The organism is Pseudomonas sp. NPDC087697, assembly GCF_044743155.1.
Lineage (GTDB): Bacteria > Pseudomonadota > Gammaproteobacteria > Pseudomonadales > Pseudomonadaceae > Aquipseudomonas.
In genome coordinates, this window is the sequence record NZ_JBIUVW010000046.1 from 1 (window position 1) to 52,209 (window position 52,209).

The window sequence follows — 52,209 nt, forward strand, 5'->3', positions numbered from 1 at the left end:
TCGTCATCGACTTCATCGACATGACCCCTGCCAAGAACCAGCGCGCCGTGGAAGAGAAAGTCCGCGAATGCCTGGAAGCCGACCGCGCTCGCGTGCAAGTCGGTCGCATCTCGCGCTTCGGCCTGCTGGAAATGTCCCGTCAGCGCCTGCGTCCATCGCTGGGCGAAAGCAGCGGCATCGTCTGCCCTCGCTGCAACGGCACCGGCATCATCCGTGACGTTGAATCGCTGTCGCTGGCGATCCTGCGCCTGATCGAAGAAGAAGCCCTGAAAGACCGCACCGCCGAAGTTCGCGCACAAGTGCCGATTCCGGTCGCTGCGTTCCTGCTTAACGAGAAACGCAACTCGATCACCAAGATCGAACTGCGCACTCGTGCGCGCATCGTCATCCTGCCGAACGATCACCTCGAAACGCCACACTTCGAAGTTCAGCGTCTGCGCGATGACAGCCCGGAAGCCCACATCAACCAGTCCAGCTACGAAATCGCTGCTGCCGCTGCTGAAGTGGAAGAAGTTCAACCGGCTGCCGCCACTCGCACCCTGGTTCGCCAGGAAGCTGCCGTGAAAACCGCTCCAGCCCGTGCCAACGCTCCGGTTCCGACCGAAGTCGCTGCCGCCCCGGTTGCTGCTCCGGCCGTAGCTCCTGAGCCAAGCCTGTTCAAAGGCCTGGTGAAGTCGCTGGTCAGCCTGTTCGCCACCAAGGAAGAGCCTGCTGCTCCGGTTGTGGTTGAAAAGCCAGCCACCGAACGTCCGGCACGCAACGAAGAGCGCCGCAACGGCCGTCAACAGAGCCGCAACCGTAACGGTCGCCGCGATGAAGAACGCAAGCCGCGCGAAGAACGTGCCCCTCGTGAAGAACGCGCACCACGCGAGCCGCGTGAAGAGCGTCAACCACGCGAAGCCCGCGAAGAGACTCCAGCAGTCGCTCGCGAAGAACGCGCACCGCGCCCACCGCGTGAAGAACGCGCACCACGTGCTCCTCGTGAAGATCGCAAGCCACGTGGCGAGCGTGAAGAGCGCCCGGTTCGTGAACTGCGTGAACCTCTGGATGCCGCGCCAGCTGCTGCTACTGCCGCCGCTGCTACTGCCGTTGCTGAAGAGCGTCCAGCTCGCCAGCCACGTGAAGAACGCGCGCCACGTCCACCGCGTGAAGAGCGTCAACCACGCGCTGAACAGGCTGCTGCGGTAACCGAAGAAGAACTGCCGACCAACGAAGAGCAACTGTTGGAAGAGGGTCAGGAGAACGCCGAAGGCGATCGTCCACGCCGCCGCTCCCGTGGTCAGCGTCGTCGCAGCAACCGTCGCGAGCGTCAACGCGATGCCAACGGTAACGTAATCGAAGGCTCGGAAGAGTCCGAAACCAGCGAAGAGCCAACAGGCGCTGAACTGGCTGCCGGCCTGGCCGTTACTGCTGCTGTTGCCAGCACTGTGATCAGCGCTCCAGCTGAGGCCCAGGCTCACCAGCAAGCTGAACGCGCTACTGCTGCCGTGACTGAAGAAGCTGCTCAGGAAGTTACTCAGGTTGAAGCGCCAGTCGTGGAAGCTACTACCCCGGTCGAAGCGCCAGTCGCTCCTGCCGTAGAAGTGGCTCCCGTTCGTGAAGCACAGCCTGAAGTTCACGCAGCTGTTGAACCAGCCGTTGTTGCAGAACAACAACAGCCAGTAATCGCTGTCGAGCCTGTGGTTGAAGCCCCGGCCGCTGAAAAAGCACCTGAGGTTCGCGAAGAGCAAACCGCGTTCAACTGGATTGCAGAGACTGCAGCCGTCGAAGCTCCAGCGCCAGTCGCTGAAGTGGTTGCTCCAGTAGTTGTTGCTGCCGAGCCTGCTCCGGTGGTTGAAGCACCGGTTGTTGCCGAAGTGGTTGCACCGGTTGTCGAAGCAGCGCCTGTCAGCGCCCTGACCGAAAGTGGTCGTGCGCCGAACGACCCACGGGAAGTGCGTCGCCGCAAACGTGAAGCCGAGCTTCTGCAGAAGGAAGCCGAACTGGCTGCCGCTGCTGCACCGGTTGTTGCTGCCGAACCGGCTCCGGTTGTTGCTGAAGTCGTCGAGGCAGCCCCTGCCCCGGCCGCTGAAGTGAGCGCCGAGCCTGCTGCCCCAACCATCGACGAAACCCTGCGTTCCGTCGAAGAAGTGGTAGAGCAAAAACCTGAGGTCCAGGAAAAAGAGCACGAGCCTAAACCCCTCGCCTGATTCCATCAGCCACTAAAAAGCCCCGCCTGGTGATCCAGGCGGGGCTTTTTTTTTCGCCTGTAAATACCGACACCCCGTCGAGGTTTGGCAACGGCTTATTGCCGAAGCTCCTGTGCTCCTGGCTAAACACTCGTTTAATATTTGTAAGAAAGTATTACGAAATAACCGCGCAACGTGCAGAATAGAGCGGTTGCAGGGCTAAAAGCAAACCCTGCCACGGCCCGAAAGCCTTCGGTCCGTTATGGAGTAAAGAGTGCATGACTATGGAAATTGCTGAACTGGACGCTTTCAAAGCGATTGTTGACTATGGAAGCGTCACGCAGGCAGCGATCAGGTTAAACCGCGCTCAATCCAGTATTTCCTTCCGAATCAAGACACTCGAATCACGGCTCGATACCAAGTTGTTCGAACGCTCCGGTCGCGGCATCACGATGACGGCTCAAGGCAAGGAACTCTATTCCTACGCCTCACAAATCCTCGAACTGGTTGCTCGCGCTCAATCCAGCCTGAATCAGGCAAAAACCGAAACACGAGTTCGCTTGGGGGTCATCGAAAACCTCACCATTACTCGCCAGAACCTGCTGCAAAGCATCGTTGCCAATCCCGACGGCCTGGCAGTGGATGTCAGCATTGGTAACACACAGTCACTGCTCAAGGATCTTGAGGCCGGCAAACTCGACGCGGTAATTGTCGGCGCCGGCTTTGCGCCTGCGCATTATCGCCGGGTGACACTGTTCAACGATCCGCTGGCCCTGATCTACAGTGCGACACAGCCCGCCATCCAGGACTTGAAAGCGTTCAGCGGTCAAGTATTCCTCGTCAACAGCCGGCGCAGCGCTTCACAACGTAATCTCGACGAACTGTTTATGATGGGCAACATCACCCCGGAAAAGATCATCGAGTGCGGCTCTTATCCGCTGTTGTTTTCAAATGTGATCAACGGCGTGGGCGTCGCCCTGGTGCCTTTATCACTGGTCGACTCGTGCTGCCGCAGTGAACAGGTGCAGACTTATTTTCTGAGTGGTTCATATGCCTCGCTGACCACTGAATTCGTGTATTTCGATCACCCCGGCAAACCTGCCCCCAGGGCATTGGCGCAATGGGTGCTCGACTTCGAAAAGCCGACCCGCTTACCGCTGACGGCAACAGCGATATAACAGGCCGGGCACTCGTCAGCAGTTACACGATTGACGCACCACCTCATCCTCGAAAAGGTTGGACAGTTGCAGCCCCTCCTCTTGGCTGCTCGCCTGAATGACATCACCGTGCTGCAATTCAAAGGCATCCTTGTCGGTACTTAATGAAGCGCCGAGCAAAACATAGTGAACCGTACCAGGCTCGCAGAGCTCTTCATGCTGGAACAGCAGGGCTTCGAGTTCGCTTTTGGCAAACATCAACTGATCGAGCCCCAATAGCGACTGTTTGTCCCACACGGTTTCTCCACGCCGGACAATCGAACTCCTCACCACCGAATGGCACGGTGGTTCAGCGATCACCAGTTCGTGGCACAACGCGGTATTGCGCAACTTGGAAAGACCGGCCAGCCCGGGTTGAGTGTGACGCAGCACCGGGTCAGAGAAATCCACTGCCAAGGTGTAGCCGATATAGCGCGGGTTTCGGCAGTCGTCGATGAGGTACACACAGGCATACTCGATCTCGACTCCCGCCCCACTGGCATGACACGGCGATTTGATCGCCCGGGAAGCAGCTACCAGCCCTTTGCCATTGCCTTTGTAGTACCAGTCCGGGGAGGACCGCTCAGGCATGGGCAGACCATTGACCGAGCGGTGCGTGTAACCGAAACCGCTCACCATGCATACAGCATCCTGAACGGGCCGCATCGGCACGTTAAAGGTCATCGATGAAAGCGCCTCAAGCGGCACCGCAACAAGGGACAAGCCGTTCTTGAAGCGCTCCCAGGATTGCTTGCTGCGCATGAACCGCACGGCCAACGCCTGGGAGGTCTCGACATCTGCGACCTGCCAGACCGCAACCGATGCCCCCTTGCCCTGCACAAGACCCACCCACCGAACGCCGTGGCGATCGACCGAATCGATGATTCTGTCCATCACGCGGCCTCCGTGCGTAGCGCAATCGGTGCCCGTCGCTTAATGGAACAGAGGATCACCCCAAACACAATCAGCACCAGACTGACCAGGTGATAGGCGTGCAGTTGTACGTCCAGGAACACAATACTGAACAGCCCCCCGGACAGCGGCACCAGATGAGTGAAGATCTCGCCACGAGTGGCACCGATTTCACCGATGCCTTTGCTCCAGAACAAGTACGACAGCCAGGACGGGAAGATCACCAGATACGCCAGACCGAGCCAGGGTGCAGCGCCCTGCCCCAAGTTGAAGGTTAAATCAGGATGCAAGACCCAAACCCCCAGGCTGAACGGAATCAGGCACAGCGCCCCCACCACCGCGCAATACGTCACGAATGCATTGCCGGCGATGGTTTTGGGCTTTGTCCGCAGAAAGGAACAATAGACAGCCCAACTGGCGGCCGAGGCCATGGTCCAGAAATCGCCTTTGTTGAAGCCCTCCAGAAAACTCAAATCGGAAAGGTGCCCCATGGTCACCAGCCAGAACACACCGACCGTACTGATGACCACCCCAAGCATGTTCGACCTGGATATAAAATCACCGAAAACGAAACGATTGAGGGCCAGTACCAGGCACGGCGTAGCCGACAGGTAAATCGCCGCATTCAAAGAACTGGTGTATTGCAAACCTATATACAAAGTCAGCGGAAATATAACTTGCCCACAGACCGCCAACATCACCAGGGTTAACCATGACTTACGCGCAGCCGGCAAACTTCCGACCACGGCCTTATAGTTAATCAGCAGCAGTAATGCACTGGTAATCAGCCATCGAAGTTGCGACAGCAGCACGGGATCAACATCCACCACCATCAACTTCCCGACGACATAATTACCGCCCCAGAACACGGCAGCGAGTGAAAGTAGTAAGTACGGCATTGGCACCCCCCGTTAGATCTTCTTCATTAACATAAAAGAGGCGCCGTCGAACTCGACTTCCCCCTGCAGATGGAACGCGTCTTGATACACAGACCATTGCACCTGCAACACATCAGTGATGGGCACCAACATAAGTGCCTCTGGCGCCAACACCCGGGCCAGTTCATTGACATAGACCCGGCAAGGCTCGGCTTCGACAGGCGAACTGTTTGAGACAATCAGTGAATAACCCAATCGACGGCGATAGTGAAAGTCGCCGGCCGAGGCAAACGGCAGCCTCGAAAAATCCAGGTCGGCGCGCAGTCTGAGCTGCTTGTGGCCGTGGTCCTGCGCCCACTGCAAGTGGTGAGCAAACTGCTGCCGGGTAGTGGAGATGACATCGAGACTGTGCCGGGCGAACGCTTGAAGCTGGGCGTTATCGGTCGGCGCAATCAGCAACACGGACTTCTTGCCCGGCGTGCCTAGATACTCCGCCAGGGATGCCGACAATGGCGGTATCTCGCGCTTCGGGGTGTCACGGTACTTCATCAACCAGTCCGAATTGATCGCGGCCCAATCGCTGACTTGCAGCGTCTGCTCGATCGACGGCTGATACGTTTCCATGAGGTGAGCCTTGAACGGCAGGTATTGCAGGATTTTCCCCTGGTCGCCAACGATGGAATAGTCGCCGACCCAGGTATTGAGAAAGGAGCGGATCCCGACGATGCTAGCCTTGCCCAGGTAATCCGCGTTCCAGCCCACGATAGCTTCACGCCCGACCCATGCATAATCGCACAACCTCACTGGTGGAAGGCGCGTCATCGCGACGGTCCGCGAGCCGATGGAAAGCCGGCCATAAGGATCATGGTCCTGACGCAGCAACTGACTGCCCGGCGACAGCCAGACACCGTCGCCAATATCCACATCGCCGCCGGCGTTGACTGCGGCATTACGACCAAAACGCACATACTGGCCAATCTTGATCGAAGGCAACTCATCCGCCGAGTGATCGAGTTGATGATCCGCATGGGGGTGGCTGAAATACGCACCGTTTTCAAAGTGAGTGGGAGAAATCAGGTGTTCCCCGACCTGCTCCTTGACAATCAATGGCGAGCCACTGGTATTGACAGAAAAGTGATCCTTTGACAAACCGAAGTCATCAGATAGCACTTGCAAGTGTTCACCAAATGTAACACCGAACTTAATCTCGTCACGGTGACCATTGATCGTTTGAGAAGCCTTCCTGAGTTGGCGCAGTGTTTTGACATAACGGGGAACCGGCTGATAAACATCGGCGGAACTTAACGCCCGCTCCAATGCGCCCAACTCCTGAACTTCACTATCCAGTTCAACAGGACTGACACTGACCGACGCATCCATATAATGCTTTATCATGTAGGCTCTTTATTTTCTTGATGAGTACTAACTGGGCATTCACCGCAACAGTAAACGCCGCACGCAACAAGATCGTATGTCGGATAAAAGCGAATGAATAACGAGTTTTATATCTGACACCCATCGATAAATACGAATGGGCAGAAGAAGGGGCAGAGTTCAGTATCGCTCTATAGAAGCCGGGGGGGCCTGGCCCCTGCCCGCGAGGCAACCGATCAAACGACGATTATTGAAAGACCAGCGCGACCGGCAAATCCACATCCCACAACACCCCGGGATCGTCCACCGCCACCTCAACGACTTTCGCCGACGCAAACAGCGGCTTCGCCCCGCGATCACCGGACAACGCCATCAGCGCTGTGCCAAACGAACGTCCAAACCCCACCGGATGCCCAAACTCGCCGTCCTGCACGGGCACACTGATGGTATCGACCTCAATCCCCTCAACAACCCGCTCAATACTCGACGGCAAGATAAATGGCATATCCCCCAACACCACCAACCAGCCATCAAGCGCAGGACATGCAGCAACTGCCGCCGCAATGCTGTCACCCATGCCCGCCGACGCCAACAGCAGCACCTGGCAGCCATAAGACTGGGCCAGCCGTGCGATCTCTGGACGATCCGGCGTCGTCACCAGCAACCGCGCCTCAACGCCACCTGGCAAATTGCGCAGCACCTGTTCGATCACCGGCCGCACAATGCCGTCGCGCCCTTCACACATCGCCAGCAACTTGTCCTGATCGGCACCGGCCATTTGTCGATAACGACTGCCCTGCCCTGCCGCGAGAATGATCGCGCCCACGTTCATGAGTCAGCCTTCGCCAGCGAAGGCTTCTTCTGGCTCAGCGCGACGTCGAGTTGGTGATCTTGACCATTGAGCTTCAGGGTAATCATGGGCACGCCCGCATAGTTCTGTGGTTATGGAGCAAATGCTTGCATCGTCTGGAGGCTGAGTTAACTCAACATTAACAAAAAAGCCCTGCAACCTAGGTAGGTGTGCAGGGCACTGGATTCAGCAGAGGAGCGTAGCTCAATACTGATTCGGCTCCATTTCCAGCTCGACATTGAAGCGTTCGGCGATGTCTTTCTGAATGCGCTGTGCCAGCTTGAGCAGCTCAAGCCCGGTGGCCGTGCCGTAGTTGACCAGCACCAGCGACTGCAACCGATGCACGCCGGCGTCGCCGTCACGAAAGCCCTTCCAGCCCGCCTGCTCGATCAACCAACCGGCCGCCAGTTTGACCCGACCGTCCGCTTGTGGATAACCGATCAGCCCCGGATGAGCAAGGCGGATATCGGCTGCCAATCCCGCCGACACCAATGGGTTCTTGAAGAAGCTGCCAGCATTGCCGAGCACTGCCGGGTCGGGGAGCTTCTCATTGCGAATGCTGCAAATCGCCTGACTGACATCGGTCGCGGTTGGATGATCAATGCCTTGCTCGGTCAGGCGCTGACGAACCGGCCCGTATTCCAGATGCAAATGCTCGACTCGGTCCAGAGCAAAACGTACTCGCAGGATCAGCCAGCGGCCGACTTGCTGCTTGAACAGACTGTCGCGGTAGGCAAAGTTGCACTCGGCCAGGGTGAAATCCCGCAGCTCGCCGGTCTGGCGGTCCAGCGCGGTCAAACCGGCGAACACGTCCTTGATCTCGACCCCATAGGCACCGATGTTCTGCATCGGCGCGGCACCGACCGTGCCGGGGATCAGGCTGAGGTTCTCAAGGCCCGACAGGCCCTGCGCCAGTGTCCACTGAACGAACGGATGCCAGCTTTCACCGGCCTCGGCCTCGATCACCACCTGACTGCCGTTGTCGCTCAATACTCGGATACCACGGGTGGCCATGCGCAGTACCAGCGCCGGGATGTCTGCGGTCAGCAACAGGTTGCTGCCACCACCGATTACCAACAGCGGCACGGCGTGCGCGGCCGAGTAAGCCAGTGCCTCGCGCACATCGGTATCGCTGTGGGCTTCGGCGAACAATTGCGCGCGAACGTCTACGCCAAAGCTGTTGAACGGCTTCAGCGAAACCTGCGATTGCAGGTGCAAAGTCATAAGCGTCCCTTCAATTCAATCACCAGCAAATCGCTGGCGCGCTCGATCAGGTCCAGCACCTGCTCGAAACCTTGATCGCCGTCGTAATAAGGATCCGGAACTTCATCCACGCTCGATTCATAGCGACGCAGAAACAAATCCAGCTCCGCCCTGCCCTTGGCCGGTTGCAATGCCTTGAGGTTGCGCAGGTTGCTCTGGTCCATGGCAAGAATCAGGTCATAGCTGGAGAAGTCGGCGCGTGTGACTTGTTGGGCACGCTGCGCGGACAGGTCATAACCACGGCGCAGGGCAGCAGCCTGACTGCGTTTGTCCGGCGCCTTGCCGACGTGCCAGTCACCGGTGCCGGCAGAAGCCACTTCGACCTGATCGGCCAAACCGGCTTCACGCAGTTTGTGCCGCAGTACACCTTCAGCCGTGGGTGAACGGCAGATGTTGCCCAGGCAGACGAACAGAACCCGCATCAGGCCTCCAGCAGGCGACGAACGCGCTCGAGGTCTTCTGCCGTGTCGACGCCCGGAGGTGGTGCAATCAGCGCATCGGCGACGTGAATTCGCACGCCGTGCCAGAGCGCACGCAGCTGCTCCAGGCTCTCGGTGTTTTCCAGCCAGCACGGGCCCCAGCTGACGAAGTCATGCAGGAACCCGGCGCGATAGGCATAGATGCCAATGTGCCGACGGTACGGTACACCGACTGGCAATTGCTCGCGGCTCTTGGCGAAATCGTCTCGCGCCCACGGCAAGGTCGCACGACTGAAAGTCAGCGCCAGGCCGTTCAGGTCGCTGACAACTTTGACCACGTTAGGATTGAACAGGGTTTCAACATCTTCGATCGGCTCGGCCAGGGTCGCCATACGCGCGTCGGTATGGGCCGCCAGGTTGGCTGCGACCTGATCGATCACGCTTGGTGGAATCAACGGCTCGTCGCCTTGCACGTTGACCACGATAGCGTCCGGCGCCAGACCCAGTTGGGTAGCGACTTCAGCCAGACGATCGGTGCCGGAGTTATGGTCCTCGCGGGTCATCACCACTTCAGCGCCAAATGCCTTGCAGGCCTCGACAATGCGCGCATCGTCAGTGGCGACCACCACCCGTTGCGCGCTGCTTTTGCTCGCCTGTTCCCAAACGTGCTGGATCATCGGCTTGCCGGCAATCATTTGCAGCGGCTTGCCCGGCAGACGGGTGGAAGCAAAACGCGACGGAATCACGACGGTGAAAGCAGTGCTCATTTATCCAGACGCTCTTCTGTCGTCAGGGTGCGCGCTTCGCTTTCGAGCATTACTGGAATGCCATCACGAATCGGATAAGCCAGACCGGCGCCTTTACTGATCAGCTCGGTTTTATCAGCGCTGAGCTTGAGCGGACCTTTGCAGATCGGGCAAGCGAGGATGTCGAGCAGTTTGGTGTCCATGAGCATTCCCTGGATAAAAGCGTTTTAAGGCAAAAGACGCGCGGGCAACAGCCGCATCAACTGCGTATCGAACCAGGCCACAAAGGCCGGTGATGGCGCAGCATCGACCGCCAGATACCACCAGTCAGCGGCCGCGAAGGGTCGGCATTTCACCGCATCCTTCTCGGTCATCACCAACGGCAGTGACGGCGTGAAATTCAAGGCCGCCGCGCTGTACTCGGCGTGGTCGGCAAAAGCATGTGCAACAGGCTGCCAGTGTAGCGTTTCAAGGGTGCTGAAGAAACGTTGCGGATTACCGATTCCGGCCACCGCGTGCAGGGCCTGGCCAGCGGGGAAATGCTCAAGCGAGCGGCGCTCGCCCGTCAGCAGGTTGACCAGCGCGGTCGGTTGCAGCTGGAAGGCAAAGCCGTCGTCTCGATCTGCCGTGGCGCCGTTGTAGAGCAGCGCATCAACACTTTGCAGGCGTTCGACCGGCTCACGCAGAGGGCCCGCCGGCAGGCAGCGTTTATTGCCGAGTCCGCGCGCGGCATCGATCAGCACCAGCTCAAGATCGCGTGCCAGACGGTAATGCTGCATGCCATCGTCAGACAGAATCAGATCCAGCGGTTCAGCGGCCAGCAGTGCCTGTACGGCGCGACTGCGATCCGGGTCAATCATCAACGACACGCCCGTGCGCTGAACGATCAACAGCGGTTCGTCGCCAGCGATGGCTGCGCTCTGCGCAGCTTCGACCCGCCAGGGCAATTGCGGCGGTTTGGCGCCATAACCACGACTGACCACGCCAACCCGCAGGCCGCTACGCTGACAATGTTCGATCATCCACAGAATCAACGGCGTCTTGCCGGTACCGCCGACAGTAATGTTACCGACCACGATCAGCGGCACCGGCGACTGGTAGATCTCACCCTCACCGGCCAGAAACCGTTCGCGCTTGGCCGTGACCACGCGCCGGTACAGCCATTCCAGTGGCTGCAATAGTTTCAGCGCCGGATGACCGGCGTACCAGGCGGCGAGCAAACGATCGGACATGGCCATCAGGGCGTCGGCGCCGCCTCGACGGTGGTCATGCGCAAATGCGTGAAACCCAGCTTGCCCGCGGCATCCATCGCGGTGATGACCGCCTGATGCTGGGTCTTGCCATCGGCGCTGATGGACAGCGGCAAATGGGTGTCGCCATTGGACTCTTTCGTCAAGGCGTCGATCAGGCTGGCCAGATCGTTCTTCGGCAACAACTGATTGTTGACCGAAAACACCCCCTCGGCGCTGATGGCGATGTCCAGTTGCTTGATCTGCTGGTCTTCGGCGGGCGATCCGCTGACGGCTTCCGGCAGGTCGACGCGCAGTTGGGTTTCACGGGTAAAGGTGGTGGTCACGACGAAAAACAGCAGCAGGACAAACACCACGTCGATCAGCGACACGAGGTTGATGTCCACGTTCTCCCGTTGCTTGCGGCGGAATTTCACGCTTTGTCCCCGGCCAGATCAACGTCACGGTCGCCCTGCACTACTTCAACCAGCTTGATGGCTTCCTGCTCCATACCCACGACGAGCTCATCGATGCGCCGTTGCAGAAACCGGTGGAAGAACACCGACGGGATACCGACGATCAGGCCCGAAGCCGTGGTGATCAAGGCTTTGGAAATACCGCCGGCCAGCACTGCGGCGTTGGTCGTCATGCCCGTGCCCATGAACGAACTGAAGATATCGATCATGCCCAACACCGTGCCCAGCAAACCCAGCAACGGCGCCATGGCGGCGATGGTGCCCAGCGCATTGATATAGCGCTCCAGCTCGTGGATCACCCGGGCAGCGGCCTCTTCGATGCACTCTTTCATGATCTCGCGACCATGTTTGGAGTTGGCCAGACCTGCCGCGAGGATCTCGCCCAGCGGCGAGTTGGCGCGCAGTTCCTTGAGTTTTTCTTTATTGAGTTGCTTGTCCTTGATCCAGACCCAGACCTGCCCGAGCAAGTGCTCCGGGGTTACACGGCTGGCCCGCAGGGTCCACAGACGCTCAGCGACGATGCCCAATGCAGCAATGGAACTCAGAATGATCGGCAGCATCATCCAGCCGCCGGATTTGACCAATTCCCACACAGTGACAGTCCCCTCGAAAAAGTGCGCCACTTTAACATACAGACTCGACATAGAGGCCCGGCACACCGCAGACCGTGTGTCGCATGGCGCGCCGCGCTGATGACTGGTGGTTATTGGCTGACGGACGGCAAATCGCGCCAGAAACGTAGTTGCTGGCGCAATGACTCGGGCGCCTCGAACGCCCCCAGACGAAAACGCAAGGCGCCTTGCTCGGCGCTGTCATACACCTGCATGCCCAACCGGCGATAACGCGCCATCACTTGAGGATGGGGATGGCCGAACGAATTGTCGTGCCCGCGAGAAATCAACACGGCCTTGGGTGCCAGCGCCGTGAGAAAGGCCATCGACGACGAACTGCGACTACCGTGATGCGGCGCCTGTAGCCAGTCGGTCGCGACCGCCAGCGGACTTTCCAGCAACGCTTGCTCGGCCCGAGCGTCAATGTCGCCGGTTAACAGCAGACGCTCGCCGTTGGCTTCGATCTGCAGGACACAGGATTTCTGGTTGCTTTCGCTCGCCTCGGACCATTGCCAAAGCGTAAAACTCACACCGTCCCACTCCCAGCGTTGACCGCTCTCACAGGCTTGCGCGTGCAACTCGGCCGGCAGCGCTTCAGGATCACCGCTGAGCACCTGCGTCACCGGCAATCCGTTTGAAACCGAGCGCGCACCACCGGCGTGATCGGCGTCGGCGTGACTGATCAGCATCACCTCCAGCTTGCGCACACCGAGCTTGCGCAACGACGGCAACACCACCCGCTCGCCCAGATCGTAATCACCGAAGCGCGGACCGGCGTCGTAGAGCAACGTGTGATGGCGAGTGCGGACCACTATGGCCAGGCCTTGCCCGACGTCCAGTTGCCAGACTTCGGCCATACCCTCGGGAACGATTCTGAGCGGTGGGAATACCATCAACAGCAACATCGGCCAGCCCAACAACCGCATGGGCAGGCCATTAGGCAGCAACAGTAGAAAAGCACCGAAAGCACTTATCCCCCAGACCCAGAGCGGAATCACCGGGGCAACCCATGCCGGTATCTGCCCGGCCACCAACGCCAGACCGCTGAACAGAACGTCGAGCAGGCCGCCGGCCAGCCACAACAGTCCCTCACCGACATAAGGCAGTGGCAGCAGCAAAGTCCCCAGCAAGGCCGGGGGCAACACCACCAGGCTGATCCAGGGCACCGCCACCAGATTGGTCAGCGGACCACTGAGACTGATCGGCAACCCCAGCATCAGCAGCAACGGACACAAACCTATCGCGATCAGCCATTGCGCGCGCGTCCAGGTTTGCCACCAGCGCCAGGCTCCCAGCCGGCCGCCGAAGGTGAAGACCAGCACCGCCACGGCCGTAAACGACAACCAGAACCCCGGCTGCAAACTCGCCAGCGGCTCAAGCAACAGCACCGCATTCAACGCCAACAGCAATGGCCACCAGGCACCCAGATGGCGGAACCGCAGGCGCCATAACAGCACCAGACCGATCATCACGCAGGCCCGGCGCACCGGCACCTCAAAACCGGCCAGCAGCCCATAACCGAGCGCCGCCGCGAATGCCATGCCGCAGGCCCACGGCAGCCAGGGCAAACGTTGCGGCCACAGGCCATAACGCGCCAACCCGGCAATCAGCAGATAAACCATCCCGGCCAGCAAACCAATGTGCTGCCCGGAAATCACCAACAAATGGACGGTGCCGGTGTCTTGCAACACACGCCAGTCTTCGCTGCTCAGCCCGGATCCATCGCCCAGCACCAGCGCCGCCAACGCCCCCGAGCGGCCCTGAGCATCGACCGCCAGCAAGCGCTGGCGAACACTGTCCCGCCAGGCCCACTGCGCAGGTCTGAGCAACTGTCCGTCCTTGACGCTTCCCGTGGCGCCGATGCGTTGCGCCAATAGCCAGGCGTCGTAATCAAAGGCCTGCGGATTGAGCAAACCCGTGGGGCGCTTCAATTTCACCGCCAGTCGCCAGCGCTCGCCACTGTTGACAGCAGGCCCGTCATACCAGGCCAACCGCATCAACTTCGGCAATTTTGTACGCCGCGACTCGCCGTCGGCCAACTCGAAACGCGCCACACCTTGCGTATTCTGCGGTAAACCGACGACTCGCCCTTCGACCCAGCGGGTTTGTCCGTCGAGGCCCGATGCCAAACGATCATCCAGCGCCCAGTGCGCACTTATGCAAGCCCAACTGAAGCCGAACAGAAAAAACGCCAGTGGATACGTACGAAACGGCAACAGCATCAATGCCAGTACGGGTAGCAACAGCAGTAACCCGACCGGTGGCAGCACCGGTAAAAAGCGCAAGGCCAACAGACCAAGCGCAAGCGCCAACATCCCTGTGCGCATAAGTCCTTCCTTGAGAGTCCCTCCTCTTGGATTAGCCGGGTTACGAAAGATCGCGTTTATTAATTGTCACAAAGTCTGAACTGGCGCTCAGTAGAATCCGGGCATACTTGCCGCTTGAACTGACCGAGAAGCCTTATGCCCCGGCGCTTATTCAAACGTTACATGCCAGACCCGACCAGCATCCGGGAACACAAATCCTTACGCTTTCTCGGCACCCTGCTGCACGACCCGAACCTCTGGCACCTCAATCGGCATTCGGTTGCGCGCGCCATGGCCATCGGAGTGTTCGCCGCATTTCTACCGATTCCATTGCAGATGCTGGTGGCCGCAATGCTCGCCATTTGGGTGCGAGGCAATATTCCGATCGCGGTGAGTCTGGTCTGGCTGACCAACCCGATCACCATGCCCGTGGTGTTTTACTGCACCTATCAGACTGGCGCCTGGCTGATGGATGTGCCCGCCCGTAGCCTGCCGGATGAGCTGACCTGGGAATGGATCAGCGGTGAGTTGTCGACTCTTTGGCAACCGTTTCTGCTGGGCTCGGTGGTGGTTGGCCTGGTGTTCGGCGCGCTGGCCTACTGCCTGACCATGACCTACTGGCGCTGGTGGGTCAGCCGGCAATGGAAGCGGCGCAAGCAAAGCCGGATGTAGAAACGCAAAAACGGCACCTTTGGGGGATGCCGGTCAGTTATGGCGCAGAACCTGTGGGAGCGGGCTTGCTCGCGAAAGCGGTCTGACAGTCAACATCAACGGTGAATGTCGGTCCGTATTCGCGAGCAAGCCCGCTCCCACAAGGATCGAGTTTGCCGAAAGTTATGTACGCATCCCGCGTCCGCTGACCAGCAACCGCGCGCAACCGATATACAACACCACTGTCGCCACCAACATGAAGGTAATGGCGATGCTGATCTTGATGTCGGAGACGCCGAGGATGCCGTAACGGAAAGCGTTGACCATGTGCAGTACCGGGTTGGCCAGTGACACGGTCTGCCAGAACGGTGGCAGCAGGCTGATCGAGTAGAACACCCCGCCCAGGTAGGTCAACGGTGTCAGCACGAACGTCGGGATAATCGAAATGTCGTCGAAGTTGCGCGCAAACACTGCGTTGATGAAGCCCAGCAGCGAGAAAATCGTTGCGGTCAGCAACACCACCAGCAGGGTAATTCCCAAATGGTGCACTTGCAGGTGAGTGAAGAACAGCGAAAGCAGCGTCACGATCACGCCCACCGCCAGACCGCGCAGCACCCCGCCCACGGTGTAACCGATCAGAATGGTGTGCGGCGAAACCGGTGAAACCATCAGCTCCTCGATGGAGCGCTGGAATTTGCTGCCGAAGAAGCTCGAGACCACGTTGCCGTAGGCGTTGGTGATCACCGACATCATGATCAGACCCGGCACGATGTATTCCATATAGGTGAAGCCGCCCATATCACCGATTTGCCGGCCGATCAGATTGCCGAAGATCACGAAGTACAGAACCATGGTGATGGCCGGCGGCAGCAGCGTTTGCGGCCAGATCCGGGTAAAGCGCCGGACCTCACGATAAACGATGGTATTGAGCGCGACGAGGTTGGGTTTCAGTTCGGAACTCATACGGCCACCTTCGCCAGATTTTTCTCCACCAGAGACACGAACAGCTCCTCGAGGCGATTGGTTTTGTTGCGCAGGCTCAGCACCTCAATGTTCTGCATGGCCAACTGACTGAACAACGCGGTGATGCCAACGGCCTTGTCGACCTGGACTTCCAGGGTGTGGCTGTCGAGCAGGCGGTTCGGATAGCCGATCAGTTGCGGCGCTACCGTCATGTCGTTCTTCAGGTCCAGCAGGAACGTCTCGACATGCAGTTGGCTGAGCAGGTTACGCATGCTGGTGTTTTCAACAATCGTGCCGTGGTCGATGATGCCGATGTTGCGGCACAACTGCTCAGCCTCTTCCAGGTAATGCGTGGTGAGGATGATGGTGATGCCTTTCTGGTTCAGCTCGGTGAGGAAGGTCCACATCGAGCGACGCAGTTCGATGTCCACGCCGGCAGTCGGTTCGTCGAGGATCAACAGACGCGGTTCATGCACCAACGCACGCGCGATCATCAGACGACGCTTCATGCCACCCGACAGTGAACGCGACGGCACATCGCGCTTGTCCCACAGGCCGAGCTGGGTCAGGTATTGCTCGGCGCGTTCCTTGGCGACTTTGGGCGGGATACCGTAGTAACCGGCTTGAGTCACGACAATGTCGAAGGTCTTTTCAAACTGGTTGAAATTGAATTCCTGCGGTACCACACCGATACAGCGCTTGAGCGCGGCAGGGTTGCGGTCCAGGTCATGGCCAAAGATATTCACCGTTCCGCTGGTCTTGTTCACCAGGGTCGAGAGAATGCCGATGGTTGTGGATTTGCCCGCACCGTTTGGGCCGAGCAAGGCGAAAAAGTCACCTTCGGCGACATCCAGATCGATACCACTCAAGGCCTGGAAACCGTTGCCGTAGGTTTTGGTTAGCTGCCGGATGGACAGAGCAGAACTCATATCGGATTTACGCACCAAGAAGGGAAGTCAGGAATAAATAAGGGCGGGCGGCGAGCAATGCAACCACGGCGCAAGAACGCAATGGTGCTTGGCGACGCCGCACAAGTACAGTCAAGTGTGTTGATAGTCAGTATTAAGTCAACGCGGTCATGACCGCTTTTTGATAGGCCGGACGTTGCTTGAGACGCGCATACCAGGCTTCCAGATGGCGCATCGGCGCTCGCTCGATGGGCATCTCGAACCAGGCATAGATGAAGCTGCCCAGAGGAATATCGCCCACGCCGATCTCGTCGCCGGACAAATACGGCTTCTGCGCCAATGCCTGATCGACCATCGAGAGCAATTGTTCGCAGGTTTTTTGCGCCGCGTTGATCGCGACCCAATCCTGCTGATCTGCCGGGGTGCGCAACACGCCCCAGAACACATGACGGAAAGGTTCGGCAAAGGACGAAGTGGTCCAGTCCATCCACTTTTCAGCGCTCGCCCGGGCCTGCACATCGGCCAGGTACCAGTTCGAATCAGCGGCGTGACGGGCAACCAGGTAACGCACGATGGTATTGGACTCCCACAGCACAAAACCGTCGTCTTCGATCACCGGGATGCGGCCATTGGGGTTCATCGCCCGGTATTGCGGCGTGTCGACCACACCAAAAGCACCGCCCGCATCCTGCGTTTCGTAAGTCAGCCCGAGTTCCTCGGCGCACCACAGTGCCTTTCTGACATTCGACGAATTTTTCCGACCCCAGATCTTCAGCATGACCGCTCCTCAATGGATGAATTAGGGGGCGTTCTCAATTAGTTTCCACACCGCGGCGGGGAAACTAATTGAGAACGCCCCCTAGGGCAGTCTACGCCGGATCAGGTGTGACTCAAATCGCTCTGCATGTCACCGAGCACTACCGGCGACTGATCGTTGAATAGATGTGGGTAGAGTTTTTCCAGGTACTCGAAGAAGAGCGCTTCGGGTACATCGGCGAACTGGCCGTGATCGACCAGGTACTCCATCGACTGCTGTCCCTGACGATTGAACGGGTGGAACACGCTGTCGTTAATCCCGTCGAACTCCAGCGCCGGCACATCGAACAGCTCACAGAGTTTTTGGTTGAACGCCGGCGTGGCCTTGACCCAGCGGCCTTGCAAATACAGCTCGGTGTAACCGTGCATGGCGAACACGTCGCTCTTGAGCAACTCGATCAAGCGCGGGGTCGACAGGTGATTGCGCACATCCGCCAAGCCGATCCGCGCTGCAATTCCACAGTGCCGCGCACAACCGGCCAGCAATGTGGCTTTGGGCACGCAGTAGCTTTCGCCAGTGACCAGCGCATAGCTGCCGCACAAGGTCGCGGGATCGCGGCTGAAGGTATACGGGTTGTAGCGCACCGCTTCACGCACGGCGTAGTACAGACTCACCGCCTGCTCGATCGGATCACGGCTGTTGCCGCGATGCCGTTCCGCGAACTCCACCACCGCAGAGTGGTCACTATCGATGAAGCGGCCGGGACTCAGATACTCGTGCATGAGAAAAAATCTCCTGGGGAAGCCACGAGTCTAGCGACAGACCTAGCACAGAGATAACGACGTTTCGGCCAAACATCAGCGTTTGTCGCACGCTCAGCGAAGCTTTTTACCGCGTTCGTCAGCGCTACCACCCACGAAATTCACCCCTGTTTCCCACGTTTTCAAACACATCGCTCTGACCACCCTGTTTTGCAGATGCCGTCTAAGCTCTGAAGGTGGTTTTGACCCTGGCTTCACGGAGGATTGAATATGCTGCTGTTGTGGATACTGGTTCTGGTGGTCGGGATTGCCTGGCTGGCTCACCGCCGCATCGCGCCCCTGCCCGTCCTGGGTATCGTGGCTGTCTACCTGCTGGCGATGGGTGCCTTCAGCCATGCACGAGGCTGGCTGTTGCTGATTTTCTGGATCGTGCTGGCCGCCGTCGCCGCTCCCCTGCTGCTGCCCGAGCTGCGACGCAAATATTTTAGTGCCACGTTGTTCAACTGGTTTCAAAAAGCCCTGCCACCGATGTCGCAAACCGAACGCGACGCCATCGATGCCGGCACCGTCTGGTGGGATGGCGAGCTGTTCAGCGGGCGTCCGGACTGGAACAAACTGCTGTCCTATCCCAAAGCGCAGTTGAGCGAAGAAGAACAGGCGTTCATCGATGGCCCGACCGAAGAGCTCTGTGCCATGGTCAGCGACTGGCAGATCGGCCAGACGATGGACCTGCCGGCCGAGGCGTGGACGCATATCAAGCAGAATGGCTTTTTTGCCCTGATCATTCCCAAGGAATTCGGTGGCAAGGGCTTTTCCGCCTACGCCCACTCGCAAGTGGCCATGAAACTCGCCACCCGCAGCGGCGACCTGGCCTCAACCGTGATGGTGCCCAACTCCCTCGGCCCGGCCGAACTGTTGCTGCATTACGGCACCGATGAACAACGCAACCATTACCTGCCACGCCTGGCGCGTGGTGACGATATCCCTTGCTTCGCGCTAACCGGTCCGCTGGCCGGCTCCGATGCGGGCGCCATGCCCGATACCGGAGTGATCTGCAAAGGTGAATGGGAAGGCCAGGAAACCCTGGGTCTTCGGCTGAACTGGGAAAAGCGCTACATCACCCTGGGCCCGGTCGCTACCCTGCTCGGCCTGGCGTTCAAGGCTTATGACCCGGACCATCTGCTGGGTGACGAGGAAGACCTTGGCATCAGCCTCGCGTTGATTCCTACCGACACCGCCGGGGTCGAAATCGGCCGACGCCACCTGCCCCTCGGCTCCGCGTTCATGAACGGCCCGAACTCCGGCAAGGACGTATTCGTGCCGTTGGAATTCCTCATCGGCGGCCAGGAAATGCTCGGCAAAGGCTGGATGATGCTGATGAATTGCCTGTCGGTCGGGCGTTCGATTTCGCTGCCGGCAGTCGGCACCGGCGCGGCCAAGTTCACCAGTCTGGTGACCGGCCAGTACGCTCAGGTTCGCGAACAATTCAACGTACCGCTATCTGCCTTCGAAGGGATTCAGGAAGCCATGGCGCGTATCGGCGGCAACGCCTGGATGATGGACGCCGCGCGGATGCTCACCGCCAACGCGGTGGATCTTGGCGAGAAGCCTTCGGTGCTTTCGGCGATTCTCAAGTATCACCTCACCGAACGTGGTCGCGAGTGCATCAGCCACGCCATGGACGTGCATGGCGGCAAGGCGATCATCATGGGGCCCAACAATTACCTCGGGCGCAGCTGGCAAGGCGCACCGATCTTCATCACGGTGGAAGGCGCGAACATCCTTTCGCGCAACCTGATGATCTTTGGTCAAGGCGCGATCCGCTGCCATCCGTTTGTGCTCAAGGAAATGGCCCTCGCCGGCCGTGAAGACAAGGACCAGGCACTGAAGGAGTTCGACGGCCTGCTGCTCAAGCACATCGGTTTCGCCGTGAGCAACGCCGCCAGTACTTTGGTGCTGAACCTCGGCCTGGGGCATTTCGAACACGTCCCGGGGGACAAACTCAGCCAGGGCTACTTCCGCGCCCTCAACCGTCAGGCCGCGGCATTCGCCCTGCTCGCTGACCTGAGCATGATGCTGCTGGGTGGTGAACTGAAACGTCGCGAACGTCTGTCGGCCCGACTGGGCGATGTACTGAGCAACCTGTACCTGGCCTCCGCCGCCCTCAAGCGCTACCACGACCTCGATTCGCCGGAGCACATGGCGCCGCTGTTCACCTGGGCCATGGAAGAGAGTCTTGGCCAGTCGGAACGGGCGCTGGATGAACTACTGAGCAACTTCCCGAGCAAGGTGCTGGGTTGCCTGTTGCGGGTGATCGTGTTCCCGTTCGGTCGTCGTCACAAAGGGCCGACGGACAAACTCGGTGCCGAGGTGGCTGCGGTCATTGGCCGCGCCAAAGGCGACCCGACGCTGGAAGAGTTGCTGGATGGTTGCTACCGTCCGCAATCGGTCGAGGACCCGGTCGGCGCCCTGCAACATGCCTGCGACCTGCTGAGCGCCGCACAACCGTTGCAGAAAAAAATGCACATCGCACTCAAGAGTGGGCAGTTCAAACCCGCCGCAGGGGAGCACGTCATCGACGCCGCCCTGGAGGCCGGTGTACTGCAAGCAGCAGAAGCGCATACTTTGCATGAGGCCGAAGTCGCGCGGCGCAAAGTGATCGATGTCGATGATTTTTCCAAGGAGCAGCTTGAGCTGGCTGAGGGCAAGACCCGCTAACGCGGCTGCTCGTCCAGCGGGTCAATGATGAAAAGCGGGCGCGGGAGCTATATACTCCGGCGCCCGTTTTGCTTTAGTTCTAGAGGACTCCCGTTATGCTCGACCAAATTCTCGTCCAGCTCGACCTCCTGCGCAGTATCCTGGTCGCTGTCGGTGAAGCCGAGCAGGTTCCAGACGAAAGCCATGCCTTGTTCCTGGAGCGCTTCGACGAACTGCGTGCGTCGCTGCCAATCGATCCGATCGAAAGCCAATACCTGGGTCAGGACATTCTTTGTCAGGTCATCGCCCGTTATCCGCAAATTGCCCATCTGGTTCCACGCGACCTGCTGTGGTACTTCGCTGGCGACTGCCTGCATTACATGCCTGATGACGAAATCGACCTGTATCAAGCCCTGGAAGAGCGTCGCTTCGAAGCCGAACAGAATGACGAACCGTTCGACTGGAACCAGGAAAAACAACTACTGGCACTGTCGAATCAGGACAGCAAGCACTGATCCCTGATCAGAAATGCAAAAGGCCCGCATGGTTAACCATGCGGGCCGTTTTTTTATAGGAAAGATCAAAGGATCGCAGCCTTCAAATAATCAAAGCATCAATTTCAATAGGGAATGAAATATGACACTTCGCCTCTTCTTCCATAGCGATGACCTCAGTGCCAATGTGGAAGTCCTCACGTGCACGCCCTGTGAAACCGAGTTCGCCGTGGTCCTGCGCGCCACGCTGTTTCATCCCCAGGGCGGTGGTCAGCCGTGTGATACCGGCTGGATTGGCCAAAGCCAGGTCACGCGAGTCGTGCAGGAGCAGGATCGTATCGTGCACTACGTCGACCAACCGGTAAGCCCGGGCATGACCTCAATCAAGATCGACGAACAACGCCGTCAACTTAATACCCGCCTGCATTCGGCCGGCCATTTGATCGGGCACTTCCTCGAAACCAAAGGCTGGACACCGATCAAGGCCCATCATTGGCCGGGCGAAGGCAAGGTCACCTTCACACCCGGTGAAACTCCCCAGGAACTGGAAGCCGAAACGATCCAGCAAGCCCTCGCCCAGTGGATCGCCAACAATCTGCCACGCCTGACTTCGCTGCGCGAAGGTTCGCGTGAAATCGGCTTCGGTGAACTGCCCGCCTACGGCTGCGGCGGTACCCATGTAAGGCGCCTACAGGAATTAGGCACAGTCACTATCGCAGCCCTTTCGCAGAAGAAGGGCACGCTTTCGGTCCGCTACGAGGTGGGCTGAATCATTCGGCGATGCTGATCGACACCGAAGCACCATTGGACGTGTTGCATGAAGCCGATGCCTATCGCATCCGCACCGCGACCCAACTACTGGAGAGTCTGGCGCTTAGCGAGGGCGTTTACAGTGAATTGTCGCGGGTGATGGTGACGTCGTTGGGCGACGATTACAGGTACAGGCTTCGATGTAAAAAACAGACGATCTTATTCGGATCGCCCGTTTTTTTTAAATGTACCGACTGAGTGGCACTTATGATCGCTCCCACGCTCTGGTCTGCACCCCAAAGCCCCCAGGCAAAACTCGGCCTTGAGCGACTAATCCGTCGCTCAAGGCCCAGACTGCCCGGCGCTGGCTACTTCAGATTGCCGCTGAGGAACTGCTGCAAACGCTCGCTCTTCGGAGAGCCCAGCACGTCTTCAGGCGCGCCCTCTTCCTCCACTCGCCCCTGATGCAGAAACAGCACCTGATTCGACACTTTGCGGGCGAAGCTCATTTCGTGGGTCACCATGATCATGGTCCGGCCTTCTTCGGCCAGGCCCTGGATCACCTTGAGCACTTCGCCCACCAGTTCCGGGTCCAGCGCCGAGGTCGGTTCATCGAACAACATGACTTCCGGTTCCATGGCCAGTGCGCGGGCAATCGCGACACGCTGTTGCTGACCGCCCGACAGGAACGCCGGGTATTGATCCGCCACACGGGCCGGCAGGCCGACCTTGTCCAGATAACGTCGGGCGCGATCTTCCGCGTCCTTCTTGCCGACACCCAGCACCCGGCGCGGGGCCATGGTGATGTTTTCCAGCACGGTCATGTGACCCCACAGGTTGAAGTGCTGGAACACCATCGCCAGGCGAGTGCGCAGACGTTGCAGTTCGGCATCGTCGGCCACGCGCATGCCGTGGTGATCCTTGACCATACGAATCTGCTTGCCGTCCAGGCTCATGGCGCCGTCGTTGGGTGTTTCGAGAAAGTTGATGCAGCGCAAAAAGGTACTTTTGCCCGAGCCGCTGGCGCCGATCAGGCTGATCACGTCACCGGTTTTGGCCTTCAGGGAAACGCCCTTGAGCACTTCGTGGCTACCGTAACTTTTGTGTAGTTCTTCAACAGTCAATTTGTACATGTGCGCAAGCATCCTCAAAGGGAAAATGGATCGCCGCTGCGTAGACGTCGCAAACGGCGATGAAACCCGCGGCCTGATGAGCGGCCGTTGAAGCACTAAGTCCTAATGAGCCGGGCCAAGAAAGGCCAGCCAACGACGTTCGGCGATGCGGAACAGACCGACCAGCGCAAAGGTGACGGTCAGGTAGATCAACGCGGTGATGCCGAACGATTGAAAAGTCAAAAAGGTCGCCGAGTTGGCGTCGCGAGCGACTTTCAAAATGTCCGGGACGGTGGCGGTGAAGGCCACGGTGGTCGAGTGCAGCATCAGGATCACTTCGTTGCTGTAATACGGCAGCGAGCGGCGCAATGCCGACGGCATGATCACGTAGGCATAGAGCTTCCAGCCCGTCAGACCATAGGCCTTCGCGGCTTCGACTTCGCCGTGGGCCATGCTGCGAATCGCCCCGGCGAAAATCTCCGTGGTGTAAGCGCAGGTGTTCAGGGCAAAGGCGAGGATGGTGCAGTTCATCGCATCGCGAAAGAACGCATCGAGCACCGGCTGCGCGCGGACCGCGGCCAGGCTGTAGATCCCGGTGTAGCAAATCAGCAACTGGATATACAGCGGCGTGCCACGAAACAGGTAGGTGTAGAACTGCACCGGCCAGCGCACGTAGAGTTTGTTGGAAACCCGGGCAATCGACAGTGGAATCGATACCACAAAACCGATGAAGATCGAGGCGCTGAGCAACCACAGGGTCATGGCCAGGCCGGTGATGTGGTAGCCGTCGCTATAGAGGAAGGGCTTCCAGTAGTCCTGCAATAGTTCAATCATCGTACAGCCTCCCGGGAACCTGCCGCGTAATGCCGTTCGAGCCAGCGCAGGACATAGTTCGACGCGCTGGTAATCACCAGGTAGATCAGCGCTGCCAACACCAGAAAAAAGAACAGTTGATAGGAGCTTTTACCGGCGTCCTGAGCGGCCTTTACCAGGTCAGCCAGGCCGATGATCGACACCAGCGCCGTGGCCTTGAGGATCACCATCCAGTTATTGCCGATACCTGGCAGGGCGAAACGCATCATCTGCGGGAATACCACGAAGCGAAAACGCTGAGCGCGGCTCAAGCCGTAGGCGGTGGCCGCTTCCATCTGCCCACGGGGCACAGCGAGGATCGCGCCGCGAAAGGTTTCGGTGAAATAGGCACCGTAGATAAAGCCCAGGGTGATGATCCCCGCACCGAACGGATTGATCTCAATGTATTCCCAGCCCAGCGCCTCGGTGAAACTGGTCAACCAGGTTTGCAGGCTGTAGAAAATCAGCAGCATCAGCACCAGGTCCGGTACACCGCGAATCAGCGTGGTGTAAAGCTGGGCCGGAATCCGTAGCAGTTTGACGCTGGAGAGTTTGGCACTGGCGCCGAGCAAGCCGAGCAGAACACTCAACAACAGCGACAGAGTCGATAACTTGACGGTCATCCAGGTGCCTTCCAGCAACAGAGGGCCGAACCCCTTCAAGCTGAACGCGGAGAGCCCGAGTGTCTGTAAAAGTATTTCGAACATAATTCAGAGACCTATAGCGATAAAAAAGCGCCCATCCTGAGGACGGGCGCCGGGGCATTACTTGCCGCTGTAGAGATTCAAATCACCAAAGTGTTTCTTCTGGATCAAGTCGTAGGTGCCGTCATCGTGTACCGCCTTGAGGCCTTTATCGATGAACGCCTTGAGTTCTGTGTTGCCTTTGGCGATACCCACCGCCGTTTTGGCTGGCAGCAGAGGATCGTCGATCGGCTTGCTGACATCGTAGTCGGCGCCTTGTGGCGACTTCAGGAAGCCCAGTTTGGCTTGCAGCATATCCTGCACCGAAGCGTCGAGGCGACCGGAAGTCAGGTCGGCATAGACCTGGTCCTGGTTGGCGTAAGCCTTGGTTTCTACCCCGGCCTTGTCCAGTACAGCCTTGGCGTAGGCTTCCTGAATGGTGCCTTGCTCGTAGCCGACTTTTTTACCCTTGAGCGAGGCCACGTCAGAAACGCCAGAGCCCTTTTTGTAGACCAGAGCGGTCGGGCCGGAGAACAGCTCGCTGGAGAAGTCGATGACTTTTTCGCGGGCTTCGGTGACGGTCATGGAAGAGATCACGCCGTCGAACTTGTTGGCCTTCAAGCCTGGAATCGTGCCGTCGAAATCGCTCTCGACCCATTTGCACTTGACCTTCAGCTCGGCGCAGATCGCGTTGCCCAGATCGATATCGAACCCCGTCAGGCTGCCGTCAGCCGCTTTGGATTCGAACGGTGCGTACGACGGATCAACACCAAAACGCAGCTCTTTGTACTCTTTAGCCGTGGCTACGCCTGCGGCCATGCACAAGGTCAAAGCAGAAAGGGTCAGCAATGTTCTTTTCATTATTATCAATTCCTAAAACCACTATGGGCGCTTGCGGCGCATGGGTGCTGTTACTGGAATGCGTGCAACGCTGTGAACCTGAACCAAAACCTCAAAGCAGTGCTGCGCGTCAACGCCTCTTGGAGGCTCCTACGCACACACACTTACTTGTACATACAAGCATATGCAATCAACCAGCCAACTCGCTGAACGGGAGCTGAAGAAACCCTTTAAAGCAACAGGAAGGGCTCTGGAACGGGGCTTCAGCAATGCCCCGTAAATTCTCGAGGGTTGTCGAGCCGCGCTCGCGACTGTTACCTGAGCCGCGCTTTGCGCCGTGTTGGTGCATCCGGTAACAATTTGAATGGGGGTATTACGTGTGGAAATACCCCGTCGTGGGGCCGCCTCGCGGGTTGAGTGCACGATTCGAAAAACAGCAACGCGCCCACATTTGCACTGAAGTTTTTCTTCTAAATCATGGCGCTTTGCCTTGGTTGAACTACCTTCAAACAAGAACAAAGGCATACCGGCTTGAGTTGTCGACGTTTTGTTCAGCGATCAGATAGCGGATTGGCACAAGGAGTTACCTCACTATGATCCTGGCTGGCGTTTTCCTGCTTTGTGCCCTGATTGCCAGTTACTTTTGGGGGAAACCACGTCGGCTGACAGTGCTGTTTATAGACACTGTTGCTGTCGAGCCTGTGCCTATCGCTCTGGTCGGTAGCCTGTCCGAGCCAGACAAGGTTGGCAAAAAAACCTCGCGTGTCCTGAGCTCAGCTATCTGGAGCACTAACGACAGTTTTAGCGTAGGTCGCTCGCTGGTCAGTCACCAGCGTATTGCGCCTGCTCGCGCGCAGCACCAAGGAATATTGTCGGGGCCATTAATGGTTAGTGGTCTGGCGAAGTGGAGGGCCGGCCCGGGCCCCTTGAAGCGATCCAAGGTAACCAGGTTGGCCCTCAGATGGCCTATTCAGCGAGGATGCACTTAATGAGCTATCGAACCGTGCCCGCTTTCAAACGAATTATCCATGGCCTGTTGTGGATGGGCCTTGGAGTGGACGCGGCTCAGGCCGCGGCAAACAATTGCTCGCAATTGGCAAGCCTGCCCGCCGTGTTCGAGGTCGGTCAGGGACTTCAGGATGAGTTGCGCATGCCAGTGCCGATCAAGCAGTTGGCAGTGGGCGACCCGAAAGTTGCCGACGTGCAAACCAGTAGCAGCAACTCCTTCATACTCACGGGTATAGCTCCCGGAGCCACCAGCCTGATGGTCTGGACCGCCTGTTCGCCGACGCCGCGCCAAAGCATGGTGTTCGTCAAGGGCAAGGCCACCGCAGCGCTGACCAGCGTGTCGACGGTGCCTTCTGAAGACCCGCTGCTGCCGAGCCAGGTGCAAACCGATATTCGCTTCGTCGAAGTCAGCCGCACCAAATTGAAAGAGGCCAGCACGTCGATCTTCGGCAAAAGCGGCAATTTTCTGTTCGGCTCGCCGGGCTCTGTGCCCGGGGTGACTGTGACCCCCGGCCACATTGGTAGTCTGGCGCCAAACATCCCGCTGAATAACGGCACTTTCAATATCGGCTTTGGCGGCGGTAATGTGCTGACGATGATCAATGCGCTGGAAGGCAGTGGCTTTGCCTACACCCTGGCGCGGCCGAGCCTGGTGGCACTCAGCGGACAGAGTGCGAGCTTCCTGGCCGGTGGTGAAGTGCCGATTCCGGTGCCCAGTTCAAGCAGCAACAACTTCTCCATCGAGTACAAGGAGTTCGGTGTCCGCCTGACCCTGAGCCCAACCATCGTAGGGAAAAATCGCATAACCCTGAAAGTAGCACCAGAGGTTAGCGAGCTGGATTTCACCAACGCCGTGCAGATCGCCGGCACCGTAGTCCCGGCGCTGACCGTGCGACGTACCGACACCAGCATTTCCCTGGCCGATGGCGAAAGCTTTGTCATCAGCGGCCTGATCAGCAACAAAAACAGCTCCCAGGTGAACAAGTTTCCGGGGTTGGGCGATATCCCGATTCTCGGCGCGTTCTTCCGCAATAACACCATCAACCGTGAAGAGCGCGAACTGTTGATGATCGTCACCCCGCACCTGGTTCAACCGCTGGCAGCCAACGCACAACTACCGTCATTACCGGGTGAGCAACTGCGTAATTACGACCCGAACTTCTACCGCATGTACTTCCTCGACAGCGGCGACTTCGACAGTCGCATGGGACTCTCGCAATGAGCCCGAGCCTGAACCAGAGCTGTCTCGCCATCACCCGTAACGACGGTGACCTTGAGCGCGTCCCCGGCCGGATTGGTTGCCATTGGCCAGGCGTTCAACGTGTTGTAGCCAGAGGACACTCAATGAAAGCGCTCATTGCAATAGCGGCGACAATGATGCTCGCAGGTTGTGCCACAAATGGCCTGTCTTCGCGACCGAGTAGCTGCGCGAGTCCAGGTTCGGATCAGCAGTTGTCCCTGAATCTGGCCGACGACATGACCAGCGATGGCCGTTTGTATGCCAGCCTGGCGAATCTGGAAGGGTTGCCTGAGGATCTGCCCCAGGTTCGCCTGCGCAAGGCTCGAGTCCTGCGCCTGCTGGGTCGTAACGACGCAGAGCCGCTGTATAAGAGCCTGCTCGGCACTTGTCTGGCCGCTGAAGGTGAGCATGGTCTGGGCCAGTTGGCCGCCGCCAGAAATGATAACGCGGCCGCCGTGGATCACCTTGAGCGTGCAATGAGGATGGCCCCCACCGACGATAAAATCCGTAATGACCTGGGGGTCGTCTACCTCAATCAGCGTCGGATTAATGAAGCACGCTTTCAGTTTCTGACCGCCATGGAGCTCAAGCAGTCCGACTCACTGGCGGCACTCAATTTGGTGACACTGCTGATCTATCAGGATAACTGGAAGCAGGCTGCCGAACTCGCGAACCGCGCCAGCCTGAGCCCCAAGCAAGTCAGCGACGCTCAAGCTCGCGCGGAAAGACTCAAGGCCCCCGCTAAAAAAGTGGTGGCGTCCGAGGGAAATCGCATGACAGAGGTAGTTGATGCCTCCCCCAGTGCGACCAAGTAGAAACTACGAGGAGTCGAGATGAATACCAAGAGGCTGTTGATAGTGTGCATGGCTTGCCTGTCCACGACCGCCTGGGCGATTGAGCCGGGCCCCTCTTCGGTGCCGCAACAAGGCACGGAGCAATGGTTGCAACTACAGATTCGCGGCGTAGTTGCCTCCCCTAAACTGCAAACCGTCTCGTCCACCGAACGTGACCTGTCCATGCAACGCTGGCTGAATAGCTTCACCTACCCGATTCCTGAACGTTATGAGCAAAAGGTATCGGGAAGTATGAGCACCAGCAGCAAATAAGATACATCAGTGGGTAATCAGCCTCTGGCGTAGTCCAGAGTTACCTGGCTAGAACGCTGGGGCCAATAACGTGCGTGGATAAAAGGGTAAAAGTGGATCAGGCGCCGGCCTGACCCACATAAGACTTGCTCCACCATGTGCTCCGAAAGCAGCGCCATCCTGCTCCACAGCAAACTACTCCCGCTTATCTCATGGACTCCCGAATGCTTTGAGCACCCCGAGCATGGCCGGCCCAATGGCGACCAGAAAGAAGCTCGGCCACAGACAAAAAATCAGTGGGAATATCAGTTTGGTACCGATTTTCGCCCCCATCTCTTCAGCTGCCTGCGTACGCCGGTCACGGAATTCATCGGCATAAATGCGCAGGGTATCGGCCACGCTGGTACCAAAGCGGATACTCTGCGCCAACAGGCTGACCAACCCTTGCAGATCTTCCAGCCCGGTGCGCACGGCCAGCTGCTTCAGCGCCTCGGTACTGGTAATACCGGCGCGTATTTGCGCATTGACCAACGCCAACTCCTCAGCCAGCTCAATCTGACTGACCGCCATCTCCTCAGCCACCCGTTCTATGGTCGTGGGCAAGGCCAGCCCCGACTCCACACAGACCACCATCAAATCCAGGGCATCCGGAAACGCGGCACGCAGCCGGGCCTGGCGCATCTGCTTGCGCTTGCCGACATACAGCGCTGGCAGCAGCCAACCGACAGCGACCGCCATGATCACCAGCAGCAGGCCCACAACTAGAGAAAGCCTGGGAATCAGCGGCAACACCAGCAGCGCAATGCCGACCAATATCAAAGGCAACAGCAAACGCACCGCCCAGTACATCTGCACCGCCGAAGACGAGCGGTACCCCGCATGCATCAACAAGAGCTGGGTTGCGGACGTCTGAGCCGCGTCGGCTGAGCCAAAACGCTGGCCGACCCGTTCCAATAACAGTTGCAGATTACCCGGCGCGTCCGACCCCGCTGCGCTCCCGTAATGACCGCGCTTGATCAGCGCAAGACGACGCTGCATCGGATCCTGAAGACCCAACAGCAGCAATATCACGGTGACGACCGCGAGCACCGTACTCACCCCTATCGCACTGACGAATAACAGGCGCGCCAGCGCCTCATTACCCGTTACTCGACTGAACAACCCGAGCAAATAGTCCATGACCTGTGCCTCCACGTAGCGAAAACTGCTTACACCTGAATCCGGATGATTTTTCGTATCCAGACAATCCCGACCAACATCGCGCAGAAAGCCCCGATGATCAGCTTATGGCCGATCGGGTCATTGATCAGCACAGGCAAGTAGCTGGGGGTTGTGACCAGGATCACCGCCGCCAGCACGAAAGGAATGGACACCAGCACCCAGGCCGACATTCGCCCTTCGGCCGACAAGGTCTTGACCTTGCGCTGAAAGCGGAAGCGCCCGCGGATCAACCGACTCAAACGCTCCAGCACCTCCGTCAGATTGCCGCCGGTCTCGCGATGGATGAGGATCGACGTCACCAGCATCATCACCGTCATGCTCGGCATACGCTCCAGCAGTCCGAGCATGGCCCGGCGTACATCGTTGCCATAGTTGATATCGGCGAAGGTCAGGCCGAACTCATGGGCCACCGGCCCCTTGTGCTCTTCGGCGACCAGACGCAGGGTTTCATTGAACGGATGCCCGGCGCGCAGGGCTCGGCACATGGCATCCAGAGCGTCCGGCAAGCCCTCTTCGAACTCAGCAAAGCGTTTGTTGCGGTCACGGAGGATTTTCAGCAACGGCAGCCAGGCCGCCCCAAAAGCCACTGCCAGCGCCATCCACCAGGGTGACGAGAGCAACAAGGCCAGGGTTCCTGCACCCACACCCATGGCGATCCCGAGCAACAGCACCCGATAGGCCCGATATTCGTGTCCGGACTGCTCGATCAGCTGTGTCAGATCCGCCATAAACGGCAGTTGCTCAAGCCTGGCCTCCAGTGGCGACAAGCGTGTCAGGTATTTCTGCCGCAGCACGGTTTGCATGTTCGGCAGATTGTTGGCTTTCTCCAGCACATGCAGGCGGCCGCGAATGCGCTTGCGCATCTTGCCCGCCTCACCGAACACCGGCACCACCACGCCCTGGGCCAGGAGGAAGACGGCGATAAACACCATACCGAGGAAGATCAGAATGAATTCACCGGAAATATGGTTCATGACTGCCGTGCCTCCATCCACTCAGGCCTGAACAAGGTGAGGGGCAACTCGATGCCGCGCTTGGCCAATACATCGCGAAAGGACGGGATCATGCCGCTGGGGCGATAATCGCCGAGCACTTCGCCGTGTTCGCCCATGCCGCTGCGTGCAAACGAGAAGATTTCGGTCATGGTGATGATTTCGCCCTCCATGCCGTTGATCTCCTGCACGCTGACCAGACGTCGTTTGCCATCCTCCTGACGTTCCAGCTGGAGCACCACATCGATAGCTGAAGCGATCTGCTGACGCATGGCCTTGATCGGGAAAGTGGCACCGGTCATCGACACCATGTTCTCGATCCGTCCCAGCGCATCACGCGCGGTATTGGCGTGGATCGTGGTCAACGAGCCGTCGTGGCCGGTGTTCATGGCCGTCAGCATGTCCAGTGCCTCGGCACCACGTACTTCGCCGATAACAATGCGGTCCGGGCGCATCCGCAGACTGTTGCGCACCAGCTCCCGTTGGCCCACCTCGCCACGTCCCTCGATATTCGAAGGGCGGGTTTCCAGACGCACCACATGGGGCTGCTGCAGTTGCAGTTCGGCCGAGTCTTCGATGGTGACGATCCGTTCGTTTTGCGGAATGAAACTGGACAGCACATTGAGCATGGTGGTCTTGCCACTGCCGGTACCGCCGGAGATCAATACGTTCAAGCGTCCACGAACAATCGCCTTGAGCAGCAAAGCAATGGCCGGGGTCAAAGTCCCCACCTGGATCAGGCTATCGGTGTTGAGCAGGTCCACGGCAAAGCGGCGGATCGACATGCTCGGTCCGTCGATGGCCAGCGGCGGAATGATCGCGTTGACCCGCGAACCGTCCTTGAGCCGGGCGTCCACCAACGGCGAGGACTCGTCGATACGCCGCCCCAGACTGGAAACGATGCGGTCGATGATATTCAGCAAGTGCTGATCATCGCGAAAGCGCACATCGGTCCTCTGCAACTTGCCGAAGCGCTCGACATAGACCGAGGCATAGCCGTTGACCAGAATGTCGGACACGCTGTGATCCGCCAGTAACGGCTCCAGAGGGCCAAGGCCCAGCACCTCGTCGGTGATCTGCTTGATGATCAACTGGCGGCTGACCGAACTCACGGGCGCTGAATGCTCATCCAGCAGACGCTGGCAAATCTCGCGAATCTGCCGCGTGGCCTCGGCCTGCTCAAGGGAATCGAGCAAGGACAGGTCCATGACTTTGAGCAACTGCTGGTAGATCTTTTCCCGCCACTCGGCCTCCACCGGGGTGACCTGGCTCTTGGTCTCATAAAGAATGTCCGGTGCTGCACGCTCCCACGCCATCAATTCCTCCGCTGGATCCAGCAGGTCGTCGCCCTGCTGACCAGACAACGATGCGGCGGGTTTACCGGACTGTTTGCGCAAGCGGTTACGAAAGTCGCTGATCATGGGTCATCCCCCGAAAAAACGGTTGAAGGCACGTTTGAGTAAGCCCTTGTTCCCGGCCATCTGATTGCCGACCAACGCCTCGGTCATCTCGCGCACGGCGACGGTGATCGGAGCCCGCGGCGCTTGCACCCCCAACGGCACGCCAGAGTTCTGGCTCTGGCTGACCAGGTTGAAGTCGTTGGGTAATTTCAACAGGTTCACGCAGCGCAGTGCCTCGCCGATATCCTTGAGGCTGATCGCTGCCGCCTTGTCATAGCGGTTGACCACCACCTGCAATTGATCCCCGCGCACGCCCAGGTCTTCACGAAGAATCCGCATCAAGGAGCTGGCATCCCGCAGATGGCTGACGCTCTGCTGCACCACGACGTACACCCGATCCGCCTGCTCCAGTACTGCGCCTGTGAGGTGGTCGATTTGCCGTGGCAGGTCGACCACCACCCAGTCATAGCTTGCGCGGGCCAACTGCAACAACGCATCGAGTTGTTCTGGATGGGCATCCTGCGGTAGACACAGCTCACCAGCCCGGCCACCCAGCACATGCAAGGTCGGGCTGAAGTGGCTGCAAAAACCGCGTAGCGCTACGCCGTCCATGCCCTCGACCTGCTGCAACACCTCAAGGTGGCTGTGCGACTGCGCCACATCCAGATAATTAGTGACGCTGCCAAATTGCAGGTCCATATCCAGCAGCAGGGTATTGCCGCTCTTGACGCTGAGCTGGTGAGCCAGGTTGCAGGCCAGCAACGTACCGCCGGAGCCGCCCTTGGCGCTCATCACGGCGATCAGTTTGCCTTCTGCCCCGCTGCTGACACGGACCTCCGCCACCAGACGACTCAAGGCGGCGACCAATTCCGTCTCGACTATCGGCTCCGGCAGGACATCACGAGCACCGGCCTGCATCGCCAGTCGCATGCTGTCCTGCTCGCTCAACAGACCGCACACCAACAGCGGCGGACGCTCATGGGCCGGACGCTGTAACAGTGCCGCCAGCTCCTCGCGCCACAGATGGCTAACACGTACCAACAGCAGATCGGGCATCCGCTCCAGACCGTAGAGCGGGTCGACATGCCCATTACTCACCAGGCGCGTGCTCACCTCCAGGCTGGGCATGCGCTGGCAAACGCTTTGCAGATCACGCAACGCCGTGGCATCACGGCTGCTGATCAGCAATCGCAGCCCGGGTTTGCCGGTCGCATTGGTTAATGAAGTTTCCTTTATGTTCAGCATGGAGTGACCTCCCCCGATTCGGAATGATGCCCAAGGGCTTCGCGTGGCAAGGTCGCCCTGAAGACCGGCAGGGTAATCGGCACACCAAACCCGGGAATAAACAGATTGAAAACGTAGCCTTGCAGGCTCAACTGGACATAACGGATGGCACGGAATCCGGTGACGCTGACGGTGTCGGTAGGGTTGGCCACCAGCGCACCGTTCGCGTCCAGGTAGGTCAGCGTCAGGTTGCCAGTGCCCAGATTGGTGATCAGCTGGCTCGTGCCCGTATTGCCCGCGGCATTGAAAATTGCCCGCTGCAACACGATCGGATCGCTGATATTGCACACCGCTGCCAGGCGCGCGCCGCGTCGCACGGATTCATCGAGGGCATTCACCGTGAAATACAGGCGGCCCATTTCCAGCACGCCGAACAACAGAATGAACACCAGCAAGCCGATGAAGGCGAACTCCACCACATAGACCCCGCGCATGTATTTGCGATTCATCACAGCACCCTCATGACAGTCGTGGCGACCAGCGGAATACTCAGCGCAATCGTATTGGCAAAGAGCCCGGTAATCGAACCGGTACAAGCACCAGCGCCAATCACCGGGCAGAAGGTATAGGTGATGGTGACCCGTACATGGTCGGTGCCCACTGCGGCGACCGCCACGTTGCCGGTCGTCAACCCTGACACTACAGGCGTCCCCGTGTTGGCAGGCACGCCATAGACCGCCACGTTTTTCGTCTGGGTCACCAGCGTTGTGTTGGTGGTCAGATCAACAGCACCGAGCGTCGAGTTCCAGGCCTGGCTGGCGACGTAACGGCCGGCATCACGACTGGCCTGCAACAGGGTGTTGTACTGAAAGAGCATTCGGCCAAACTCGCCGAGGGCCAGCAACAGCAGCAGCAACAACGGCAGGGCGATGGTGAATTCCACCAATGCCATTCCTTGCTGGTCCTTTGGCTGTTTCAACGCATGAAGTCTCATGACGCCTCCTAAGAGTCAGTGCTCGGAGTGCCACTGCCATTGATATAGGTTTTGTAGAGCTGAATGATCTGCGGGCCGGTATCACCCGAAGGATTGGGGCCAGGCACGTTGTCGCCTTGGCACTCCTTGACGAACTGCCCGAAGATCTCCGAGGTACTTCCCGTGCTACCGGCCGGCTGGACCACGAAATAGCAGCCAAAACCCAGGACCGGAATCGAGGTCGCACCATTGTTTTGCCCAGTGCAGTTGCCTATCACGACTTTCAGCATCCGTCGTTCGTAGACCCCACCGCTCTGGCAACCCGTGCCTGAACCGGCAATACATGCCGCGGAACTCGCCAGCCAGTCGTTATAACCAAGTACCGCCTTGCCGCCAGCGGTGAGCGTGCCGTTGCTCGAAATGACGGGTTGACCCTTGTACTCCGCCCGTGGCGGTGTGCTTGAGCTGTTCCAGCTGATCACGGGTGTGCTGTAGCTAACGATCAGGTCTGGCGGATACTGCGAAGCACTGACCGGTCCGTTGTACTGACCAAAGCGGGTGTTCAAACCCTGGGACGTCGGGCCAACCTTGTTGCCCGGTGCAGTCGTGACATTTTGCCCGACGCTGCGGCACACCGAGCCGCCTCCGGCCAGGTCCTGCCTGACCGTACTGCCACCCGAACCAAAATCGAGCAGCTGAAAGTTGCCTGGGCCAATGGGGGATGTAGTACCCGAGCCCGTTTTCAAATCCTGCAAATCGCCAAATTGATAGCCCCAGAACACACCGGTGCTCGGGCTGTATTTGGTCGGGTCACCACAGACCATCAATGGCGCGAGATCGCAAGGGCTGGTGGGGCTGGGGCCGGCAGTGGCCATCGCCGCCACCGACTTGTTGCCCAGACCGCCAGCGCCCAATGTCTGGACGAAGTTCCAGAAAAAACCGGTCAGGCTATAGTTCGGTACCGTTACCCGAACATAAGTGGCATTCGCCGGCCCCGGGTAGGAGAACGGCCCATAGACGTTGTTGGCCAGTTCCACCACAGCAAATGTGCCTGCACTGCCGCCAATGGCCGTTGCCAATTCAGTATTGCCAGTGGCATTGGCATTAAGCGTCAGCGTGTTCAGCGCGGCAGTGCGCGTTACGCTGGCAATGCTGGTACCGCCTGTCACCAGACTCAGGGTTTTGGCGCCACTCAGGGCCGCGGCGTCCACCGCATTCTGCAGGCGTGTCTTGTTCAGCAGCAGGTGGCCGCCGTCCAGCGCCAATGCCGCCATCATGGAGATCGCCGCCAATGCGATTACCATCAGAACGGTCACCGATCCCCGCTGGCGCCTTGGCGTTACCGGAAACGGCCGTTGAATTCGAGGATTCATCGTCAAGCCCTCATTTGCCGATACGGACCCGGATCGGCTCCGCCACTACCTGGGTGCCCAGGAAACTAATGCGCCCTGTCAGCGCACATTGACTACATGGGCATCGATGCCACGGATAACGGTGATAGCCCCGCCACCACTGCCGCTACGGTGCACCACGCGCCTTGGCGCAGTTTCGGTGGCCATAGCGATGGCCTGCGCAACAGGCGCAACAGGCGCAGCGGTCGGTTTTTTCGTAAGGTTCAGCGGGTTGCGCAGAGCCAGTTGCAACTTCCCTTCCGTCTGCGCCGTAACCAGGGCTTCCGCCTCAGTAGCTGTCATCTCCAGCGTCACTGCACGCACCACCACCGGTTGGGTCTTGTCGGTACCCGCCGTCTGATCCACCGCCAACACTCGCAAGTTCTCGAGGATGGTCCTGGACACGGCGTTGTTGCTACTGCCATCGGTGTGTTTGGTCGCCAGCACATCGACCCGATTACCTGGTAACAGGAACCCGCCAACACCAACCACATCGTCTACCCGTACCGAAATGGCACGTTTGTCTGGCGCAATCAGCGAGGCCAGGGTGCTGCCCCCCAGGTGCTCGCTAAGTCGTGCGCCACGTACAATGTCGCCCCGCAGGATGTCGAACGTGGCGATCTTGCCCACCGCCTTGTCACTGGAATCGAAGGCATCGTCCGGGATCGTATCCATGGGCATGCGCACGGTCGTGACCTGCTGGGCCTCGACCATCTGCCCGAAAGGAATCTCGACCGTGGCGACTACCACACTTCGAAGATGATCATCCGGGCTGGCATTGAGCCGTGCGCTCAGCCAGGAGTTGGCCATCCATGCGGCGCCAAGGCCCATGACCAGGGAAATACCAATCAGGGTGACAGTACGAGAACTCATGTCTGTATCTCCTACTCAAAGGAAGTCGAGCTGGACGAAGTAGTTGTGCCAGGCCCATTCCAGTTCCTGCGGCGACAGTGGCCCGGAACCGCCCAGGTAACGCTGACGATCGAGCGCCATGTTCAGGAGATCGCGGGGGTGGCAAGGCACCAGGGGCATGCCTTCAATGGCGTAAAGTCTCTGCAGTGCGTAACGCACCAGCAGCGGGTCATAACGTATGCCCAGACGCTCGGACTCCTGTTGCCAGATCCGTTCGTACTCTTCGGGCTTCAGGTAACCGAATTGCAGCTTGTAGCCAATCCGCCGCAGGAAGGCCTCATCGGCCAGCTCCAGGGGATTGAGGTTGGTGGAGAACACCAGAATCAAATCAAACGGCAGCTCGCAATGCCGCCCGCCCCCGAGATTGAGGAAGTCACGCTTCTCTTCCATCGGGACGATCCAGCGATTCAACAGCTCGGCGGGGGCCATGCGCTGGCGCCCCATGTCGTCGATGATGAACAGGCCATTGCTGGCCTTGAGCTGCAAGGCGGCCTGGTACTGACGGGTGAAAGGGTCATAGCGAACGTCCAGCTGTTCCATGCTCAACTCGCCGCCCGTGATGACAATCGGGCGTTTGCAGCAAAGTAGTCGACGGTCGATCCCTTCGTTGAGCATCAGATTGTTCTGTTGACTGCTGTCATCCAGCCGCTGGTGTACCTGCGGGTCATAGATCTCGATCACCGACTCGTTGATCACGATGGCATGGGGCACCCAGATGGCCTCGGCGAACAGGCGAATCAGCCGACTGCTGACATAGGTCTTGCCGGTACCCGCAGGGCCATAAATCATGATCGCGCGCCCGGAGTTCAGCGCCACACCCAGTTGATCGAGCATCCCCTCCGTGAGCACTACGCCGTTAAGCGCCGTGCGCATATCGTGAGCACTGATGCGTCCATGGTGAATGGTCTGCACCTTGAGCAGGGAACGGTAGGAACTCACCGGGAACGGCGCCGCTCCGATATAACCGCTACGCGCCAGGGCATCGCGGGCGGCACTGCGACCGCGTTCAGTCAGGCCATAACGCAGCGACTGACCGCCTCCTGTTTGCGCCCCCATCTGTCCAAGCACTTCGACACGACCATCCTTGCGCAGAAACGCCAGGACCTCTTCCATTACGACTCCGGCCAGCGCGAGGCGCTCTACCAGCCGCGGCATGTCCAGCACACCGGCGTCGTACAAATGCTTGCACACCAACTCGCCGAGAAAGCTGTCTGTCAGCCCCGTCTCGCTGATAGTGCACGGTTGGGGAGCCAGTCGCTGCACCGCTTCTCGCTCATTCTGGTAGGCATCACTATCGACGATGACGTGCATGACTAACCTCCCAACCCACTGGCAAAGAGTTGCCAGTGAACGGTGTTTAAAGTGCCGAGCAAAATGGCAATCGTATAAGGGAAAGGTTTGCCGGCGACTTCATCGGCAGTCGGTGCCAGATAGGCCTGTGCCTTCAGAATCAACCAATAGCGCCCCAGGGTCTGAAACAATTGACCGCGAACCAGCACTATCAGGAAACCGCACACGCCACCGGCTATCAGGCTGAATAATGCAGCCCACAACGCGTAATGGAACGGTAGAAAGCTGCCGACCATGGCCATCAACTTGACGTCACCGGCGGCCATGCCACCCAGGACGTACATGGGTAGAAACAGCGCAAAACAGATCAAGATGCCCAGCAGGCTATCTCCCAATCCGCTGACACCCCCTGAATAAGTCTGACTAGCCAATCCCAGGGCAAGACCCAACACAATCAGCAGGTTGGGAATACGGTGGCGAAGCAGATCGCTCACCACCGCCACGCCCAAAAGTCCTATCAGTAAAACAGTCGATACCATCAGTTCCGTGGACATGGCGCGTCTCCCGACTGGGAATTATCGTTATCAGCAAGCACCACCGTTAACCGCAGCGCACAGCGCCGTGATCTTGGTATTCACTGCGCCGCCAAGTAGAGTGAACGCAACGACAACAGCGATCGTAATCAACCCACCGGCCACCGCGTATTCCACAATGGTCAGGCCATCCTCGTCTTTGGCGAACTTGCGTACTGAAGTTCTTATTAATTGCAGAGTCATTTTGCGTACCTCACTTCTGCAGCCATACAGCTCAGAACGTACAGTGGCAGGGACAGCGCGAAGTTCATTGAGTTAACCGATCGTTCTACCAGCAAAACAGTAACAACCGGTTGCTCCGTGGACGTCGCCACGTCCCCCCACCGTGAGTTTTCGATATCAGCACGCAGCACCTTTTACGGCAGCGCACAGCGCTGTGATCCTGGTATTCACTGCACCGCCCAAAAGAGTAAATATTGCGGCAACAGCAACCGTAATCAGACCACCCGCCACCGCGTATTCCACAATGGTCAGACCGTCTTCATCTTTGGCGAATTTCAGTACCGAAGTCTTGATTGTTTGCAGAGTCATTTTGCCCACCTCACTCGAGTGTTGTTCTTCCGGGGAGCAGCACCTTATGCACTGCTTGTTAATACCTTAGTCAGGGTGCCGCCATGGGGGTTAGGAGGATTTTGCGCATCGCTAGGACTATTTTGCGGGGGCTGCCAACGACCGGGTAATCGGCGTCCGCAGAAGGAAAGAAAAGGAAAGAAAAGGAAAGGCTAAAACAAGGAATGGCCCGTAAATGCCATTGTCCTTGATGCGCAAGCGACGAACGGTTGATCCCGAGCGCACCGTAAATAAACCCATAAATAGCTGCCCGGCGCTGGCTTCCAGGCGAAACATAGAGCGCATAGAACTAAATTCGGTTTTTCTTATCAGGATTTAGTCTGCAAAGTGATATCACATTGACAATACTACTCAGCGGATGGAGGCACGAAGTACCTCAGAGCCCAGAGCCAAATACATGACGTCGAACGTGATCAGGAAACCATCACTACTCTGGTTCGATCGGACCCACGATCGGTCCACAACCGAACTCATCACGCAGTTCGAGGACGTCTGCGACTGCAAACTGGCGAAAGACAGCGTATTTCCGAGCGAGGTGCAGGCAGACATGATCTGCATTCACTTTGATCGCCCTGACACACCGGACCTGAGGATGTTGCTGGAGATCAAACGCACCATCCCCACCATCCCGATCACCATGTTCACCGTGCAGCACTCCGAAGAACTGGCCGTATGGGCCATGCGTTCTTGTGTCTGGGAATACATGGTGCTCCCCCTTTCAGCCTCCGAGAGGAATCGCTACCTGACGGCTCTGGTGCAACTCTACGAGCTGCGCCGCAATGTTAACGATCAACGCAAGACAACGCAGATCGACCATTCCCCGACCCTTCCGGGCAGCATCCGGATGACGCCGGGCCACCAAAAACACCAGGCACTCAGCAATGTACAGCTGTACATCGACCAGCACTTTCGGGAGACCATCGACCAGAGGGAATTGGCGAAGCGCTTCGGCATGACCGCATTTCGCTTCAGCCGCCTGTTCAAGGAAACTTACGGGCTCGGCTTCACGGATTACATTTTGAACAAGCGCATGAACTTCGCGAAGGAATTGCTCGACAACAGCCAGATGCCCATCACCAGCATCGGCTATGAGGCGGGTTTCAAGGATCCGTCCTATTTCGCTCGTGCCTTCAAGCAGTTCACCAACTGCACACCGAGCGAATACCGCCTGGCGCACCATCTCAGAGCGTCGGTAGCAGCAGAGCTGGATGACACAACCGCCGAAGTACTCGATAGCCTGATTCATAGCCTCGGAGGCTGAGGCACTTTTATAACGCGCACACAAAAACGCCGCTCAATGAGCGGCGTTTTTGTTAAATATGGAGCGGGAAACGAGACTCGAACTCGCGACCCCGACCTTGGCAAGGTCGTGCTCTACCAACTGAGCTATTCCCGCAATGGCGTCCCCTAGGGGACTCGAACCCCTGTTACCGCCGTGAAAGGGCGGTGTCCTAGGCCACTAGACGAAGGGGACACACGTACAACATTCACTCCCTACCGCGTTTCGCGTTTCGCTGTTCGCTGTTCGCTTTACGCTTTACGCTTTACGCTGTAAGTGGCGCGCATTCTATGGATGGATTGAGGGGTCGTCAACCCCCAACTATAAATTTATTTAAATCAATGACTTCGCCGCCCTTTGAGGGGCAATTCCGGGTTTTCGTCCGACCGGGGTTTGACGCCTATATTCTGTCACTCGCCAAGGCGCTATAGTCCTCTCCAGCAGATGATGGCAATGTGCACCCATCCACACATTAGCTATATAGACAGCGCAACGGCTCGATTCAACTCGTCGCGCCACCCTATGCGCTCCCAGGCTTAGCCTCTACACTCGCATGCAAACCCTATAAAGAGGTCTTCACGGTGACACCACTCATGATCACCCTGCTAGTAATAGTCGGGATCGCAATATTGATCGCCATTGGCTACATGAACCATGTGGTGGAAAACAATAAACTGGAAAAGGCCCGCACCAAGGTCGAACTCAATGATCGACTGCGCCGCTGTGGCGAAATCACCGAGACCTTCCCTGGCCAATTGATGACTCCAGCGCTCAAGCTGCTGCTGACGCGCCTGGAGCTCAACGTCTGTCAACGCCTGCTTAATCTGGAAAAATCCAGCTCGAAGGTCAAAGCCCGCATTGACGAACTGAGTGCGCTGGTCGCACAAGGCGAATCCATTCCGGTCAACAACCCGCCGGCACCGATCCAGACCGAAGCCAAGGCCAAGGACGTGCGCTTTCTGCTTGAGGCCCTGCATGGCCAGGTCACACGTGCGGCACAGGACGGTTTCCTGCCAGCCAACGAAGCCAAACGCTGGATCCGCGAAGTTCGGCACATTCTGGTGTTGTTGCACATCGAGTTCTTCAACAACCTCGGCCAACATGCACTGCAACAGGAACAACCCGGGCAAGCCCGCCTGGCGTTCGAGCGTGGCGTGCAGTACTTGCGTAAACAGCAAGACCCCCAGGTTTACAGCGAACAGTTGCAGTACCTGGAAAAACTCCTGGCGCGCGCCAACTCCATGGTGCTGACCAACATTGCGCCGGTGGAAGGTGAAGTTAACGAGTTGACCGAAGGCCTCAAAGAAGTAGAAGTCGACGCAGACTGGAAAAAGAAGGCTATCTACGACTGATAGTGATGTTGTGCAAAGCCATTCCAAATGGCTGACACAACACCTGTGGCGAGGGAGCTTGCGCCCTCGCCACAGACTCTAATCGATTTCACGCTTACAACCTGAAATGCCCCACCATCCCTTTCAGCTCAGCCCCCAACTGCGCCAGCTCGATACTGGACGTAGCATTGCCTTGCATGGCCACCGAGGATTGATCGGCACTGGCGCGGATGCTGGTCACGCTGCGATTGATCTCTTCGGCAACCGAGCTCTGTTGCTCGGCCGCAGCAGCGATCTGCTGGTTCATCTGCTGAATCAGCGATACCGCCGCCGCGATACTGCCCAGCGCGCTTTCGGTCTGTAGCGCATCACTGACGGCGAGTTTGACCAACTCACCGCTGCTCTTGATTTGCTGCACCGACGCATGCGCAGCTGAACGCAAGGCACTCACCAGACGCTCGATTTCTTCGGTGGATTGCTGGGTACGCTTGGCCAAGGCACGAACTTCATCGGCAACCACAGCAAACCCTCTGCCCTGCTCACCCGCTCGCGCCGCCTCGATGGCTGCATTGAGTGCCAGAAGGTTGGTTTGCTCGGCAACGCTCTTGATCACACTAAGTACAGTGCCAATGTTCTGGATTTCCGCGCTGAGGCTTTCAATGCTGGAACTGGCCGACGTCGCCGAATCAGCCAACTGCTCGATTCGCTGCATACTCTGACGCACGACCTGCTGACCGGTTTCGACCTTGCCGTCTGCTGTCTGCGCCGCCAATGCCGCTTCCTCGGCGTTGCGCGCAACGTCGTGCACGGTCGCAGTCATCTGATTCATCGCGGTGGCGACTTGCTCGGTTTCTTCCTTCTGGCTGCTGACTTCCAGGTTGGTCTGCTCGGTGACCGCCGAGAGTGATTGCGCGGAACTCGCAAGCTGCTCGATGCCGGCCTGCAAGCCACTGACGATACTGCTCAGTCCGGCGCCCATTTGCTGCATTGCCTGCATCAACTGTCCGATTTCATCACGTCGTGTCACCTGCACGGTCGCGCTCAGATCGCCTGCTGCAATTTGCTGAGCGACGAGAATCACACTGCGCAGTGGCGCAACGATCAAGCGGGTAATCACCCACGCGGCAATCAACCCAACCAGTAATGCCAAGGCCGACGACGCGATGATCAGCAGCGAATTTTTCTTCAGCTCTGCCTGCATCGACTGGTCTTCGGCGCCATAAGCCTGATCAACCCGCTGCACCACTTCGGCGGCGCGCTCATGCAACTGCTGATAGACCGTCTTCTCCTGAGTAAGGAGCCCTGTGTACTCGGCGAGTTTTTCGCTGAAACTGGCGATATGCCCGGTCACTTCATTGAGCACGGTCTGGTAGCCCGCGTCCTTGACCGTGTTCTTCAGCGTCTCAGCCTGAGTCAGCGCCTGATCGGCCTGCTCAATCTTGCCTTGCCCAGCGCTTTCGGCGTTGGCCTTGCGGCTTTGATCGAGGCGCACCCGCGCCTCGTTCATCGCCTGCAACATCAGTCGCGACACCTGACTGACCTGATTGGCCTGCTCGATAAACTCTGCACCCTCCTTGCCTTGCGAATCCTTGAGCGCATAAGCGCCATCGTCAGCAAGACCGGCCTGCAGCACATCGAGGTTATTGGCCACGCTGGACACCGACCAACTGGCCATTTCCAGCGCCAGGTCCTTGGACTGGGTCAGTTCGACGAACTCATCGAAGGCTTTGCGGTAAGCCCCCAGCGATTGCTCGACATCATTCATCACCGGAACGTTAGCCGCCGACTGAGCCTTGAGTTGCGTTGCGAGGGCGATCAACGCGTCAACGCCCTTGTGCAAGGCATCGACGGTTTTCGGATCACTGTGCAAGGCGTACTCCTGCTCCAGCAAACGCACCTTGAGCAAACCACTGTTGAGCGACGACATCTGCTTGAGCCCATCGAAGCGCTGACTGATGGTTTGTAAGGACCAGACGCCGATGGCGGCCACCAGGGCCGTCAACAGCAGGACCAGAACAAAACCGACACCCAGTTTTTTTGCCATACCGAGGTTGGCAAAACGTCCTTGCACGGCCGAAATCATTGCTCGTAACCCCCTTCCCAGACCCAATGGCAACATGGCCATTTTCAGTTGTTGCAGGTTCGCAACGGGGCGCACTCAAGCACAAGTCTTTGGCGCCGCAATAATGGCAAAAAGCTACGCAGAAGTCGTTTTCAGAACGGTCGAAGTCGATCCGGTAATGCGCAGGCCCGAAAAAACGCCTGCGCCCGTGGATCACTGGCATAAGCCACATTGATACGTAACCAGTCGCTGGCCTCACCACCGGGGGTGAAGTCCGTCCTGGAGGACAGCACGATACCGAGTTCGTGAGCCAGCGCTCGCACCTGCGCCGACTCGTGCGCTTGTGGTCGGGCCCAAATGTACAATCCACCGGCAGGCTTGCCGAACACCTCCCAGTCGGCGTCTTCAAGCACCAGCAACGTCGCCGCCATATCTCGCTTCAAACGCTGACGCTGGCGTTGTACCAGTTTGCGATAGGCGCCATTGGCCAACAGGCTGCTCAACACCGACTCGCAAAACCGCGAAGCACCCAGGCTGGTAATCCTCTTCACTTCTGCCAGGCGCGCAATGAATGCGGCGCTGGCCACGACATAACCGACCCGCAGCGAACTGCTGAGGGTTTTCGAAAAGCTGCCGACATAGACCACGCTCTCCCCCGCGTCCATCGCCGCCAGACGGGTACCGGCACTGCTCTGAAAATCAGCGTAGACGTCATCTTCGACAATGATGAGCTCATGACACTTCGCCAATTCAAGAATCCGTTGCGCAACGGCGGAGGTCAGGCTACTGCCGGTCGGATTGTGGAACAGGCTATTGATGAACAAGGCGCGGGGATTATTCGCACTCAACAGTGCCTCCAGGACTTCAATGTCCGGACCGCGAGGGGTTCGTGGCACCTCCAGCAATCTGACGCCGTGCAGCCTGAGCTGCTCGAACAGATTCGAATAGCCCGGACTTTCGACCACCACGCAATCACCCGGCTTGAGCAGAGCCCGTACGATCAGATCAAGCCCGTGAGTGGCCCCCGCAGTGGTGAGTACCTGATTCTCATCGACGGTGATATTGATCTGCTGCAGGCGCTTGAGAATCTGATGGCGCAAGGCAGGCAACCCATACGAGGTGCTGTAGTTGAACAATCCGGCCATGTCGGTACGAGAAACCTGGCGAATGGCATAACTGAGATCATCGCTCTCACGCCAGCTTTCAGGCATACCACCACGCCCTAGCGGCAGCTTGCCCAACGGACTATCGCCCAACCAGGCGTTGTTTGCGTCAGCCCCCGCGGGGCCCGATTTATCACCGCAACGATAGGTCGCAACCAAAGGCCCGGCCACAAAAAAACCCGAGCCATGACGCGACGCAAGCACGCCTTGGGCGACCATGCGTTCATACGCTTCAATGACACTGGACTGACTGAGCAAGTTATCCCGGGCCAGTTGCCGAATAGACGGCAAACGTGTTCCTGGCTCAACGGCACTTTGGCGAATCCAGCCAGCAAGGGCGTCAACAATTTGCTGCACGACGGGCACCAACGCCTGTCGATCGATTCTCAATTCCATGAGAGACCAACTCCAACTGTTTTTCTGGAGTCAGTTAAGCACAGGCGCCCAGATGAAGATGTGCGACAACGCCGCCAAAACGCGATCTTCTAACCCTTTGAAACACAATGTCCGATGATTCGCCGCACTCAAACCGCGTAATGAGAAAGCCCGCATAAATGCGGGCTTGCTCCTACGTCACTGCTGCCTGTTGCGCTCATGTAAACACGGCTTTTCGTCAAACCATCAAAACGCGGTCACCCCACCGTCCACCGCCAGCGAGTGACCGGTCGTGAACGCAGCACCATCGCAGCACAAATAAAGCACCGCACTGGCGATTTCCTCGACCTTGCCGATACGTCCTACCGGGTGCATGGCTGCGGCAAAATCGGCCTTCTTCGGATCGGCTTCATAAGCGCGGCGGAACATGTCGGTGTCGATGACTGCCGGACAGACCGCATTCACGCGGATTTTCTTCTTCGCATATTCGATGGCTGCCGATTTGGTCAGGCCGATGACCGCGTGTTTGGACGCCGCGTAGATACTCATCTTCGGCGCCGCGCCGAGACCCGCCACCGAGGCGGTATTGACGATGGCGCCGCCACCCTGGGCAAGCATCAGCGGCAATTGGTACTTCATGCACAGCCAGACGCCTTTGACGTTGACGCCCATGATCGCGTCGAACTCATCGACTGTGCCCTCCGCAAGCTTGCCCTTTTCGATTTCGATCCCGGCATTGTTGAAGGCGTAATCGACGCGGCCGTAAGTGCTCACCGCCTGAGCCATCAGGTTTTGCACGTCGCCCTCCAGGGTCACGTTGCAACGCACGAACACCGCTTCGCCACCGGCAGCCCTGATCAGTTCGACGGTGCCTTCGCCACCCGCCACATCGAGGTCCGCGACCACCACTTTCAACCCTTCGGCGGCAAACGCCTGGGCGGTCGCGCGGCCAATACCGGCTGCTGCACCCGTCACCAACGCTACCTGGCCGGAAAACGTCATGCTCATTGTTATGTCCTCGAAAAATGTGGGTGATCGCGTTTTCGCAGTCTAGCCACCCAGCCCCGTCACGCGGCAGCACTATCAGAGGGCCGGTTGATTCCTCATGCGTTGCAGTGATGGAGATCCCCGCCCAACTATCACTCCGTTGGATCGCGCTGTATTCGCTGAGTCAGCAAACCTTGCGACAACGGTCATGAGGGTCTATCACTCAGACTTCATTCAACCTTGAGTGCCCGCCATGACTGCCCAGACCAACCGTCAATTCCTGCTCGCCAAACGCCCGGTGGGAGCAGCGAACCGCGAGACCTTCACCTATCAGCAAGTCCCGGTCGGCGAACCGGCGGCGGGCCAGATCCTGGTCAAGAACGAGTACCTGTCGCTGGACCCGGCCATGCGTGGCTGGATGAACGAAGGCAAGTCGTATATCCCGCCAGTGGGCATCGGCGAAGTAATGCGCGCACTCGGCGTGGGCAAGGTGATTGCCTCGAACAACCCGGGCTTTGTCGTGGGGGACTACGTAAACGGTGCGTTGGGTGTGCAGGATTACTTCCTTGGTGAGCCTCGAGGTTTCTACAAGGTCGATCCGAAACTGGCGCCACTGCCGCGCTACTTGTCAGCGCTGGGCATGACCGGCATGACCGCTTACTTTGCACTGCTCGACGTCGGTGCACCGAAAGCCGGGGATACCGTGGTGCTGTCGGGCGCAGCGGGCGCGGTGGGCAGCATTGCCGGGCAGATTGCCAAGATCAAAGGCTGCCGCGTGGTGGGTATCGCCGGCGGCGCGGACAAGTGCAAGTTCCTGATCGATGAACTCGGCTTCGACGGCGCTATCGACTACAAGCACGAAGACGTGGTTGCCGGCCTCAAGCGCGAATGCCCGAAAGGGGTAGACGTGTATTTCGATAACGTCGGCGGGGATATTCTCGACGCCGTGCTCAGCCGCCTGAACATGAAGGCTCGCGTGGTGATCTGCGGCGCCATCAGCCAGTACAACAACAAGGAAGCGGTCAAAGGCCCGGCCAATTATCTATCGCTGCTGGTCAATCGCGCGCGGATGGAAGGCTTTGTGGTGATGGATTACGCCGCACAGTTCGCCGCCGCCGGGCAGGAAATGGCCGGGTGGATGGCCAAGGGGCAGCTCAAGAGCAAGGAAGACATCGTCGAAGGACTGGAGACGTTCCCGGAAACGCTGATGAAACTGTTCAGCGGTGAGAACTTTGGCAAGTTGGTTCTAAAGGTTTAACGCAAACTATTGTGGGAGCGGGCTTGCTCGCGAAAGCGGTGTGTCAGGCGACATTGATGTCACTGATACTCCCTCTTCGCGAGCAAGCCCGCTCCCACAATGATCTTCAGCGTTTGATCAGGCCAGTTCGGCCACGACGTCGGCCAGGGCTTTGGCCGGATCGGCCGCCTGGCTGATCGGGCGACCAATCACCAGATAATCAGAACCTGCATCCAGTGCCTGGCGCGGTGTCAGGATGCGACGCTGATCGTCCTGGGCGCTGCCCGCTGGACGGATTCCCGGCGTCACCAGTTGCAGCGACGGATGTGCCGCTTTCAGGGCTTTGGCTTCCAGTGCCGAGCACACCAGACCGTCCATCCCGGCTTTTTCTGCCAGTGCCGCCAGACGCAATACCTGCTCCTGCGGTTCGATGTCCAGGCCAATCCCGGCCAGATCCTCACGCTCCATGCTGGTCAGCACGGTCACGCCGATCAACAGCGGTTTTGGACCGCTGCGCTGGTCGAGCACTTCGCGACAGGCCGCCATCATGCGCAGACCGCCGGAGCAATGCACGTTGACCATCCACACGCCCATTTCCGCAGCCGCCTTGACGGCCATTGCCGTGGTGTTCGGGATGTCGTGGAATTTAAGGTCAAGAAACACCTCGAAACCCTTGTCACGCAAGGTCCCGACGATTTCCGAAGCGCAACTGGTGAACAGTTCTTTACCGACTTTGACCCGGCACAGTTTCGGGTCCAACTGGTCGGCCAGCTTCAGTGCGGCGTCACGGGTAGGGAAATCCAGGGCGACGATGATAGGAGTCTGGCAGGCGGACATGAGTGGGCTCTCAGGCAAGTCGAAATCGGCGCGCATTGTAGCGGAACGCGAGCCCGTCCGGGACCCGATGATCGGTAAATCATCTTCAACAGTGCCGATTAGCGAATGATAAACCCCGCAGGCACGACAATTGTGTCGAAACAGATACACTCACGACACGCCCTCAACATCGCCAAAGGCTACCCTCGCCAATCTCAAGACCTCCTACAGCACTTCCCGCCTCACGGCCGGACGCCTATGCTGAAGCCACAACCTCGCGGCCCATCTTTTGTGGTTGGCAGCCTCTCTGGCAGATGAACGTACGCATGCATAATAGCCCCGCTCTTCTGAACGACGATCAAAAAGCCCCTGCAGCCGGCGAAGACAAACGCTGGAGCACCCGTGCGCTGATCGTCGACGATGACGTTCCGATCCGCGAACTGTTGATCGACTACCTGGCCCGTTTCAACATCCACGCCAGTGGCGTTACCGATGGCGCCGCGATGCGCCTGGCGCTGCAAGCGGAGCATTACGACGTGGTGGTGCTGGACCTGATGCTGCCCGGCGAAGACGGTCTGTCGCTGTGCCGCTGGCTGCGCGCCGAGTCGGACATCCCGATCCTGATGCTCACCGCCCGCTGCGAACCCACCGACCGTATCATCGGCCTGGAACTCGGTGCCGACGATTACATGGCCAAGCCGTTCGAGCCACGAGAGCTGGTCGCACGGATTCAAACCATCCTGCGCCGTGTGCGCGATGATCGCACCGAGCAACGAGCCAACATCCGCTTCGACAACTGGCGCCTCAACAGCGTGCTGCGCCAGTTGATCTCCGCCGATGGCCTGGTGGTGCCGCTGTCGAACGCCGAATTCCGTTTGCTCTGGGTATTCATCGAACGCCCGCGACGGGTTCTCAGCCGTGAGCAATTGCTGGATGCCGCCCGTGGACGCTCGATCGAAGCGTTCGATCGTAGTATCGATTTGCTGGTTTCGCGCCTGCGGCAGAAGTTGGGTGACGATCCCAAATCACCTCAGCTGATCAAAACCGTTCGCGGCGAAGGTTACCTGTTCGACGCCCGAGACATCGGTTGATGCGTGCGCGCTTCGATACGCTGTTCGGCCGTCTGTTTGGCGTGCTGTTGCTGGCGATTTTCCTGGCGCACCTCTTGGCGTTCTTCTGGTTCCACCATTACGGCCATCCCCCGCCCCCTCCACCGCCGGAGTTTTCCGCCGAGTTCAACGGACAACCGCCGCCGCACTTCAAAAACAGACCGCCACGGCCGTGGTTTGGTGGCCCGATCGTACCGCTGACCTTTCAGCTCATCTCGCTGGTGATCGCCGCCTGGTACGGCGCGAAACTGCTCTCCCGGCCGATTCAACGCCTGAGCGCAGCCGCCGAGAGCCTCAGCGAAAACCTCGACAGCCCACCGCTTGATGAATCCGGCCCACGGGAAGCGCGGCAAGCGGCGCACACGTTCAACTTGATGCAGAAGCGTATCCGTGAGCAGGTGCAGCAGCGCTCGCGCATGCTCGGCGCCGTCTCCCATGACCTGCGCACGCCCCTGTCGCGGCTCAAGTTGCGCCTGGAGCAGGTCGACGACGACAAACTGCAAGGGCAGATGCGTCAGGACCTCGACGACATGATTCGCATGCTCGACGCGACCCTCAGCTACCTGCACGAACAACGTACCAGCGAAGCCCTGCAGTGGATGGACGTGCAGGCACTGATCGAGTCACTCTGCGAAAACGCTCAGGACCAGGGCGCGGACGTGCAGGCCAGCGGGCACTGTGCACCGTTGCAGGTTCAACCGATGGCCTTGCGGTCCTGCATCAACAACTTGCTGGACAATGCTTTGCGTTACGCCGGCCAGGCACTGATCAACCTTGAAGACAGCCGTGAACAGCTGATTATTCGAGTGATCGACCATGGCCCCGGTATCGCCGCCGACAAACGCGAAGCGGTGTTCGAACCCTTCTATCGCCTGGAAGGTTCGCGCAACCGCAACTCCGGCGGCGTTGGCCTAGGCATGACCATCGCGCGCGAAGCCGCCGAACGGCTGGGCGGTGCATTAAGCCTGGAAGAAACCCCGAGCGGCGGCCTGACCGCCGTGGTATGCCTGCCACGGGTCTGAACAGCCTCTGTGTGCTGTTTCGTACAAATCCCACATACCCACGACAACTCCTCCCCCGAGGCTGCATGGGCCGGTGCCTTCACCGGCTTTATCCATCCGCAGGGAGTGAGCCCATGATCGGCAGCGTCAGCAGTAACTCCAGCTATACCAGCGCCACCAGTGCGGCCTATGCCGCCCGCCTCCAGCAGCGTCAGAAAGAACTGTTCGCCAAGCTCGATACCAACGGCGACGGAACCATTTCCAAGGATGAGCTGAACACCGCCCTGGCGAAGAATCCCGACAACCCCGTACTGAAGAGCCTGAGCCAGCAATTCAGCAGTCTGGACACCGATAACAGTGGAAGTCTGAGCAGCCAGGAAATGGCCGCCATGACACCACCGCAACACCAGGCCAACAATCAGCCACCCAGCACGAAAATGGCCGACGCGATACTCAGTCTCCTGGACAGCAACGGTAATGGCAGCATCAGCAGCGCTGAGCTGAGCGCGGGCCTGACGAAAGCCGGCAGCACTGTCGACAGCAAGAGCCTGTTCGCCGCGCTGGACACAAACAACGACGGGACCGTGAGCAAGGACGAGCTGATTGCCGCCCTCACACCGCAACAGACGCAGACGCTGTCCAGCCAACCGGACACGAACTGTAATAGCAGCATCAGTGCCACCGAACCGAGCAATGCCCTGACCACAAGCTCGTCCACCAGCAGCACCGACAATGACGCAGCCCTGCTCACGGCATTGCAAACGGGCAGCAGCCAAACCAGCGGCACCATCGATCAAAGCGCCGTAGCCGAGGCTCTGAGCAAATTGATCGTCAGCATGAACCAGCAGTACTCGCAGGCCAATACGCTGAACTCAAGCAAAAACCTGAACGCCGCGGCCTGATTCAAGTGAAACCCTGAAAAGATCGCAGCCTGCGGCAGCTCCTACGCGGTATTCGCATTTACCGTAGGAGCTGCCGTGTTGTGGTCGAATATTTTTGGACCATGATGTAGGAGCGTCGATTTAAGGAAGCATCATGGGATATCGGGTTGTTA

52 protein-coding genes, 2 tRNA genes and 1 pseudogene are annotated in these 52,209 nt (G+C 58.6%); 16 read left to right on the forward strand and 39 right to left on the reverse strand.

Annotation, left to right across the window (positions count from 1 at the left end):
- A partial coding sequence (locus ACIPIN_RS24295; RefSeq protein WP_401123132.1) for a ribonuclease E/G occupies window positions 1-2,189 on the forward strand: 2,189 nt, incomplete at its 5' end.
- A gap of 257 nt (window positions 2,190-2,446) precedes the next feature.
- Window positions 2,447-3,346 carry a LysR family transcriptional regulator gene (locus ACIPIN_RS24300; RefSeq protein ID WP_401123134.1) on the forward strand — a complete coding sequence of 300 codons (900 nt, stop codon included), beginning with the start codon at window positions 2,447-2,449 and terminating at the stop codon, window positions 3,344-3,346.
- Window positions 3,347-3,361: 15 nt separating this feature from the next.
- On the opposite strand, the gene ACIPIN_RS24305 is transcribed toward ACIPIN_RS24300, so the two are convergent.
- The 12 genes from ACIPIN_RS24305 to ACIPIN_RS24360 all read right to left on the reverse strand — a co-directional run bounded on the left by ACIPIN_RS24305 (window position 3,362) and on the right by ACIPIN_RS24360 (window position 14,449).
- Complete coding sequence (locus ACIPIN_RS24305) at window positions 3,362-4,258, reverse strand: hypothetical protein (RefSeq protein WP_401123137.1); 897 nt, start codon at window positions 4,256-4,258, stop codon at window positions 3,362-3,364.
- Complete coding sequence (locus ACIPIN_RS24310; protein WP_401123140.1) at window positions 4,258-5,175, reverse strand: DMT family transporter; 918 nt, start codon at window positions 5,173-5,175, stop codon at window positions 4,258-4,260. The genes ACIPIN_RS24305 and ACIPIN_RS24310 overlap by 1 nt, the downstream gene beginning before the upstream one ends.
- A gap of 12 nt (window positions 5,176-5,187) precedes the next feature.
- Window positions 5,188-6,549: an acyltransferase gene (locus ACIPIN_RS24315; RefSeq protein WP_401123142.1), complete on the reverse strand. Its 1,362-nt coding sequence runs from the start codon at window positions 6,547-6,549 to the stop codon at window positions 5,188-5,190.
- A 226-nt stretch (window positions 6,550-6,775) separates the two neighbouring features.
- Window positions 6,776-7,360 (reverse strand): NTP transferase domain-containing protein, encoded by a 585-nt coding sequence (locus ACIPIN_RS24320; RefSeq protein ID WP_401123143.1) that lies wholly within the window; start codon window positions 7,358-7,360, stop codon window positions 6,776-6,778.
- A gap of 222 nt (window positions 7,361-7,582) precedes the next feature.
- Window positions 7,583-8,602 carry a UDP-N-acetylmuramate dehydrogenase gene (murB, locus tag ACIPIN_RS24325; RefSeq protein ID WP_401123146.1) on the reverse strand — a complete coding sequence of 340 codons (1,020 nt, stop codon included), beginning with the start codon at window positions 8,600-8,602 and terminating at the stop codon, window positions 7,583-7,585.
- Window positions 8,599-9,063: a low molecular weight protein-tyrosine-phosphatase gene (locus ACIPIN_RS24330; RefSeq protein ID WP_401123149.1), complete on the reverse strand. Its 465-nt coding sequence runs from the start codon at window positions 9,061-9,063 to the stop codon at window positions 8,599-8,601. The genes murB and ACIPIN_RS24330 overlap by 4 nt, the downstream gene beginning before the upstream one ends.
- Window positions 9,063-9,827, reverse strand: a complete 765-nt coding sequence (gene kdsB / locus ACIPIN_RS24335) for a 3-deoxy-manno-octulosonate cytidylyltransferase (RefSeq protein ID WP_401123151.1) — start codon at window positions 9,825-9,827, stop codon at window positions 9,063-9,065. The genes ACIPIN_RS24330 and kdsB overlap by 1 nt, the downstream gene beginning before the upstream one ends.
- Window positions 9,824-10,009, reverse strand: a complete 186-nt coding sequence (locus tag ACIPIN_RS24340; protein ID WP_011060103.1) for a Trm112 family protein — start codon at window positions 10,007-10,009, stop codon at window positions 9,824-9,826. The genes kdsB and ACIPIN_RS24340 overlap by 4 nt, the downstream gene beginning before the upstream one ends.
- Window positions 10,010-10,033: 24 nt before the next feature.
- Entirely contained in the window at window positions 10,034-11,044 is a 1,011-nt protein-coding gene (lpxK, locus tag ACIPIN_RS24345; RefSeq protein ID WP_401123154.1) for a tetraacyldisaccharide 4'-kinase, read from the reverse strand.
- Window positions 11,044-11,472, reverse strand: a complete 429-nt coding sequence (locus tag ACIPIN_RS24350) for an ExbD/TolR family protein (protein ID WP_401123155.1) — start codon at window positions 11,470-11,472, stop codon at window positions 11,044-11,046. Before ACIPIN_RS24350 ends, lpxK begins: the two co-directional genes overlap by 1 nt.
- Entirely contained in the window at window positions 11,469-12,104 is a 636-nt protein-coding gene (locus ACIPIN_RS24355; protein ID WP_401123157.1) for a MotA/TolQ/ExbB proton channel family protein, read from the reverse strand. The genes ACIPIN_RS24350 and ACIPIN_RS24355 overlap by 4 nt, the downstream gene beginning before the upstream one ends.
- A gap of 110 nt (window positions 12,105-12,214) precedes the next feature.
- On the reverse strand, window positions 12,215-14,449 hold the full coding sequence (locus ACIPIN_RS24360; RefSeq protein ID WP_401123159.1) for a DNA internalization-related competence protein ComEC/Rec2: 2,235 nt from the start codon (window positions 14,447-14,449) through the stop codon (window positions 12,215-12,217).
- Between the two features lie 135 nt (window positions 14,450-14,584).
- Between ACIPIN_RS24360 and ACIPIN_RS24365 the strand changes: the two genes are divergently transcribed.
- Window positions 14,585-15,100, forward strand: a complete 516-nt coding sequence (locus ACIPIN_RS24365) for a DUF2062 domain-containing protein (RefSeq protein WP_401123161.1) — start codon at window positions 14,585-14,587, stop codon at window positions 15,098-15,100.
- Window positions 15,101-15,262: 162 nt separating this feature from the next.
- Here the strand turns inward: ACIPIN_RS24365 and ACIPIN_RS24370 are convergent, their stop codons facing one another.
- The 4 genes from ACIPIN_RS24370 to ACIPIN_RS24385 form a co-directional block, all read right to left on the reverse strand.
- Window positions 15,263-16,042: an ABC transporter permease gene (locus tag ACIPIN_RS24370; protein ID WP_019689336.1), complete on the reverse strand. Its 780-nt coding sequence runs from the start codon at window positions 16,040-16,042 to the stop codon at window positions 15,263-15,265.
- Window positions 16,039-16,971 carry an ABC transporter ATP-binding protein gene (locus tag ACIPIN_RS24375; RefSeq protein ID WP_401123164.1) on the reverse strand — a complete coding sequence of 311 codons (933 nt, stop codon included), beginning with the start codon at window positions 16,969-16,971 and terminating at the stop codon, window positions 16,039-16,041. Before ACIPIN_RS24375 ends, ACIPIN_RS24370 begins: the two co-directional genes overlap by 4 nt.
- 133 nt (window positions 16,972-17,104) lie before the next feature.
- Window positions 17,105-17,728: a glutathione S-transferase family protein gene (locus ACIPIN_RS24380; protein WP_401123167.1), complete on the reverse strand. Its 624-nt coding sequence runs from the start codon at window positions 17,726-17,728 to the stop codon at window positions 17,105-17,107.
- Window positions 17,729-17,829: 101 nt separating this feature from the next.
- Window positions 17,830-18,489: a transglutaminase family protein gene (locus ACIPIN_RS24385; protein ID WP_401123170.1), complete on the reverse strand. Its 660-nt coding sequence runs from the start codon at window positions 18,487-18,489 to the stop codon at window positions 17,830-17,832.
- A gap of 249 nt (window positions 18,490-18,738) precedes the next feature.
- On the opposite strand from ACIPIN_RS24385, the gene ACIPIN_RS24390 reads away from it, so the two are divergent.
- From ACIPIN_RS24390 to ACIPIN_RS24405, 4 genes are all read left to right on the forward strand, one after another.
- Window positions 18,739-21,186, forward strand: a complete 2,448-nt coding sequence (locus tag ACIPIN_RS24390; protein ID WP_401123173.1) for an acyl-CoA dehydrogenase — start codon at window positions 18,739-18,741, stop codon at window positions 21,184-21,186.
- A gap of 95 nt (window positions 21,187-21,281) precedes the next feature.
- Complete coding sequence (locus ACIPIN_RS24395; protein WP_401123175.1) at window positions 21,282-21,680, forward strand: PA2817 family protein; 399 nt, start codon at window positions 21,282-21,284, stop codon at window positions 21,678-21,680.
- Window positions 21,681-21,801: 121 nt separating this feature from the next.
- A complete protein-coding gene (locus ACIPIN_RS24400) occupies window positions 21,802-22,428 on the forward strand; it encodes an alanyl-tRNA editing protein (protein ID WP_401123176.1) in 627 nt (208 codons plus the stop codon).
- A gap of 11 nt (window positions 22,429-22,439) precedes the next feature.
- Complete coding sequence (locus ACIPIN_RS24405) at window positions 22,440-22,667, forward strand: hypothetical protein (RefSeq protein ID WP_401123178.1); 228 nt, start codon at window positions 22,440-22,442, stop codon at window positions 22,665-22,667.
- Window positions 22,668-22,777: 110 nt separating this feature from the next.
- Here ACIPIN_RS24405 and ACIPIN_RS24410 read toward each other — a convergent pair whose 3' ends face one another.
- From ACIPIN_RS24410 to ACIPIN_RS24425, 4 genes are all read right to left on the reverse strand, one after another.
- Window positions 22,778-23,542: an ABC transporter ATP-binding protein gene (locus ACIPIN_RS24410; RefSeq protein WP_401123180.1), complete on the reverse strand. Its 765-nt coding sequence runs from the start codon at window positions 23,540-23,542 to the stop codon at window positions 22,778-22,780.
- A 102-nt stretch (window positions 23,543-23,644) separates the two neighbouring features.
- Complete coding sequence (locus ACIPIN_RS24415; RefSeq protein WP_401123182.1) at window positions 23,645-24,355, reverse strand: ABC transporter permease; 711 nt, start codon at window positions 24,353-24,355, stop codon at window positions 23,645-23,647.
- Window positions 24,352-25,080, reverse strand: a complete 729-nt coding sequence (locus ACIPIN_RS24420; protein WP_401123184.1) for an ABC transporter permease — start codon at window positions 25,078-25,080, stop codon at window positions 24,352-24,354. Before ACIPIN_RS24420 ends, ACIPIN_RS24415 begins: the two co-directional genes overlap by 4 nt.
- Before the next feature lie 57 nt (window positions 25,081-25,137).
- Window positions 25,138-25,917, reverse strand: a complete 780-nt coding sequence (locus tag ACIPIN_RS24425) for a transporter substrate-binding domain-containing protein (RefSeq protein WP_401123186.1) — start codon at window positions 25,915-25,917, stop codon at window positions 25,138-25,140.
- 967 nt (window positions 25,918-26,884) lie between these two features.
- On the opposite strand from ACIPIN_RS24425, the gene ACIPIN_RS24430 reads away from it, so the two are divergent.
- The 3 genes from ACIPIN_RS24430 to ACIPIN_RS24440 all read left to right on the forward strand — a co-directional run bounded on the left by ACIPIN_RS24430 (window position 26,885) and on the right by ACIPIN_RS24440 (window position 29,250).
- Window positions 26,885-28,126, forward strand: coding sequence for a type II and III secretion system protein family protein (locus ACIPIN_RS24430; protein WP_401123188.1), 1,242 nt, complete (start codon window positions 26,885-26,887; stop codon window positions 28,124-28,126).
- 122 nt (window positions 28,127-28,248) lie between these two features.
- On the forward strand, window positions 28,249-28,959 hold the full coding sequence (locus ACIPIN_RS24435; RefSeq protein WP_401123190.1) for a tetratricopeptide repeat protein: 711 nt from the start codon (window positions 28,249-28,251) through the stop codon (window positions 28,957-28,959).
- An 18-nt stretch (window positions 28,960-28,977) separates the two neighbouring features.
- Entirely contained in the window at window positions 28,978-29,250 is a 273-nt protein-coding gene (locus ACIPIN_RS24440; protein WP_401123192.1) for a DUF3613 domain-containing protein, read from the forward strand.
- 189 nt (window positions 29,251-29,439) lie between these two features.
- On the opposite strand, the gene ACIPIN_RS24445 is transcribed toward ACIPIN_RS24440, so the two are convergent.
- The 12 genes from ACIPIN_RS24445 to ACIPIN_RS24500 form a co-directional block, all read right to left on the reverse strand.
- Entirely contained in the window at window positions 29,440-30,408 is a 969-nt protein-coding gene (locus ACIPIN_RS24445; RefSeq protein WP_401123194.1) for a type II secretion system F family protein, read from the reverse strand.
- A 29-nt stretch (window positions 30,409-30,437) separates the two neighbouring features.
- Window positions 30,438-31,424 carry a type II secretion system F family protein gene (locus ACIPIN_RS24450; protein WP_401123197.1) on the reverse strand — a complete coding sequence of 329 codons (987 nt, stop codon included), beginning with the start codon at window positions 31,422-31,424 and terminating at the stop codon, window positions 30,438-30,440.
- Complete coding sequence (locus ACIPIN_RS24455; protein WP_401123200.1) at window positions 31,421-32,863, reverse strand: CpaF family protein; 1,443 nt, start codon at window positions 32,861-32,863, stop codon at window positions 31,421-31,423. Before ACIPIN_RS24455 ends, ACIPIN_RS24450 begins: the two co-directional genes overlap by 4 nt.
- Before the next feature lie 3 nt (window positions 32,864-32,866).
- Window positions 32,867-34,087 carry an AAA family ATPase gene (locus ACIPIN_RS24460; RefSeq protein ID WP_401123203.1) on the reverse strand — a complete coding sequence of 407 codons (1,221 nt, stop codon included), beginning with the start codon at window positions 34,085-34,087 and terminating at the stop codon, window positions 32,867-32,869.
- The gene (locus ACIPIN_RS24465) at window positions 34,081-34,575 is read right to left on the reverse strand and encodes a TadE/TadG family type IV pilus assembly protein (RefSeq protein WP_401123206.1); all 495 of its coding nucleotides are present in this window, start codon (window positions 34,573-34,575) and stop codon (window positions 34,081-34,083) included. The genes ACIPIN_RS24460 and ACIPIN_RS24465 overlap by 7 nt, the downstream gene beginning before the upstream one ends.
- On the reverse strand, window positions 34,575-35,060 hold the full coding sequence (locus tag ACIPIN_RS24470) for a TadE/TadG family type IV pilus assembly protein (RefSeq protein WP_401123208.1): 486 nt from the start codon (window positions 35,058-35,060) through the stop codon (window positions 34,575-34,577). Before ACIPIN_RS24470 ends, ACIPIN_RS24465 begins: the two co-directional genes overlap by 1 nt.
- Before the next feature lie 8 nt (window positions 35,061-35,068).
- Complete coding sequence (locus ACIPIN_RS24475; protein WP_401123209.1) at window positions 35,069-36,412, reverse strand: pilus assembly protein TadG-related protein; 1,344 nt, start codon at window positions 36,410-36,412, stop codon at window positions 35,069-35,071.
- 78 nt (window positions 36,413-36,490) lie between these two features.
- Window positions 36,491-37,303, reverse strand: a complete 813-nt coding sequence (gene cpaB / locus ACIPIN_RS24480) for a Flp pilus assembly protein CpaB (RefSeq protein ID WP_401123211.1) — start codon at window positions 37,301-37,303, stop codon at window positions 36,491-36,493.
- Between the two features lie 15 nt (window positions 37,304-37,318).
- Complete coding sequence (locus ACIPIN_RS24485; protein WP_401123213.1) at window positions 37,319-38,653, reverse strand: AAA family ATPase; 1,335 nt, start codon at window positions 38,651-38,653, stop codon at window positions 37,319-37,321.
- Window positions 38,654-38,655: 2 nt separating this feature from the next.
- Window positions 38,656-39,186: a prepilin peptidase gene (locus tag ACIPIN_RS24490; protein ID WP_401123215.1), complete on the reverse strand. Its 531-nt coding sequence runs from the start codon at window positions 39,184-39,186 to the stop codon at window positions 38,656-38,658.
- Between the two features lie 30 nt (window positions 39,187-39,216).
- A complete protein-coding gene (locus ACIPIN_RS24495; RefSeq protein ID WP_401123218.1) occupies window positions 39,217-39,408 on the reverse strand; it encodes a Flp family type IVb pilin in 192 nt (63 codons plus the stop codon).
- A 156-nt stretch (window positions 39,409-39,564) separates the two neighbouring features.
- Entirely contained in the window at window positions 39,565-39,756 is a 192-nt protein-coding gene (locus ACIPIN_RS24500; RefSeq protein WP_401123220.1) for a Flp family type IVb pilin, read from the reverse strand.
- A gap of 436 nt (window positions 39,757-40,192) precedes the next feature.
- Between ACIPIN_RS24500 and ACIPIN_RS24505 the strand changes: the two genes are divergently transcribed.
- Window positions 40,193-41,056 (forward strand): helix-turn-helix transcriptional regulator, encoded by an 864-nt coding sequence (locus tag ACIPIN_RS24505; RefSeq protein WP_401123222.1) that lies wholly within the window; start codon window positions 40,193-40,195, stop codon window positions 41,054-41,056.
- A 59-nt stretch (window positions 41,057-41,115) separates the two neighbouring features.
- Here the strand turns inward: ACIPIN_RS24505 and ACIPIN_RS24510 are convergent.
- Together ACIPIN_RS24510 and ACIPIN_RS24515 are read right to left on the reverse strand one after the other, a co-directional pair.
- Window positions 41,116-41,191 (reverse strand) — tRNA-Gly (locus ACIPIN_RS24510).
- 2 nt (window positions 41,192-41,193) lie between these two features.
- Window positions 41,194-41,269, reverse strand: a tRNA-Glu gene (locus ACIPIN_RS24515).
- 398 nt (window positions 41,270-41,667) lie between these two features.
- Here ACIPIN_RS24515 and ACIPIN_RS24520 point away from each other — a divergent pair.
- Entirely contained in the window at window positions 41,668-42,426 is a 759-nt protein-coding gene (locus tag ACIPIN_RS24520; RefSeq protein ID WP_401123225.1) for a hypothetical protein, read from the forward strand.
- A gap of 94 nt (window positions 42,427-42,520) precedes the next feature.
- Here the strand turns inward: ACIPIN_RS24520 and ACIPIN_RS24525 are convergent, their stop codons facing one another.
- The 4 genes and pseudogenes from ACIPIN_RS24525 to ACIPIN_RS24540 all read right to left on the reverse strand — a co-directional run bounded on the left by ACIPIN_RS24525 (window position 42,521) and on the right by ACIPIN_RS24540 (window position 47,013).
- Window positions 42,521-43,402: a methyl-accepting chemotaxis protein gene (locus ACIPIN_RS24525; RefSeq protein WP_401123245.1), complete on the reverse strand. Its 882-nt coding sequence runs from the start codon at window positions 43,400-43,402 to the stop codon at window positions 42,521-42,523.
- Window positions 43,382-44,530 (reverse strand): annotated as a pseudogene (locus ACIPIN_RS24530) (HAMP domain-containing protein); the annotation flags it as partial. The gene ACIPIN_RS24525 and the pseudogene ACIPIN_RS24530, both read right to left, overlap by 21 nt.
- 89 nt (window positions 44,531-44,619) lie before the next feature.
- Window positions 44,620-46,026 (reverse strand): PLP-dependent aminotransferase family protein, encoded by a 1,407-nt coding sequence (locus tag ACIPIN_RS24535; protein ID WP_401123227.1) that lies wholly within the window; start codon window positions 46,024-46,026, stop codon window positions 44,620-44,622.
- A 225-nt stretch (window positions 46,027-46,251) separates the two neighbouring features.
- Window positions 46,252-47,013 (reverse strand): SDR family oxidoreductase, encoded by a 762-nt coding sequence (locus ACIPIN_RS24540; protein WP_401123229.1) that lies wholly within the window; start codon window positions 47,011-47,013, stop codon window positions 46,252-46,254.
- 232 nt (window positions 47,014-47,245) lie between these two features.
- Between ACIPIN_RS24540 and ACIPIN_RS24545 the strand changes: the two genes are divergently transcribed.
- Complete coding sequence (locus tag ACIPIN_RS24545) at window positions 47,246-48,250, forward strand: NADP-dependent oxidoreductase (protein WP_401123232.1); 1,005 nt, start codon at window positions 47,246-47,248, stop codon at window positions 48,248-48,250.
- A gap of 117 nt (window positions 48,251-48,367) precedes the next feature.
- Here the strand turns inward: ACIPIN_RS24545 and pyrF are convergent, their stop codons facing one another.
- The gene (gene pyrF / locus ACIPIN_RS24550) at window positions 48,368-49,066 is read right to left on the reverse strand and encodes an orotidine-5'-phosphate decarboxylase (RefSeq protein ID WP_401123234.1); all 699 of its coding nucleotides are present in this window, start codon (window positions 49,064-49,066) and stop codon (window positions 48,368-48,370) included.
- Window positions 49,067-49,371: 305 nt separating this feature from the next.
- On the opposite strand from pyrF, the gene ACIPIN_RS24555 reads away from it, so the two are divergent.
- From ACIPIN_RS24555 to xopAW, 3 genes are all read left to right on the forward strand, one after another.
- Window positions 49,372-50,136, forward strand: coding sequence for a response regulator (locus tag ACIPIN_RS24555; protein WP_401123237.1), 765 nt, complete (start codon window positions 49,372-49,374; stop codon window positions 50,134-50,136).
- Window positions 50,136-51,176, forward strand: a complete 1,041-nt coding sequence (locus tag ACIPIN_RS24560; RefSeq protein WP_401123240.1) for a sensor histidine kinase — start codon at window positions 50,136-50,138, stop codon at window positions 51,174-51,176. The genes ACIPIN_RS24555 and ACIPIN_RS24560 overlap by 1 nt, the downstream gene beginning before the upstream one ends.
- Before the next feature lie 113 nt (window positions 51,177-51,289).
- Window positions 51,290-52,057, forward strand: coding sequence for a XopAW family type III secretion system calcium-binding effector (xopAW, locus tag ACIPIN_RS24565; protein ID WP_401123243.1), 768 nt, complete (start codon window positions 51,290-51,292; stop codon window positions 52,055-52,057).
- The last annotated feature ends 152 nt before the right edge of the window (window positions 52,058-52,209 follow it).

What these genes read in the sequence shown, in the direction of transcription:
- ACIPIN_RS24375 (WP_401123164.1), bottom strand. Translation starts at nt 16,971, where the DNA reads ATGAGTTCTGCTCTGTCCATCCGGCAGCTAACCAAAACCTACGGCAAC.
- ACIPIN_RS24385 (WP_401123170.1), bottom strand. Translation starts at nt 18,489, where the DNA reads ATGCACGAGTATCTGAGTCCCGGCCGCTTCATCGATAGTGACCACTCT.
- kdsB (WP_401123151.1), bottom strand. Translation starts at nt 9,827, where the DNA reads ATGAGCACTGCTTTCACCGTCGTGATTCCGTCGCGTTTTGCTTCCACC.
- ACIPIN_RS24340 (WP_011060103.1), bottom strand. Translation starts at nt 10,009, where the DNA reads ATGGACACCAAACTGCTCGACATCCTCGCTTGCCCGATCTGCAAAGGT.
- ACIPIN_RS24320 (WP_401123143.1), bottom strand. Translation starts at nt 7,360, where the DNA reads ATGAACGTGGGCGCGATCATTCTCGCGGCAGGGCAGGGCAGTCGTTAT.
- ACIPIN_RS24555 (WP_401123237.1), top strand. Translation starts at nt 49,372, where the DNA reads ATGCATAATAGCCCCGCTCTTCTGAACGACGATCAAAAAGCCCCTGCA.
- ACIPIN_RS24415 (WP_401123182.1), bottom strand. Translation starts at nt 24,355, where the DNA reads ATGATTGAACTATTGCAGGACTACTGGAAGCCCTTCCTCTATAGCGAC.
- ACIPIN_RS24460 (WP_401123203.1), bottom strand. Translation starts at nt 34,087, where the DNA reads ATGCTGAACATAAAGGAAACTTCATTAACCAATGCGACCGGCAAACCC.
- ACIPIN_RS24540 (WP_401123229.1), bottom strand. Translation starts at nt 47,013, where the DNA reads ATGAGCATGACGTTTTCCGGCCAGGTAGCGTTGGTGACGGGTGCAGCA.
- ACIPIN_RS24305 (WP_401123137.1), bottom strand. Translation starts at nt 4,258, where the DNA reads ATGGACAGAATCATCGATTCGGTCGATCGCCACGGCGTTCGGTGGGTG.
- ACIPIN_RS24445 (WP_401123194.1), bottom strand. Translation starts at nt 30,408, where the DNA reads ATGGACTATTTGCTCGGGTTGTTCAGTCGAGTAACGGGTAATGAGGCG.
- ACIPIN_RS24425 (WP_401123186.1), bottom strand. Translation starts at nt 25,917, where the DNA reads ATGAAAAGAACATTGCTGACCCTTTCTGCTTTGACCTTGTGCATGGCC.
- ACIPIN_RS24380 (WP_401123167.1), bottom strand. Translation starts at nt 17,728, where the DNA reads ATGCTGAAGATCTGGGGTCGGAAAAATTCGTCGAATGTCAGAAAGGCA.
- lpxK (WP_401123154.1), bottom strand. Translation starts at nt 11,044, where the DNA reads ATGGCCATGTCCGATCGTTTGCTCGCCGCCTGGTACGCCGGTCATCCG.
- ACIPIN_RS24495 (WP_401123218.1), bottom strand. Translation starts at nt 39,408, where the DNA reads ATGACTCTGCAATTAATAAGAACTTCAGTACGCAAGTTCGCCAAAGAC.
- ACIPIN_RS24315 (WP_401123142.1), bottom strand. Translation starts at nt 6,549, where the DNA reads ATGATAAAGCATTATATGGATGCGTCGGTCAGTGTCAGTCCTGTTGAA.
- ACIPIN_RS24360 (WP_401123159.1), bottom strand. Translation starts at nt 14,449, where the DNA reads ATGCGCACAGGGATGTTGGCGCTTGCGCTTGGTCTGTTGGCCTTGCGC.
- ACIPIN_RS24505 (WP_401123222.1), top strand. Translation starts at nt 40,193, where the DNA reads ATGACGTCGAACGTGATCAGGAAACCATCACTACTCTGGTTCGATCGG.
- ACIPIN_RS24370 (WP_019689336.1), bottom strand. Translation starts at nt 16,042, where the DNA reads ATGAGTTCCGAACTGAAACCCAACCTCGTCGCGCTCAATACCATCGTT.
- pyrF (WP_401123234.1), bottom strand. Translation starts at nt 49,066, where the DNA reads ATGTCCGCCTGCCAGACTCCTATCATCGTCGCCCTGGATTTCCCTACC.
- ACIPIN_RS24500 (WP_401123220.1), bottom strand. Translation starts at nt 39,756, where the DNA reads ATGACTCTGCAAACAATCAAGACTTCGGTACTGAAATTCGCCAAAGAT.
- ACIPIN_RS24525 (WP_401123245.1), bottom strand. Translation starts at nt 43,402, where the DNA reads ATGCAGGCAATGCAGCAAATGGGCGCCGGACTGAGCAGTATCGTCAGT.
- ACIPIN_RS24455 (WP_401123200.1), bottom strand. Translation starts at nt 32,863, where the DNA reads ATGATCAGCGACTTTCGTAACCGCTTGCGCAAACAGTCCGGTAAACCC.
- ACIPIN_RS24435 (WP_401123190.1), top strand. Translation starts at nt 28,249, where the DNA reads ATGAAAGCGCTCATTGCAATAGCGGCGACAATGATGCTCGCAGGTTGT.
- ACIPIN_RS24300 (WP_401123134.1), top strand. Translation starts at nt 2,447, where the DNA reads ATGACTATGGAAATTGCTGAACTGGACGCTTTCAAAGCGATTGTTGAC.
- ACIPIN_RS24420 (WP_401123184.1), bottom strand. Translation starts at nt 25,080, where the DNA reads ATGTTCGAAATACTTTTACAGACACTCGGGCTCTCCGCGTTCAGCTTG.
- ACIPIN_RS24365 (WP_401123161.1), top strand. Translation starts at nt 14,585, where the DNA reads ATGCCCCGGCGCTTATTCAAACGTTACATGCCAGACCCGACCAGCATC.
- ACIPIN_RS24400 (WP_401123176.1), top strand. Translation starts at nt 21,802, where the DNA reads ATGACACTTCGCCTCTTCTTCCATAGCGATGACCTCAGTGCCAATGTG.
- ACIPIN_RS24395 (WP_401123175.1), top strand. Translation starts at nt 21,282, where the DNA reads ATGCTCGACCAAATTCTCGTCCAGCTCGACCTCCTGCGCAGTATCCTG.
- ACIPIN_RS24310 (WP_401123140.1), bottom strand. Translation starts at nt 5,175, where the DNA reads ATGCCGTACTTACTACTTTCACTCGCTGCCGTGTTCTGGGGCGGTAAT.
- ACIPIN_RS24405 (WP_401123178.1), top strand. Translation starts at nt 22,440, where the DNA reads ATGCTGATCGACACCGAAGCACCATTGGACGTGTTGCATGAAGCCGAT.
- ACIPIN_RS24410 (WP_401123180.1), bottom strand. Translation starts at nt 23,542, where the DNA reads ATGTACAAATTGACTGTTGAAGAACTACACAAAAGTTACGGTAGCCAC.
- ACIPIN_RS24430 (WP_401123188.1), top strand. Translation starts at nt 26,885, where the DNA reads ATGAGCTATCGAACCGTGCCCGCTTTCAAACGAATTATCCATGGCCTG.
- ACIPIN_RS24490 (WP_401123215.1), bottom strand. Translation starts at nt 39,186, where the DNA reads ATGTCCACGGAACTGATGGTATCGACTGTTTTACTGATAGGACTTTTG.
- cpaB (WP_401123211.1), bottom strand. Translation starts at nt 37,303, where the DNA reads ATGAGTTCTCGTACTGTCACCCTGATTGGTATTTCCCTGGTCATGGGC.
- ACIPIN_RS24520 (WP_401123225.1), top strand. Translation starts at nt 41,668, where the DNA reads ATGATCACCCTGCTAGTAATAGTCGGGATCGCAATATTGATCGCCATT.
- murB (WP_401123146.1), bottom strand. Translation starts at nt 8,602, where the DNA reads ATGACTTTGCACCTGCAATCGCAGGTTTCGCTGAAGCCGTTCAACAGC.
- ACIPIN_RS24475 (WP_401123209.1), bottom strand. Translation starts at nt 36,412, where the DNA reads ATGAATCCTCGAATTCAACGGCCGTTTCCGGTAACGCCAAGGCGCCAG.
- ACIPIN_RS24465 (WP_401123206.1), bottom strand. Translation starts at nt 34,575, where the DNA reads ATGAATCGCAAATACATGCGCGGGGTCTATGTGGTGGAGTTCGCCTTC.
- ACIPIN_RS24545 (WP_401123232.1), top strand. Translation starts at nt 47,246, where the DNA reads ATGACTGCCCAGACCAACCGTCAATTCCTGCTCGCCAAACGCCCGGTG.
- ACIPIN_RS24485 (WP_401123213.1), bottom strand. Translation starts at nt 38,653, where the DNA reads ATGCACGTCATCGTCGATAGTGATGCCTACCAGAATGAGCGAGAAGCG.
- xopAW (WP_401123243.1), top strand. Translation starts at nt 51,290, where the DNA reads ATGATCGGCAGCGTCAGCAGTAACTCCAGCTATACCAGCGCCACCAGT.
- ACIPIN_RS24535 (WP_401123227.1), bottom strand. Translation starts at nt 46,026, where the DNA reads ATGGAATTGAGAATCGATCGACAGGCGTTGGTGCCCGTCGTGCAGCAA.
- ACIPIN_RS24330 (WP_401123149.1), bottom strand. Translation starts at nt 9,063, where the DNA reads ATGCGGGTTCTGTTCGTCTGCCTGGGCAACATCTGCCGTTCACCCACG.
- ACIPIN_RS24390 (WP_401123173.1), top strand. Translation starts at nt 18,739, where the DNA reads ATGCTGCTGTTGTGGATACTGGTTCTGGTGGTCGGGATTGCCTGGCTG.
- ACIPIN_RS24470 (WP_401123208.1), bottom strand. Translation starts at nt 35,060, where the DNA reads ATGAGACTTCATGCGTTGAAACAGCCAAAGGACCAGCAAGGAATGGCA.
- ACIPIN_RS24440 (WP_401123192.1), top strand. Translation starts at nt 28,978, where the DNA reads ATGAATACCAAGAGGCTGTTGATAGTGTGCATGGCTTGCCTGTCCACG.
- ACIPIN_RS24450 (WP_401123197.1), bottom strand. Translation starts at nt 31,424, where the DNA reads ATGAACCATATTTCCGGTGAATTCATTCTGATCTTCCTCGGTATGGTG.
- ACIPIN_RS24560 (WP_401123240.1), top strand. Translation starts at nt 50,136, where the DNA reads ATGCGTGCGCGCTTCGATACGCTGTTCGGCCGTCTGTTTGGCGTGCTG.